At 74.0% G+C, this 57,551-nt stretch carries 50 protein-coding genes (2 of these 50 running past the window's edge); 30 read left to right on the top strand and 20 right to left on the bottom strand.

The annotated features are described in order from the left end of the window. From SMD11_RS11815 to SMD11_RS11805, 3 genes are all read left to right on the top strand, one after another. A protein-coding gene (locus SMD11_RS11815; RefSeq protein ID WP_087926422.1) for a sec-independent translocase crosses the window boundary here: on the top strand, positions 1–80 show its final stretch. The gene continues 367 nt to the left of window position 1, outside the view; only the last 80 of its 447 coding nucleotides appear in the window; the start codon falls outside the window, past its left edge; the stop codon is at positions 78–80. A gap of 117 nt (positions 81–197) precedes the next feature. After that, on the top strand, positions 198–878 hold the full coding sequence (locus tag SMD11_RS11810; RefSeq protein ID WP_087926421.1) for a hypothetical protein: 681 nt from the start codon (positions 198–200) through the stop codon (positions 876–878). Between the two features lie 102 nt (positions 879–980). After that, a complete protein-coding gene (locus SMD11_RS11805) occupies positions 981–1,172 on the top strand; it encodes a YegP family protein (protein WP_087926420.1) in 192 nt (63 codons plus the stop codon). 100 nt (positions 1,173–1,272) lie between these two features. Here the strand turns inward: SMD11_RS11805 and SMD11_RS11800 are convergent, their stop codons facing one another. From SMD11_RS11800 to SMD11_RS11790, 3 genes are read right to left on the bottom strand one after another with little or no spacing between them, the layout of a single operon-like run. Continuing rightward, positions 1,273–2,433, bottom strand: coding sequence for an Mrp/NBP35 family ATP-binding protein (locus SMD11_RS11800; protein ID WP_087926419.1), 1,161 nt, complete (start codon positions 2,431–2,433; stop codon positions 1,273–1,275). Positions 2,434–2,476: 43 nt separating this feature from the next. Continuing rightward, on the bottom strand, positions 2,477–3,019 hold the full coding sequence (locus tag SMD11_RS11795; RefSeq protein ID WP_087926418.1) for a DUF1003 domain-containing protein: 543 nt from the start codon (positions 3,017–3,019) through the stop codon (positions 2,477–2,479). After that, complete coding sequence (locus SMD11_RS11790; protein WP_087926417.1) at positions 3,009–4,304, bottom strand: magnesium transporter MgtE N-terminal domain-containing protein; 1,296 nt, start codon at positions 4,302–4,304, stop codon at positions 3,009–3,011. The genes SMD11_RS11795 and SMD11_RS11790 overlap by 11 nt, the downstream gene beginning before the upstream one ends. A 157-nt stretch (positions 4,305–4,461) precedes the next feature. On the opposite strand from SMD11_RS11790, the gene SMD11_RS11785 reads away from it, so the two are divergent. After that, positions 4,462–5,271 (top strand): hypothetical protein, encoded by an 810-nt coding sequence (locus SMD11_RS11785; RefSeq protein ID WP_087926416.1) that lies wholly within the window; start codon positions 4,462–4,464, stop codon positions 5,269–5,271. Positions 5,272–5,289: 18 nt separating this feature from the next. Here SMD11_RS11785 and SMD11_RS11780 read toward each other — a convergent pair whose 3' ends face one another. Further along, positions 5,290–5,796, bottom strand: a complete 507-nt coding sequence (locus tag SMD11_RS11780) for a hypothetical protein (protein WP_087926415.1) — start codon at positions 5,794–5,796, stop codon at positions 5,290–5,292. A 35-nt stretch (positions 5,797–5,831) separates the two neighbouring features. Between SMD11_RS11780 and SMD11_RS11775 the strand changes: the two genes are divergently transcribed. Next, a complete protein-coding gene (locus SMD11_RS11775) occupies positions 5,832–6,815 on the top strand; it encodes a DMT family transporter (protein ID WP_418952437.1) in 984 nt (327 codons plus the stop codon). On the opposite strand, the gene corA is transcribed toward SMD11_RS11775, so the two are convergent. After that, positions 6,793–7,899, bottom strand: a complete 1,107-nt coding sequence (corA, locus tag SMD11_RS11770) for a magnesium/cobalt transporter CorA (RefSeq protein WP_087926413.1) — start codon at positions 7,897–7,899, stop codon at positions 6,793–6,795. The two genes, SMD11_RS11775 and corA, sit on opposite strands and share 23 nt — an antisense overlap. Positions 7,900–8,366: 467 nt before the next feature. Here corA and SMD11_RS11765 point away from each other — a divergent pair, with 467 nt between their 5' ends. From SMD11_RS11765 to SMD11_RS11750, 4 genes are all read left to right on the top strand, one after another. Beyond that, the gene (locus SMD11_RS11765; protein WP_087926412.1) at positions 8,367–8,951 is read left to right on the top strand and encodes a suppressor of fused domain protein; all 585 of its coding nucleotides are present in this window, start codon (positions 8,367–8,369) and stop codon (positions 8,949–8,951) included. Between the two features lie 74 nt (positions 8,952–9,025). Continuing rightward, entirely contained in the window at positions 9,026–9,676 is a 651-nt protein-coding gene (locus SMD11_RS11760; protein ID WP_087926411.1) for a DUF6758 family protein, read from the top strand. Positions 9,677–9,820: 144 nt separating this feature from the next. Continuing rightward, on the top strand, positions 9,821–10,684 hold the full coding sequence (locus tag SMD11_RS11755; RefSeq protein WP_087926410.1) for a PHP domain-containing protein: 864 nt from the start codon (positions 9,821–9,823) through the stop codon (positions 10,682–10,684). A 185-nt stretch (positions 10,685–10,869) separates the two neighbouring features. Next, on the top strand, positions 10,870–11,475 hold the full coding sequence (locus SMD11_RS11750) for a MarC family protein (RefSeq protein WP_087926409.1): 606 nt from the start codon (positions 10,870–10,872) through the stop codon (positions 11,473–11,475). A 125-nt stretch (positions 11,476–11,600) separates the two neighbouring features. Here SMD11_RS11750 and SMD11_RS35865 read toward each other — a convergent pair whose 3' ends face one another. Then, a complete protein-coding gene (locus SMD11_RS35865) occupies positions 11,601–11,753 on the bottom strand; it encodes a hypothetical protein (RefSeq protein ID WP_087926408.1) in 153 nt (50 codons plus the stop codon). A 212-nt stretch (positions 11,754–11,965) separates the two neighbouring features. On the opposite strand from SMD11_RS35865, the gene SMD11_RS11740 reads away from it, so the two are divergent. Both SMD11_RS11740 and SMD11_RS11735 read left to right on the top strand, forming a co-directional pair. Then, the gene (locus SMD11_RS11740) at positions 11,966–12,919 is read left to right on the top strand and encodes an NYN domain-containing protein (RefSeq protein WP_087926407.1); all 954 of its coding nucleotides are present in this window, start codon (positions 11,966–11,968) and stop codon (positions 12,917–12,919) included. 158 nt (positions 12,920–13,077) lie between these two features. Continuing rightward, positions 13,078–13,878, top strand: a complete 801-nt coding sequence (locus SMD11_RS11735; protein WP_087926406.1) for a VOC family protein — start codon at positions 13,078–13,080, stop codon at positions 13,876–13,878. 12 nt (positions 13,879–13,890) lie between these two features. Here SMD11_RS11735 and SMD11_RS11730 read toward each other — a convergent pair whose 3' ends face one another. After that, positions 13,891–14,763, bottom strand: a complete 873-nt coding sequence (locus SMD11_RS11730) for an alpha/beta fold hydrolase (protein WP_087926405.1) — start codon at positions 14,761–14,763, stop codon at positions 13,891–13,893. Positions 14,764–14,863: 100 nt separating this feature from the next. Next, the gene (locus SMD11_RS11725) at positions 14,864–17,458 is read right to left on the bottom strand and encodes a DEAD/DEAH box helicase (protein ID WP_087926404.1); all 2,595 of its coding nucleotides are present in this window, start codon (positions 17,456–17,458) and stop codon (positions 14,864–14,866) included. Positions 17,459–17,972: 514 nt separating this feature from the next. Here SMD11_RS11725 and SMD11_RS11720 point away from each other — a divergent pair. Beyond that, positions 17,973–18,719 (top strand): ferritin-like fold-containing protein, encoded by a 747-nt coding sequence (locus SMD11_RS11720; protein ID WP_087930433.1) that lies wholly within the window; start codon positions 17,973–17,975, stop codon positions 18,717–18,719. Positions 18,720–18,800: 81 nt separating this feature from the next. On the opposite strand, the gene SMD11_RS11715 is transcribed toward SMD11_RS11720, so the two are convergent. The 4 genes from SMD11_RS11715 to SMD11_RS11700 form a co-directional block, all read right to left on the bottom strand. Then, positions 18,801–19,079 carry a hypothetical protein gene (locus SMD11_RS11715; RefSeq protein ID WP_199843854.1) on the bottom strand — a complete coding sequence of 93 codons (279 nt, stop codon included), beginning with the start codon at positions 19,077–19,079 and terminating at the stop codon, positions 18,801–18,803. 246 nt (positions 19,080–19,325) lie between these two features. Then, positions 19,326–19,556, bottom strand: coding sequence for a DUF3107 domain-containing protein (locus SMD11_RS11710; RefSeq protein WP_087926403.1), 231 nt, complete (start codon positions 19,554–19,556; stop codon positions 19,326–19,328). Between the two features lie 172 nt (positions 19,557–19,728). After that, a complete protein-coding gene (locus tag SMD11_RS11705; protein ID WP_087930432.1) occupies positions 19,729–20,367 on the bottom strand; it encodes a TetR/AcrR family transcriptional regulator in 639 nt (212 codons plus the stop codon). A gap of 196 nt (positions 20,368–20,563) precedes the next feature. Further along, the gene (locus SMD11_RS11700; protein WP_087926402.1) at positions 20,564–20,782 is read right to left on the bottom strand and encodes a hypothetical protein; all 219 of its coding nucleotides are present in this window, start codon (positions 20,780–20,782) and stop codon (positions 20,564–20,566) included. A gap of 132 nt (positions 20,783–20,914) precedes the next feature. Between SMD11_RS11700 and SMD11_RS11695 the strand changes: the two genes are divergently transcribed. The 12 genes from SMD11_RS11695 to moeZ all read left to right on the top strand — a co-directional run bounded on the left by SMD11_RS11695 (position 20,915) and on the right by moeZ (position 35,684). Continuing rightward, positions 20,915–21,901 carry an alpha/beta fold hydrolase gene (locus SMD11_RS11695; RefSeq protein ID WP_087926401.1) on the top strand — a complete coding sequence of 329 codons (987 nt, stop codon included), beginning with the start codon at positions 20,915–20,917 and terminating at the stop codon, positions 21,899–21,901. Then, positions 21,894–23,393 (top strand): DUF3152 domain-containing protein, encoded by a 1,500-nt coding sequence (locus tag SMD11_RS11690; RefSeq protein WP_087926400.1) that lies wholly within the window; start codon positions 21,894–21,896, stop codon positions 23,391–23,393. The genes SMD11_RS11695 and SMD11_RS11690 overlap by 8 nt, the downstream gene beginning before the upstream one ends. 165 nt (positions 23,394–23,558) lie before the next feature. Beyond that, positions 23,559–23,651, top strand: a complete 93-nt coding sequence (locus tag SMD11_RS37050) for an Ms4533A family Cys-rich leader peptide (protein WP_324614722.1) — start codon at positions 23,559–23,561, stop codon at positions 23,649–23,651. A 162-nt stretch (positions 23,652–23,813) separates the two neighbouring features. Continuing rightward, positions 23,814–25,535 carry an ABC transporter substrate-binding protein gene (locus SMD11_RS11685; protein WP_087926399.1) on the top strand — a complete coding sequence of 574 codons (1,722 nt, stop codon included), beginning with the start codon at positions 23,814–23,816 and terminating at the stop codon, positions 25,533–25,535. Further along, positions 25,532–26,533, top strand: coding sequence for an ABC transporter permease (locus tag SMD11_RS11680; RefSeq protein ID WP_087926398.1), 1,002 nt, complete (start codon positions 25,532–25,534; stop codon positions 26,531–26,533). Before SMD11_RS11685 ends, SMD11_RS11680 begins: the two co-directional genes overlap by 4 nt. Further along, positions 26,530–27,519 (top strand): ABC transporter permease, encoded by a 990-nt coding sequence (locus tag SMD11_RS11675; protein WP_087926397.1) that lies wholly within the window; start codon positions 26,530–26,532, stop codon positions 27,517–27,519. Before SMD11_RS11680 ends, SMD11_RS11675 begins: the two co-directional genes overlap by 4 nt. After that, the gene (locus SMD11_RS11670; RefSeq protein ID WP_087926396.1) at positions 27,516–29,156 is read left to right on the top strand and encodes a dipeptide ABC transporter ATP-binding protein; all 1,641 of its coding nucleotides are present in this window, start codon (positions 27,516–27,518) and stop codon (positions 29,154–29,156) included. The genes SMD11_RS11675 and SMD11_RS11670 overlap by 4 nt, the downstream gene beginning before the upstream one ends. Positions 29,157–29,315: 159 nt before the next feature. Continuing rightward, positions 29,316–31,031, top strand: a complete 1,716-nt coding sequence (locus tag SMD11_RS11665) for a DUF3492 domain-containing protein (protein ID WP_087926395.1) — start codon at positions 29,316–29,318, stop codon at positions 31,029–31,031. Beyond that, positions 31,028–32,746 (top strand): hypothetical protein, encoded by a 1,719-nt coding sequence (locus SMD11_RS37295; RefSeq protein WP_087926394.1) that lies wholly within the window; start codon positions 31,028–31,030, stop codon positions 32,744–32,746. The genes SMD11_RS11665 and SMD11_RS37295 overlap by 4 nt, the downstream gene beginning before the upstream one ends. Next, entirely contained in the window at positions 32,743–33,657 is a 915-nt protein-coding gene (locus SMD11_RS11655; RefSeq protein ID WP_087926393.1) for an NAD-dependent epimerase/dehydratase family protein, read from the top strand. Before SMD11_RS37295 ends, SMD11_RS11655 begins: the two co-directional genes overlap by 4 nt. Then, on the top strand, positions 33,645–34,418 hold the full coding sequence (locus tag SMD11_RS11650; RefSeq protein WP_087926392.1) for a spherulation-specific family 4 protein: 774 nt from the start codon (positions 33,645–33,647) through the stop codon (positions 34,416–34,418). The genes SMD11_RS11655 and SMD11_RS11650 overlap by 13 nt, the downstream gene beginning before the upstream one ends. An 87-nt stretch (positions 34,419–34,505) precedes the next feature. Further along, positions 34,506–35,684: an adenylyltransferase/sulfurtransferase MoeZ gene (moeZ, locus tag SMD11_RS11645; protein WP_087926391.1), complete on the top strand. Its 1,179-nt coding sequence runs from the start codon at positions 34,506–34,508 to the stop codon at positions 35,682–35,684. 149 nt (positions 35,685–35,833) lie between these two features. On the opposite strand, the gene SMD11_RS11640 is transcribed toward moeZ, so the two are convergent. From SMD11_RS11640 to SMD11_RS11615, 7 genes are all read right to left on the bottom strand, one after another. Further along, positions 35,834–36,922: a hypothetical protein gene (locus tag SMD11_RS11640; protein ID WP_087926390.1), complete on the bottom strand. Its 1,089-nt coding sequence runs from the start codon at positions 36,920–36,922 to the stop codon at positions 35,834–35,836. A gap of 128 nt (positions 36,923–37,050) precedes the next feature. Continuing rightward, complete coding sequence (locus tag SMD11_RS11635) at positions 37,051–38,583, bottom strand: alpha/beta hydrolase (RefSeq protein ID WP_087926389.1); 1,533 nt, start codon at positions 38,581–38,583, stop codon at positions 37,051–37,053. A 171-nt stretch (positions 38,584–38,754) separates the two neighbouring features. Then, a complete protein-coding gene (locus SMD11_RS37290; protein ID WP_418952436.1) occupies positions 38,755–39,225 on the bottom strand; it encodes a TOBE domain-containing protein in 471 nt (156 codons plus the stop codon). Next, positions 39,153–40,730 carry an ABC transporter permease gene (locus tag SMD11_RS11630; protein WP_418952435.1) on the bottom strand — a complete coding sequence of 526 codons (1,578 nt, stop codon included), beginning with the start codon at positions 40,728–40,730 and terminating at the stop codon, positions 39,153–39,155. Before SMD11_RS11630 ends, SMD11_RS37290 begins: the two co-directional genes overlap by 73 nt. Then, complete coding sequence (gene modA, locus SMD11_RS11625; protein WP_087926388.1) at positions 40,727–41,512, bottom strand: molybdate ABC transporter substrate-binding protein; 786 nt, start codon at positions 41,510–41,512, stop codon at positions 40,727–40,729. Before modA ends, SMD11_RS11630 begins: the two co-directional genes overlap by 4 nt. Positions 41,513–41,525: 13 nt before the next feature. Further along, positions 41,526–41,921 (bottom strand): TOBE domain-containing protein, encoded by a 396-nt coding sequence (locus SMD11_RS11620; protein ID WP_087926387.1) that lies wholly within the window; start codon positions 41,919–41,921, stop codon positions 41,526–41,528. Between the two features lie 364 nt (positions 41,922–42,285). Further along, positions 42,286–45,051 carry a flippase-like domain-containing protein gene (locus tag SMD11_RS11615; protein WP_087926386.1) on the bottom strand — a complete coding sequence of 922 codons (2,766 nt, stop codon included), beginning with the start codon at positions 45,049–45,051 and terminating at the stop codon, positions 42,286–42,288. 176 nt (positions 45,052–45,227) lie between these two features. Here SMD11_RS11615 and SMD11_RS11610 point away from each other — a divergent pair, with 176 nt between their 5' ends. The 5 genes from SMD11_RS11610 to nudC all read left to right on the top strand — a co-directional run bounded on the left by SMD11_RS11610 (position 45,228) and on the right by nudC (position 55,572). Beyond that, the gene (locus SMD11_RS11610; RefSeq protein ID WP_087926385.1) at positions 45,228–45,623 is read left to right on the top strand and encodes an MGMT family protein; all 396 of its coding nucleotides are present in this window, start codon (positions 45,228–45,230) and stop codon (positions 45,621–45,623) included. A gap of 230 nt (positions 45,624–45,853) precedes the next feature. Then, complete coding sequence (locus tag SMD11_RS11605; RefSeq protein WP_087926384.1) at positions 45,854–49,609, top strand: ATP-dependent helicase; 3,756 nt, start codon at positions 45,854–45,856, stop codon at positions 49,607–49,609. Between the two features lie 44 nt (positions 49,610–49,653). Then, the gene (locus tag SMD11_RS11600) at positions 49,654–53,121 is read left to right on the top strand and encodes an ATP-dependent helicase (protein ID WP_199843853.1); all 3,468 of its coding nucleotides are present in this window, start codon (positions 49,654–49,656) and stop codon (positions 53,119–53,121) included. A gap of 47 nt (positions 53,122–53,168) precedes the next feature. Next, positions 53,169–54,569: a dipeptidase gene (locus SMD11_RS11595; RefSeq protein ID WP_087926382.1), complete on the top strand. Its 1,401-nt coding sequence runs from the start codon at positions 53,169–53,171 to the stop codon at positions 54,567–54,569. Between the two features lie 55 nt (positions 54,570–54,624). Continuing rightward, a complete protein-coding gene (nudC, locus tag SMD11_RS11590; RefSeq protein WP_087926381.1) occupies positions 54,625–55,572 on the top strand; it encodes an NAD(+) diphosphatase in 948 nt (315 codons plus the stop codon). Positions 55,573–55,640: 68 nt separating this feature from the next. Here nudC and SMD11_RS11585 read toward each other — a convergent pair whose 3' ends face one another. Further along, positions 55,641–55,898, bottom strand: coding sequence for a mycoredoxin (locus SMD11_RS11585; RefSeq protein ID WP_087926380.1), 258 nt, complete (start codon positions 55,896–55,898; stop codon positions 55,641–55,643). Positions 55,899–56,043: 145 nt separating this feature from the next. On the opposite strand from SMD11_RS11585, the gene SMD11_RS11580 reads away from it, so the two are divergent. Next, positions 56,044–57,551, top strand: the 5' portion of a protein-coding gene (locus SMD11_RS11580; RefSeq protein WP_324614721.1) for an ATP-dependent DNA helicase UvrD2. 694 nt of this gene lie beyond the right edge of the window; only the first 1,508 of its 2,202 coding nucleotides appear in the window; its start codon is at positions 56,044–56,046; the stop codon falls past the right edge of the window.

The following is a 57,551-nucleotide window of genomic DNA, read 5'->3' as shown; positions in this document are numbered from 1 at the left end:
GCAGCGGCCCTGACCTGCTCAAAAAGCGCCAGAGCCCGGCACCCGGCGAGCGCCCGCCGTTTGACTCCGACGCCACCTGAGCCCGCGCATCCCGTGCGCTGTTGACGGGGGTGGCTATCCTCCCTTTGTTTGGGGTGAAGTCGTCCGAGGGGGGCGGGCTCGCCCAGGGCATCGGGCAACAAGGAGGCGCCGCGCAGATGGAGACGACGAGTCGGGTTGGGGCGCAAGGGGCCGGCGCGGCCGAAGTGTCCCCGGACACGGCACAGAGCGGGCCCGGGTCCCGGCGGTCGGTCGACGGCTATCTGCTGGCCTCGTTCCCGTGGTACGGCCTGGACGAGGCCTACAGCGGGCCGCGCTGGCTGATGCAGGTCGGCGCCGCCGCCGACGGGACCGTGGAGCACGGCTCGACCGGGCACGGCGAGGAGCCGACGCTGCGCGGTGAGCGCGTCGACCTCGGGGCCGAGAAGCGGCGCTTCGCGGTCGTGGTGACCGTCGCGAGCCGCCCGGTGCGGCGCAGTGCCGACGGCACCGGCGTGCTGGAGGCCACCTCGGTCTCCTCGGCGGCCTGGCTGGCCGGCTCGGGGCTGCTCTCCTGCACCTGGCCCGCCCAGATGGAGCGCGCCCTGCGGCAGGACTGGCTCGACCAGCAGACCGCCCTGGCCTGGGAGCTCGCCGACCATCTGGACGAGCCCGCCTGGTCGACGCTGTCGCTCCCGGTGGACGGCGCCCCGACCGAGTTCCGCTACCGCGAGTCCGAGTACGGCTGGGTCCTCGCGGGCTCCGCCGAGGGCGTCCACCTGGGCGCGTACGGGCGCGGCATGAGCGCGTACGGCATGGGCTTCTCCGTGATCAAGGACATCGCCGGCTACACGGTCTGACTCACCCCTTCAGGGCCGCCCGGGCTGCGTCCGTCCCCCGCCGGGACTTCAATTCCTGGCAGGGGGAGCAGCAGGGCGAGCACTCGACAGAGGTGAGGCGTCATGGCGGGCAAGTTCGAGATCTACGAGGACAGGGCCGGTAAGCACCGCTTCCGGCTGAAGGCCGGGAACGGCGAGATCATCGCCGTCGGCGAGGCCTACAACACCAAGGCGGCCTGCGAGAAGGGCATCCAGTCCGTGAAGGCGCACGCCCCCACCGCGCCGGTGAAGGACCTGGAGCAGGACCGGCCCTGACCGCGGGCCCGCGGCCGCCGTGCCGCAGGGGCCGGCGGAGCCGACGGTAAGGGGCTGCCTCCCTGGGGACGCGCCCCTTACCCAGATGTGGCCCGGAGCCTCAGAACTTGTTGCGCGGCGTGATGCCCAGCGACATGCCCGACAGACCGCGCTGCCGGCCGCCGAGCTTGCCCGCGATGGCGCGCAGCGCGCTGCCGGCCGGGGAGTCGGGGTCGCTCAGCACGACGGGCCTGCCGTCGTCGCCGCCCTCGCGCAGCCGGACGTCGATCGGGATCGAGCCCAGCACCGGCACCGTGGCGCCCGTGGTCCGGGTGAGGCCGTCGGCGACCTTCTGGCCGCCGCCCGAGCCGAAGACGTCGACCATCTCGTCGCAGTGCGGGCAGGGCAGCCCGGCCATGTTCTCCACGACGCCGACGATCTTCTGGTGGGTCTGCACGGCGATCGAGCCGGCGCGCTCGGCGACCTCGGCGGCGGCCTGCTGAGGCGTCGTCACCACCAGGATCTCGGCGTTCGGCACGAGCTGCGCGACGGAGATCGCGATGTCGCCGGTGCCCGGCGGCAGGTCGAGCAGCAGGACGTCCAGGTCGCCCCAGTAGACGTCGGCGAGGAACTGCTGGAGCGCGCGGTGCAGCATCGGGCCGCGCCACACCACCGGGGCGTTGCCCGGTGTGAACATCCCGATCGAGATGACCTTCACGCCGTGCGCCGACGGCGGCATGATCATGTTCTCGACCTGGGTGGGCTTGCCGTCGGCGCCCAGCATGCGCGGCACCGAGTGGCCGTAGATGTCCGCGTCGACGACGCCGACCTTCAGGCCGTCGGCCGCCATCGCCGCCGCGAGGTTGACCGTGACGGAGGACTTGCCGACCCCGCCCTTGCCGGAGGCGACCGCGTAGACCCGGGTCAGCGAGCCGGGGCGGGCGAAGGGCACCTCGCGCTCGGTCTGGCCGCCGCGCAGCGCCGCCGCGAGCTCCTTGCGCTGCTCGTCGCTCATCACGTCCAGCTCGACGGTCACACCGGTCACGCCCGCGACGCCGGCCACGGCGTTCCGCACGTTGGTGGTGATCGTCTCGCGCATCGGGCAGCCCGAGACCGTCAGATAGACGGCCACCGCGACCGTGCCGTCCGCCGCGATCTCCACGGATTTCACCATGCCCAGTTCGGTGATCGGGCGGTGGATCTCGGGGTCGTTCACCGTCGCCAGGGCGGCGCGGATCGCGTCCTCGGACGGAGCGGATCCTGCGGGAGTGTCGGTAGCCATGACTCGATGTTACGGCGCCGGACCGGGCTGCCGGAAAGGGCTGTCAGCGGTCGCGTTCCTCACTCTCCACCGGGAATAGGCGACGCTGTTCCAGCTCCTTGACCAGGTCCTGGACCTCCGAGCGGATCCAGTCCCTGGTCGCGACCTCGCCCAGCCCCATGCGCAACGCCGCCACCTCCCGCGTCAGGTACTCCGTGTCCGCGATGGACCGCTCGTTCTGCCGCCGGTCCTGCTCCAGGTTGACCCGGTCCCGGTCGTCCTGCCGGTTCTGCGCGAGCAGGATCAGCGGCGCCGCGTAGGAGGCCTGGAGCGAGAGCATCAGGGTGAGGAAGATGAACGGATAGGTGTCGAACCGCAGGTGCCCGGGGGCCGTGGTGTTCCACACCACCCACAGGATGATGACGACCGTCATCCACACGATGAACCGGCCGGTGCCCAGGAACCGCGCGATCCGCTCCGACGCGTGCCCGAACGCCTCCGGGTCGTACGTCGGCAGCCAGCTGCGCCGCTTCAGCTTCGGCAGGTCCAGCCGCACCCGGACGGGCTGGACCTGCCGGTCCCGGTCCTCACGGCGGTCAGCGCCCATCGGTGGCCTCCGGCAGTTCGCTCATCCCCGGCGCACCGTGGTGCAGCTCGGTCTCCCGCCAGTCGTCGGGCAGCAGGTGGTCCAGGACGTCGTCGACGGTCACGGCGCCCAGCAGCGAGCCGCTCTCGTCCACCACGGGCGCGGCCACCATGTTGTACGTGGCCAGGTAGCTGGTGACGGCCGGCAGCGGGGCGTGCGGCGGCAGCGGCCGCAGATCGGTGTCGGTCAGCCGTCCGACCAGCGTGAACGGCGGGTCGCGCAGCAGCCGCTGGAAGTGCACCGTGCCCAGGTACTTGCCCGTCGGCGTCTCGTCCGGCGGCCGGCAGACGTACACCTGCGCGGCGAGCGCGGGGGAGAGGTCGGGGTTGCGCACCCGGGCGAGGGCGTCGGCGACCGTGGCGTCCGGCCGCAGCACGATCGGCTCGGTGGTCATCAGGCCGCCCGCCGTCCGGTCCTCGTACGCCAGCAGCCGGCGCACGTCGGCGGCGTCGTCCGGCTGCATCAGGGTGAGCAGCCGCTCCTTGTCGTCCTCCGGCAGCTCCGACAGCAGGTCGGCCGCGTCGTCCGGGTCCATCGCCTCCAGGACGTCGGCGGCGCGCTCCTCCTTGAGCTTGCCGAGGATCTCGATCTGGTCGTCCTCCGGCAGCTCCTCCAGGACGTCCGCCAGCCGGTCGTCGTCCAGGGCGGCGGCCACCTCGGCGCGCCGCTTGGGCGTCAGGTGGTGCAGGACGCTCGCGAGGTCGGCCGGGCGCAGCCGCTCGAAGGTCGCCAGCAGGCTCTCCGCGCCCTGCCCGTGCTCGTCGACCGAGAAGCCGGTGACCGCGGACCACTCGACGGTGAGGGTCTCACCCTTACGGCGGAGCGCCCCGCCCTTGCCGCGCCGGACGAAGACCTTGTCGATCTCCCAGTCGCGGCGGGCCGGCAGCTGCATGATCGATACATCGAGGACGGTGACCTCCTCGCCCCCCTCGACCAGACGTACGCGTCGGTCGAGCAGCTCGCCGAGGACCAGGGTCTCGGTGGCCCGCTGCTCGAAGCGCCGCATGTTGATCACGCCGGTGGTGATCACCTGGCCGGACTCCACGCCCGTCACCCGGGTCATGGGCAGGAAGATCCGGCGGCGGCTGACCACCTCCACGACCAGGCCGAGGACGCGGGGCGGGCGCCCGCCGACGCGCAGCATCGCGACGACGTCCTGCACCCGGCCCACCTGGTCCCCGTTGGGGTCGAAGACGGCCACGCCGGAGAGGTGGGAGACGAACACCCGGTGGGCGCCTGCTGCCATGGCCGCGCCTCCTCCGCCGATGCTCTGTCCGGTTCAGGCTAACGTGACCGGCTTGTGCCCGGCGCGGGAGAGACGCCCGTACGGACTGCTGGCTTCCGCTCCTGGGGCGCCCGGGTACGCTGCGGTTCTCCACCCGTGACAGGAGGCAGGAGCACACGTGCGTACCCGGAAGGCGGCCCTCGTGGGAGCGCTGTGCGTCGGCCTGTCCGCGGCGCTCACCGCCTGCGGCGGGGGCGGCGAGGACCCCGACGCGGGCACCAACGGCGTCGGCAAGCTGGAGCCCGCGAGGATCCAGGACAAGGCGCAGTCGGCCGCGCGCGGCGCGGCGGCGGTCCACCTCTCCGGCAACGTCGTCAGCCAGGGCCGTACGTACAAGCTGGACGTGCGGCTGAAGCGGGACGGGGGCGCCGGACGGGTCACCTCCGGGGCGGACTCGTTCGAGCTGCTGCGGGTGGGTGACGCGCTGTTCCTGAAGGCCCCCGCGGCGTTCTGGTCGCACGGCGAGGGCGGGGCGGCGGCGCCGCAGGGCGCGGCACCCGGCACCTCCGCGGGCACCACGGGCAAGGGCCCGGGCGGCACGTCGGGCAAGGCGGACAGCGCGGAGGCCGCCCTCAAGCTGGAGAAGAAGTACGTGAAGGTGCCCTCCGGCGACCCCTCGTACCAGAAGCTCAAGGGCTTCACCGACAAGGACGTCCTGCTGGACGGCCTCCTCGGCCTGCACGGCAAGCTCACCCGCGGCGAGCACGGCACCGTGGGGGGCACCCGCACGATCCGCGTCACCGGCGCGGGCGGCTCCGGCGGCACCCTCGACGTCTCCCTCACCGGGACGCCGTACCCGCTGCGGGTCCAGCGGGCGGGGGGCGCGGGGCAGTTGGAGCTGGCGGACTGGGGGCAGGACTTCGCGCTGACCGTGCCGCCGAAGGGCGACACCGTGGACTACGGCAAGGCGATCCCCGCGGGGAGCTGACGTGCCGGCCGTCCCCCGCTAGCCGCGCTTGCGCCGCCCGCGCAGCAGCCGCGGCAGCGCCGCCGGCATCGGCTCCCGCGTCGTCGCCGGCGAGGCGAGCGGCACCGCCGCCAGGGACCCGGCCGGCAGCTCCGCCGTGCCGCCGGTCGGCGCCAGGCGCAGGACCCGGCACTCCCGGGCCCACCGCTCCTCGATCCGCTCCGCGTCCGGCGCGTTCAGCCGCTTGCCCTTCAGCTCGGCGACCGCGGCCCGCCACTCCTCGCCGCCCGCCGCCGGCTCGCCGACCTCGGCGGTCCAGGTGACCAGCCGGCCGCCCTTGTCCTTGCTGCGCACGGTCACCGTGGCCCGGCCGCCGTCCGTGAGGCCGAGGTCCTCCAGCGGCTGCTCGCCGGGGCCGCCGACGACGTGCGCGGCGCCCTCGTGCCATACGTGCCACAGCGCGCGGCTGGGCCCCGTCGGGCCCTGCACCCAGATCAGGCCGGACTTCTTCGTGGCCTCTTCGATCAGTGCCTGCGTCAGCGTCATGCGGCTTACTTTATGCCGCTGACTAGGCTGGGCGGGTGACCACCGCCCGTAGTCCCCGAGACACCCGGCCGCAGAGCCCCGCCCCCGTGTCCCCGGCGCCCGCCGCCGAGGGGATCACCGCCCGGCCCGGGGTCCGGACGGATCTCGTGCTGCTCGGGATCGCGATCGCCGGTGTGTCGCTGTCCGCCCCGCTCATCGCGTCCATAGCCGCCCCGGCCCTCGCCATAGCCTTCTGGCGCAACGCCATGGCGATCGGCGCGCTCACCCCGCTGGTCCTGCTGCGGCACCGCGCCGGGCTGCGCGGCATGGGCCGCCGGGCCCTGCTGCTCTCCGCCGGCGCGGGCGCGCTGCTCGCCCTGCACTTCGCGCTGTGGCTGCCGAGCCTGCGCATGACCTCGGTCGCCTCCTCCACCGCGCTGGTGACCACCACCCCGATCTGGACGACGCTGCTGCTGCGGCTGCGCGGCCACCGCCCGCCCGCGCTGGTCTGGGCGGGCACCGGGCTCGCCGTCCTCGGTGTCGTGATCCTCACCGGCGTCGACCTCTCGGTGTCGCCGCGCGCCCTCGCCGGGGACGGGCTCGCCCTCGCGGCGGGCATGGCGGCGGCCGGTTACGTCCTGCTGGGCGCGGAGGTACGCCGGACCGTGGGCACCGTCGCGTACACCTACGTCTGCTACCTCACGACGACCGTCCTGCTGCTCGCGGCCTGCCTGTTCGCCGGGACGCCCCTCGGCGGGTACAGCGGCGCGACGTGGTGGAAGCTGGCGGTGCTGACGGTCACGGCGCAGCTGCTCGGCCACGGGCTGTTCAACCGGGTGGTGAAGGGCCTCGGCCCGTCCGTCACCTCGACGGCGATCCTGCTGGAGACGCCCGGTGCCGCCCTCATCGCGGCGCTGTGGCTGGGCCAGATGCCGGCGGCGGCCGCCTATCCGGCGCTCGTGGTCATCCTGGCCGGCCTGGCCCTGGTGATCATGGCCGACCGGCCGCGGAAGCGGATCAGAGCCAGCCGTTCCGCTTGAAGCCGCGGTGGATCGCCACACAGATCCCGACCGTGACGATCATGACCGCCGGGTAGCCGTACTTCCACTTGAGCTCCGGCATGTAGTCGAAGTTCATGCCGTAGATCCCGGCGATCATCGTCGGCACCGCGAAGATGGCCGCCCATGAGGTGATCTTGCGCATGTCCTCGTTCTGGGCGACCGACGCCTGCGCGAGGTTGGCCTGGAGGATGGAGTTGAGCAGGTCGTCGAAGGAGACCACCTGCTCGTGGACGCGCGCGAGGTGGTCGGCGACGTCGCGGAAGTACTTCTGGATGTCCGGGTCCACCAGCCGCATCGGCCGCTCGCTCAGCAGCTGCATCGGCCGGATCAGCGGCGTCACCGCCCGCTTGAACTCCAGCACCTCCCGCTTGAGCTGGTAGATCCGGCCCGCGTCGCCCCCGCGCGAGGAGCCCCTGCTGGGCGCCGAGAAGACATCGATCTCCACCTCGTCGATGTCGTCCTGCACGGCGTCGGCGACCGCGATGTAGCCGTCGACGACCTGGTCGGCGATCGCGTGCAGCACCGCCGAGGGGCCCTTGGCCAGCAGCTCCGGGTCGTCCTGGAGGCGGTGGCGCAGCGCGCGCAGCGAGCCCTGGCCGCCGTGCCGGACGGTGATGACGAAGTCCGGTCCGGTGAAGCACATCACCTCGCCGGTCTCCACCACCTCGCTGGTGGCGGTGAGTTCGGCGTGCTCCACGTAGTGGATGGTCTTGAAGACGGTGAACAGCGTGTCGTCGTAACGCTCCAGCTTGGGCCGCTGGTGGGCGTGGACGGCGTCCTCCACGGCGAGCGGGTGCAGCCCGAACTCCTTGGCGATGCCGGAGAACTCACGCTCCGTCGGCTCGTGCAGCCCGATCCACGCGAAGCCGCCCTCGGCCCGCACCCGGCGCATCGCCTCGGCCGGCCCCACCTGGTCGTTGACCCGCTTCCCGTCGCGGTAGACCGCGCAGTCCACCACCGCGCTGCTGTTCGAGCGGTCGCGGGTGGGGTCGTACGGGTAAGGGGTGGCGCTCCGCCGCAGGGCGGGGCGGACGGCGGCGCGCAGGTCACGGATCATCGACATGGCTGGCTCCTTCACGGGCCGGCCGTCAGTCACGGGGGCGAACTCAACGCTGCCCGGAACGTGGACGTGGCGCCTGGCAAGAGGGGGACGTCCGCGAATCGGGCGGCGCTTCGCGCGGCGTGCGGGGACTGACGGCGGTTCACGGAGAACGTCGCAGAGAACACGGAACAAAGCGAGAAGAAGGCGCTCTTCCGTCAGGCACTGCGGGCGCGAAAAGGCTTCCGGGGCTCGGCCGATGACATGGCCGCGAACGGAAGACGTCAGATCACGGAAAACGCGTCCGGAGCGGAGGGACGGGAGAACTGCCGGTACTGCACGGTCGACTAGGATCCACCGACGCCCCACCTCCTCCGGCCGGTCCCCGCTGGGGGACGAACGTAACTCCCTGACCAGAGGTCAAGGCTAGCAGCCACTTGACGCGTCAATACCCTCCTTTGCCCGTTCGATACGCGTTCTATGCTCGCCACATGTCAGACGTTCTCGCTCTTGTCGAGGCCCGGTTGCGGACAGCCCTGGGCGAACCGGACGCGCGCGCCGCGGTCACCTTCCTCGGGACGGACCGCGTGGAGGTCCTCCGCTTCCTCGACGGAGACGTCGTGCGCTACGCCACCCTCGGTATGTCGGCCCAGCCCATGGCCGACCCCACGGCCGTCGTCGCCGACCCCCTCCGCGGCCCCCGGGCCGAACTCGTCCTCAGCGTCCGGGCCGGCCGCGCCGACACCGACAAGGTGCTCCGCCCGCTCGCCGTGCTCGCCGCCTCCCCCCAGGTGGAGGGGCTCGTCGTGGCGCCCGGCGCGTCGCTGGACACCGGCGAGCCGCTGTGGCCCGGCGCGCCCTTCACCTCCGTCCTCGTCGCGGAGTCCGGCGGCCTGGTGCCGGACCTCGAACTGGACGAGCCGATGGACCCCGTCCGCTTCCTTCCGCTGCTGCCGATGACGCCGAACGAGGCGGCCTGGAAACGGGTCCAGGGCGCGGCGGCGCTGGAGGAGCGGTGGCTGCGGCACGGCACCGATCTCCGCGATCCGCTGAGGCCAGGGGTGCCCCTGGGATGACGGCCGGCGGTGTCGGCGTCCGGACGGGTGATCGTCCTTGACGCGACGCCGGTCGCGGAGGACCGTTGGGCCTTATGAGGGGCGAACCCAGTTGCCCGAAGTGCGGTGGCCGGGTGCGAGCGCCCGGTCTCTTCGCCGACTCCTGGCAGTGCTCCGTGCACGGCACTGTGCACCCCTTGCAGCCGGTCGTCCCGCCGAGCGTCGAGGCACTGGCCGTCGTGGTCAACCGCGCCCGGGTCCCGGTGTGGATGCCCTGGCCGCTGCCGGTCGGCTGGCTCTTCACGGGCGTGGTGTGCGCGGGCGACGACCGCAGCGGCGGCCGGGCCACCGCCGTCGCCTGCTCGGGCCCGAGCCCGCTCGGCGGCCCCGGCGAGCTGCTGCTCGTCGCCGAGGAACTGGGCGTCGGCCTCGGCGCGCGCTACGCCGGCGTCGACGGACCCGACCCCGGCCCCTACATCTCCGTCGAGCGCCCGCCGCACGCCAAGGTGCACGCCGCGGGCCGCCCCACCGCGCTGTGGCACGTCGACGGCGCGCCCGAGGACCGGGCGGTCTTCGCGGGCGAGGCGCGCGGGCTGTGGCTGTGGGCGGTGGTGTGGCCGGAGCGGTCGGGACTGCTGATGTACGACGAGCTGGTCCTCACGGATCTGCGGGACGCGGGGGCCGAGGTCGATCTGCTGCCCTGCGGGGCGCTGTCGCCGCGCCTGCTGTCACCGGAAGCGAGCTGAATTTCCGGGGGTTGCCTCCCGGGTGCCGCCCCCCCAGGCGTTGCCCCCCGAGCCACCCGGAACCGCTGCCCCCGCTCAAGGGCCCCGCACGCCGGTTATCCTGAACCGGTCCTCACCCGTCCCGACCACACCCTGGAGGCTGTCGTGCGCATCGATCTGCACACCCACTCCACGGCGTCGGACGGCACGGACACCCCCGCCGAGCTGGTGCGCAACGCCGCCGCGGCCGGGCTGGACGTCGTGGCGCTCACCGATCACGACGGCGTCGGCGGCCACGCCGAGGCCGTCGCGGCGCTCCCCGCCGGGCTCACCCTCGTCACGGGCGCCGAGCTGTCCTGCCGGCTGGGCGGACCCGACGGCTTCAGCGTGCACATGCTGGCCTACCTCTTCGACCCGCTGGAGCCGGAGCTCGCGCGCGAGCGCGAGCTCGTCCGCGACGACCGCACCCCCCGCGCCCAGGGCATGGTCGCCAAGCTCAACGAGCTCGGCGTGCCGGTCACCTGGCAGCGCGTCGCGGAGATCGCCGGCGACGGCGCCGTGGGCCGCCCGCACGTGGCCTCGGCCATGGTCGAGCTGGGCGTGATCGACACGGTCTCCGATGCGTTCACGTCCGAGTGGCTCGCCGGTGACGGCCGGGCCTACGTCGAGAAGCACGAGCTCGACCCCTTCGACGCGATCCGCCTGGTCAAGGCGGCGGGCGGGGTCACCGTCCTCGCGCACCCGCTCGCGCTCAAGCGCGGCAACCGCGTCTCGGAGAGCGCGATAGCCGAGCTGGCCTCGGCCGGTCTGGACGGCGTCGAGGTGGACCACATGGACCACGACGACGCCACCCGCGCCCGGCTCCGCGGCCTCGCCGCCGACCTCTCCCTGCTGACCACCGGTTCCAGCGACTACCACGGCAGCCGCAAGACCTGCCGGCTCGGCGAGTACACGACCGATCCGGAGATCTACGGCGAGATCACCCGCCGGGCCACGGGCGCGTTCCCCGTCCCCGGCGCCGGCGGCTGACCCCACCCCTCCCTCCGGGCACCCCTTCCCGCCCGCACTCGTGCCGTCCCCGTGACCGCCGGGTGCGCGCGCCCCGGCGCCCTACCGCGCTTCCCCACGCCCTGCCCCTCGCCGCCCGTACGCCCGTACGCGCCCGACGGGCGTTCCGCTCGTCCTGCTCGCACCACTCCCGCTAGGCCCTCACTGTGTTCGACATCGCTGTCTTCGGCTCCCTCTTCCTCACCCTCTTCGTGATCATGGACCCGCCCGGGATCACGCCCATCTTCCTGGCGCTCACCTCCGGCCGCCCGGCCAAGGTCCAGCGCCGCATGGCCTGGCAGGCCGCCGCGGTCGCCTTCGGCGTCATCACCGTCTTCGGCCTCTGCGGCCAGCAGATCCTCGACTATCTGCACATCACGACCCCCGCGCTGATGATCGCGGGCGGTCTCCTGCTGCTGCTGATCGCGCTGGACCTGCTGACCGGCAAGTCCGAGGAGCCGACCCAGACCAAGGACGTCAACGTCGCGCTCGTACCGCTGGGCATGCCGCTGCTCGCCGGCCCCGGCGCCATCGTCTCGGTGATCCTCGCGGTGCAGCACGCGGACGGCGTGGCCGCGCAGGTGTCGGTGTGGGCGGCCATCGCCGCGATGCACATCGTGCTGTGGCTGGTGATGCGCTACTCGCTGCTGATCATCCGTCTGATCAAGGACGGCGGCGTGGTCCTGGTGACCCGGCTCGCGGGCATGATGCTCTCGGCGCTGGCCGTCCAGCAGATCATCAACGGCATCACACAGGTCATCAACAGCCACTGACGTCACGGAAGGACGTCACGGAAGCGCCGCCGCCGGTGGCCGCGACCGGCGCGGCGCCGCCCCTGACGCACGACACCCCCGTACGGTCCGTACGGGGGTGTCGTGCACGTGGAGCTGCGTAAGCACTACCGGGCCGCGGTGGTGGCCGGGCGGATATAGATGCGCTGGCCGATCGAGGCGGCCTGCTGCACGATCCGGTTGACGGAGGCGGCGTCCACGACGGTGCTGTCGAGGGCGGTGCCGTCGACGTCGTCCAGACGCATGATTTCGAAGCGCAAGGCTTCTCCCTTCGTCGTGATCCTCCTGAGGAGAACTCAATGAAAAGTGGCGCGCGTCGCGACAGTGCGACGCGCTTCCATACGTGTCCAACGAGGTGACCCCTGCAAACATTCCCTACGCTAAGGAAATTTTTAACATGACTAATTACTGACGAGTAGCGCACCGGAACATGTCCTCTGCGTGACGAACGCCTGACAATGAGACCTCCCACATGACTCACTCATCGCCCGGTCACCCCTCCCACGAAGACCCCGACCTCGCGGCGATCGCCGCGGGCGTCGAGCGCACCAACGAGCTGCTCACCCGTGTCCTCGCCGAGGTCGCCACCACCCCGTCGACCCACGCGATCTTCGTGGACGCGGGCTATGTCTACGCCGCCGCGGGGCGTCTCGTCGTCGGCACCGAGGACCGGCGGTCCTTCGACCTCGACGCCGAAGGGCTGATCGACGCCTTCATCGACAAGGCCCGCATGATCTTCCCGGACAGCAGACTGCTGCGCGTCTACTGGTACGACGGGGCCCGCCGCCGCATCCACACCGCCGAGCAGCAGACCATCGCCGAGCTCCCCGACGTCAAGGTCCGCCTCGGCAACCTCAACGCCAACAACCAGCAGAAGGGCGTCGACTCCCTCATCCGCACCGACCTGGAGTCCCTCGCCCGCCACCGCGCCATCAGCGACGCGGCCCTCATCGGCGGCGACGAGGACCTCGTCTCGGCCGTCGAGGCCGCCCAGGGCTACGGCGCCCGCGTCCACCTCTGGGGCATCGAGGCCGGCGGCGGCCGCAACCAGGCCGAACCGCTGCTCTGGGAGGTCGACAGTCAGCGCACCTTCGACCTCGACTTCTGCAAGCCGTACGTCACCCGGCGGACCGGCGCCTACGAGTCGTACGGCCCCGCCGGTGAGGGCACCGCGCACCAGGCCGCGCCCCCCGGCCGGGACGACGTCCGCTTCGTCGGCGCCCAGGTCGCCGCCCAGTGGCTCGGCGCGCGCGGCCGGGACTCCCTCGCCGAACTGCTCCCCGGCCACCCCTATCTGCCCGGCTCCGTCGACCAGGAACTGCTGGTCGAGGCCGAGGCGCTGCTCGGTCTGTCGCTGCGCGGCCACGCCGATCTGCGCCGGGCGCTGCGGGACGGCTTCTGGGACCACCTGCGCACCCAGTACTGAACCAGCCGGACGTGTGCGCGCGCCGTCATGCGCGCCGGGGTGGTGAGTGGAACCCTGGCACCGGGTGGCCGTGGCCCCGAGAGCGCGGCCACCCGTCAAGCGCGGGACCAGCCTTCCGCCCGTCCGCCGTCCGGAAACAGAAATCGAGGCGACCGCCCATGGCCTCTCCCTCCCCTCACCGCGCCGTGCCGGGCGCGCCGTGCTGGGTGACCCTGCTGACCTCCGACCTCGCCGCGGCGCAGGACTTCTACGGCGCGGTGATGGGCTGGACCTTCCGGCCCGGCTCGCTGGGCGAGGACTTCTCCGTCGCCCTGGACGACGGCAGACCGGTGGCCGGCATCGGCAACGTCGCCCGCGCCATGGGCGTCGCCGTCTCCTGGACGTCCTACTTCGCCGTCGAGGACGCCGACACGGTGGCCTCGCGCATCCGCGAGCGCGGCGCGACGGTCGCCGTCGGCCCGCTCGCCGTGGGCCGCGGGCGGGCCGCGCTGGCCGCCGACCCGGCCGGGGCCGTCTTCGGCTTCTGGGAGGGCGAGACCCTGCGCGAGTGGAACATCGGCCACGCCGGCGCGCCCGCCTGGCTGGAGCTGCGCACCCGGGACGCCTTCGCCGCCGCCATCTTCTACGGCGAGGTCTTCGAATGGGCCACCGGCCGCCCGGACCGCTGCGAGGTCCGCTACGAGGACGAGGCCGTGATGGTCCGCTCGGCCGGGCACACGGTGGCCTGTCTGCGCGGCGGGGCCGTCGAGGCGGCGCCCGACCCGCGGATCCGGCCGCGCTGGCACGTCTACTTCTGCGTCGACGACGTCGAGAAGGCCGTCGAGACGGCCCTCGCGGCGGGCGGCACGGTCGCGGCGGAGCCGGACGACACCCGGGTCGGGGAGTACCGCCAGGGCCGGGAGGCGACGCTCCGCGACCCCGAGGGCGGGCTCTTCACCGTGACCGCGAGCACCGGCTGAGCCGGCGCTCGCTCAGCTCAGGTCCCAGAAGCGCGCGAGCGCCCCGGCCGTCGCGGCCGGGCGCTCCGCGTTGGGGGAGTGCTCGGCGCCGTCGATCACCGTCCGCGCGGCGGAGAGCTCCTTGGCCATCGCGTCGATCGTCGGCACCGGCCAGGCGTAGTCCCGGACGCCCGAGACGACGTGCTTGGGCAGCGGCACGGCCGCCAGCTCCGCCGTGCGGTCGGGCTCGGCGATCAGCTGCGCGCCGGTGGTCATGAGCTGCTCGGGCGTGGTGGCCATCCACCGGCGGTACAGGAACGCGCCCAGCCCCGGGTCGACGGGCTCGGTGGGCGCGCTCTCCGCGACCTCCGTGGCCTTCCCGTCCAGGCGTCGCATCTCCTGCCAGACCGAGTCCATGTCCAGGGCGCCCAGCGCGTCGATGAGCATGCGCGTACGGGCCTGCTGCGGTGCGGAGATCGCGGCGGGGCCGGAGCCCATCAGGGTGAGCGAGCGGTACGGCGACGCGTCGGCCAGCACCGCGGCGCGCGCGATCAGGCCGCCGAGCGAGTGCCCGAGCAGGTGCACGTCACCGCCGAGCGCCACCGCCTGCGCGTGGACGTCCCGGGCCAGCTCGGTCTGCTCGTACGCCCCTGTCGTCCCGCGCGGCCCCTCGGTCTCGTGCTGACCGCGGCCGTCGACGGCCACGGCGCGGTAGCCGGCGGCCGCCAGCGGCTCCAGGAGGGCGATGAAGTCCTCCTTGCTGCCGGTGAACCCCGGGACGAGCAGCGCGGTGCCGCGCGGCGTCCCGGAGGGCCGGGCCTCGTGCACGGCGAACCCGCCGCGTGAGGTGGCGAGGCGGTACGCGCGGGCGCACGCGGGCAAGGTGAGGAACGGCGGCCTGCTCATCCCCCGAGGCTAGCGCGGCCGGACACGCCTACGGCCGGCCACCCCTCGCGGGGTGACCGGCCGTAGGACGGTGCTGTGCTCAGCGGCCCGAGCGGCGGGCTCAGACCTCGGCGGTGGCCTCGGCGGCGACGGCCTTCTTGGCCGTACGCGTGCGCTTGGGCTTGACCTCGGCCACCTCGGCGCCGTCGACGGCCGCGACGGCCTTCTTGGCGGTGCGGGTGCGCTTGGGCTTGGCCTCGGCCTCCACGGCCTCGGCGCCGTCCACCGCGGCGACGGCCTTCTTGGCCGTACGCGTGCGCTTGGGCTTGACCTCGGCCACCTCGGCGCCGTCGACGGCCGCGACGGCCTTCTTGGCGGTGCGGGTGCGCTTCGGCTTGGCCTCGGCTTCCGTGACCTCGGTGGTCTCGGGGGCCGCGGCGGCCTTCTTGGTGGTGCGGGTGCGCTTGGGCTTCACGGCCTCGGCGGTCTCCGCCGCGGCCTCGGCCACGATGGTCTCGGCCTCGGCGACGACGGCCTTCTTGGCCGTACGCGTGCGCTTCGGCTTGACCTCGGCGGCCTCGGCCACGATGGTCTCCGCCTCGGCGGCGACGGCCTTCTTGGCGCGGGTGGCGCGCTTGGGCTTGGCCTCGGCTTCCGTGACCTCGGTGGTCTCGGGGGCCGCGGCGGCCTTCTTGGTGGTGCGGGTGCGCTTGGGCTTCACGGCCTCGGCGGTCTCCGCCGCGGCCTCGGCCACGATGGTCTCCGCCTCGGCGACGACGGCCTTCTTGGCGCGCGAGGCGCGCTTCGGCTTGGCCGGGGCGGCCTCCGCGACCTCGACGGCCTGGACAGCCTCGGGCGCCGCGACGGTCTCGACGGCCGCGACGGCCTTCTTGGCCGTGCGCGCGCGCTTCGGCTCGGCCGGGGCGTCCACGACGGTCGCGACCGGCTCGACGACGGCCGGGGCGGCCGCGGCGGGCTTCCGGGTGCGCGTCCGCTTCGGCTCGGCCGGAGCGGTCTCCTTGGCCTGGGCCGGGATGGTGGCGGCCGTGGCCGCCGCCAGCGCCGCGGCGGCGGTCTCGACGGTCTGGAAACCGAAACCGGCCTCGGCCTCCGGGCGGACCCGGGGGCGGCGACGGCGCGGCTGACGCGACGCGGCCTGCTCGGCGGCGGCCGGGGCCTTCTCGGCCCGCGCCGGGGCGGGAGCCGTCACGGGCGCCGCGGCGGCCGGAGCCGACACGGCGGCCGGCTGCGTGGCACCGGAACGGCCGGCGGCACCGGCACCCGAACCGCCACCCGTACGGGTACGGCGGCGACGGCGCGGCTTCGACGGGGTCTCCGGCGCGGACTGCTCCGGAGCCGACGGCTCCGCGACGGCCGGGGCCGGCGTCGCCACGGGGGCCTCGGCACCCGCGGCCGAACCACCACGGGTACGGCGGCGCTGGCGCGGGGTGCGGGTGCGCGCGGGGCGCTCCTCCGCCACCGGCGCGGCCTTCGGACCGCGGCCGCCACGGCCACCACGGCCACCGGTCTCGCCCAGGTCCTCGATCTCCTCCGCCGCGAGCCCGGCAAGGGTCCGCTCGGAGCGCGGCAGTATGCCCTTCGTACCGGCCGGGATGCCCAGCGCCTCGTAGAGGTGCGGGGAGGTGGAGTACGTCTCCTCCGGCTCGTCGAACGCGAGCTCCAGCGCCTTGTTGATCAGCTTCCAGCGCGGGATGTCGTCCCAGTCGACCAGTGTGACGGCCGTGCCCGACTTGCCCGCGCGGCCGGTGCGGCCGATGCGGTGCAGGTAGGTCTTCTCGTCCTCGGGGGACTGGTAATTGATCACGTGCGTGACGTCGTCCACGTCGATGCCGCGGGCGGCGACGTCGGTGCAGACCAGGACGTCGACCTTGCCGTTGCGGAACGCGCGCAGCGCCTGCTCGCGGGCGCCCTGGCCCAGGTCGCCGTGGACCGCGCCGGAGGCGAAGCCGCGGCGGGCCAGCTGGTCGGCGATGTCGGCGGCGGTGCGCTTGGTGCGGCAGAAGATCATCGCGCGGTTGCGGCCCTCCGCCTGGAGGATCCGGGCCACCATCTCCGGCTTGTCCATGTTGTGGGCGCGGAAGATGTGCTGCTTGATGTTGGCGACGGTCTGGCCCTCGTCGTCCGGCGCGGTGGCGCGGATGTGCGTGGGCTGCGACATGTAGCGGCGCGCGAGGTTGATGACGGCGCCCGGCATGGTGGCCGAGAAGAGCATCGTCTGGCGCTTGGCCGGCAGCATCGTGATGATGCGCTCGACGTCGGGGAGGAAGCCCAGGTCCAGCATCTCGTCGGCCTCGTCCAGGACGAGGGCCTTGACGTGCGCGAGGCTGAGCTTCTTCTGGCCGGCGAGGTCGAGCAGGCGGCCCGGGGTGCCGACGATCACGTCGACGCCCTTCTTGAGCGCCTCGACCTGCGGCTCGTAGGCCCGGCCGCCGTAGATGGCCTGGACGCGGACGTTACGGACCTTGCCGGCGGTGAGGAGGTCGTTGGTGACCTGCTGGCAGAGCTCGCGGGTGGGGACGACCACGAGCGCCTGCGGGGCGTCGGTCAGCTGCTCGGGCTTTGCCCGGCCGGCCTCGACGTCCGCGGGGACGACGACGCGCTCCAGCAGGGGGAGGCCGAAGCCCAGCGTCTTGCCGGTGCCGGTCTTGGCCTGGCCGATGACGTCGGAGCCGGAGAGGGCTACCGGAAGCGTCATCTCCTGGATGGGGAAGGGGTGGACGATGCCGACGGCCTCAAGGGCTTCGGCGGTCTCGGGAAGGATCCCGATTTCTCGGAAAGTGGAGAGAGTGGACAGGATCTTGCCTCTTCTGTGAGACGCGGCGTGAGGCGGCGAAGGGGGTCGTACGTACCGCGCCGGGTACTGGTCCGGCCTGGGGAAGCCGGATGACGCGGGACCACTGCCTTCGCTCTCGCACACGTGCCGCGAGCGGATCCCTCCAGGTGCGTACGCCTCGTACGCGCCGCGCGGAGGGCGGTCGGTTTTGGAAGCCGATCGGGCCACCGACCGGGCATCCGCTGAAGTTCCGAGGGCCGGATGAGTGACGCTCCCGGAAGGCACAGCATGGGACAGCCCGCCGAATACTCGACAGGCGCATTACCACTGTACCCCGGAAAGGCGCATGCGTGTCCGGACAATCCTTCGGACAGATGGGGAGGAACTGGCTGACCAGGCCCTTCCCCGGCTTGCGGAGCGGGCTATTGTGCGCTTCATGCAGACGTCCGACAACGCCGAGAACACCACCGAGCCCGCCGAGGCCCTCACCGGAATCGCCGCCCAGGACTGGGACCAAGCCTCCGCCGACCCGCAGTACCGCGCGGCGGTCGTCGACCTGCTGGGTGCCCTCGCCTACGGCGAGCTGGCCGCCTTCGAGCGGCTCGCCGAGGACGCCAAGCTGGCGCCCACCCTGGACGACAAGGCGGAGCTGGCCAAGATGGCCGCCGCCGAGTTCCAGCACTTCCAGCGGCTGCGCGACCGCCTCGCCGCCATCGACGTGGAGCCCACCGGCGCGATGCAGCCCTTCGCCGCCGCGCTCGACGAGTTCCACCGCCAGACGGCGCCGTCGGACTGGCTGGAGGGCCTGGTCAAGGCGTACGTGGGCGACTCGATCGCCAGTGACTTCTACCGTGAGGTCGCCGCCCGCCTGGACTCCGACACCCGCGCCCTGGTGCTCACCGTGCTCGACGACACGGGCCACGCGAGCTTCGCGGTCGAGAAGGTGCGCGCCGCCATCGAGGCCGAGCCGCGCGTCGGCGGCCGGCTCGCGCTGTGGGCCCGGCGGCTGATGGGCGAGGCGCTCTCGCAGGCGCAGCGCGTGGTCGCCGACCGGGACGCCCTGTCGACGATGCTGGTGGGCGGCGTGGCCGACGGCTTCGACCTCGCCGAGGTGGGGAAGATGTTCTCCCGGATCACCGAGGCGCACACCAAGCGCATGGCCGCGCTGGGTCTCGCCGCCTGACCCCGCCTTTCGCGGGCCGTCCGGAAGGGACCGGATCGGGTGGCGGCGCACGGCCGTCCCCCGGTGCCGGGCGGGCCCGCTTCAGGCCGTCGCTGAGCGGCGGGCGCCGTCTCCCTGGCGCAGCAGCAGTGACAGCAGCGCCACGGCCACCCCGAGCGAGACGGCCAGGGTCGCCGGCAGATGGCCCGGACCCAGCACGGAGTGGGCGAGCAGGGCCCCGAAGAGCGCGGCGGTCGGGCCGGTGGCCAGCGCCAGGCTGCGGGGGCGGAACCGCCCGAAGCGCGCCGGCAGCCAGCGCAGGGCCGCGAGCGAGACGGCGAGTCCGATGAGGACCGAGCCGAGCGCTTCCCAGAGGATCATGGTCACTTCCCTCCCGTACCGGGGTCGAGGGGTGGGGGCAAAACGGTCGAAGCCGTACTACCCCCGGGTGGGGCCGGGCAACCCTCGGCGGCGGCTTCGTCCGGCGCGGCCCGGCCGGGCCGCCGGGGCTCCGTCAGGTCGCCCCGGGCCCGCGCCGCGCGCGGCGCCCCTCCCTTCGTACGACAACGGCGGGGCCCCGGTGAATTCCTCACCGGGGCCCCGCCGTTGTCACTCGGCCGATGTGGCTCAGAGCGTCGCGCTGAAACCGACCTTGCGGACGGTCGGCTCGCCGATCTCCACGTACGCCAGGCGGTCGGACGGGACCAGGACCTTGCGGCCGCGGTCGTCCACCAGGCTCAGGAGCGGAGCCTTGCCGCCGAGCGCGTCGGCCACCGCACGCTCGACCTCTTCGGCAGACTGCCCGCTCTCGAGAACGATCTCGCGGGGCGCGTGCTGCACGCCGATCTTGACCTCCACGGCTTATGTCCCTCCGAAGGTATGGGGTTCCCCCGTGGCGAAGCCCAGGGGAGGGGTGCGCGGACAGCCGCGCCGTACGTTCCACACACTAGCCCGGTACGGCCCCGCGCCGAGCCGGTGCCTGCACGCTGGCAGCGAACAGGAACGACGGCCCCGCGCGGCGCCCGGGTGCTCAGGCCGCCTCGGGCCCGTTCTTCGGGAAGCCGGCGATGCCGCGCCAGGCCAGCGAGGTGAGCAGCTGGACGGCGGTGTCGCGCGGCACGGAGGACTCGCTGGAGAGCCAGTAGCGGGCGACGACCTGGGAGACGCCGCCGAGGCCCACGGCCAGCAGCATGGCCTCGTCCTTGGACAGGCCGGTGTCCTCGGCGATGACGTCGCTGATCTCCCGCGCGCACTCCAGGGAGACCCGGTCGACGCGCTCGCGCACGGCCGGTTCGTTGGTGAGGTCGGACTCGAAGACCAGGCGGAAGGCGCCGCCCTCGTCCTCCACGTACGCGAAGTAGGCGTCCATGGTGGCCGCCACCCGCAGCTTGTTGTCGGAGGTGGAGGCGAGCGCGGTGCGGACCGCGTGCAGCAGGGCCTCGCAGTGCTGGTCCAGCAGGGCCAGGTAGAGGTCCAGCTTGCCGGGGAAGTGCTGGTAGAGGACCGGCTTGCTGACGCCGGCGCGCTCGGCGATGTCGTCCATCGCCGCCGCGTGGTAACCCTGTGCGACAAAGACTTCCTGGGCCGCGCCCAGCAGCTGATTGCGTCGGGCCCGGCGCGGCAGACGCGTGCCTCGCGGCCGCGCCTCGGTCTGCTCGATGGCTGTCACGCCGCCTCCCATGATCGTTCCCTGCACGGTGTGCACCGCGCCCGCCATCGTACTTTTGGGTAACCGGGCCGTGCGTGGTCGGAGCGGAGAATTTCACGTACCGGACGCTGTGGGAAGTCGACAAATTACCGACAATTGGGCGCAAGGTGCCCCTGGCCCATGGCGGCCACCTCCGGAACGCCCGGAACGCCCCGGATCAGCGGTAGTCGTCCTCGTCGAGCTCCACGACCCGGGCCTGCTCGGCGACGTCCGCCTCGTTGGCGCTGTCGGGGTCGATCCCGGTCAGCGGGTCGTCGCGGTGGGGCGAGACGTCCGCGTGCTGTTCGGCGGCGTCGGCCTCGGGGGCCTCCACGTCGATCTCCGTGACATCGGGATCCTCCTCGAACGTCTCGGGATCGGACGGGTCAACGGTCATGCGGTACCCCTTCCCGGGGAGGACGTCCTCGTACTCCTGGGTACGAGCCTAGGAGAGCGGCCCCTCGACGCCAGGCGATCTGTGACCGCCGCCACAACAGCCCCGGCGTGATCGTCTCGTAACATTGCCCGCATGTCTTCGACCGAGTCGCCGGATGCCCGTGCCGTCCCCGTGGTGCCCCCGGGGCGGCCGTCGCGGGTGAGCCGGGGCGAGGAGGTCCGCACGGTGACCCTGCCGGGGGCCACGCTGGCCGTGCGCTCCCGGCGCCCGCTCGCGCCGGACCTGCCGGCCGCGCTCTTCGTGCACGGCCTCGGCGGCTCCTCGCAGAACTGGTCCGCCCTGATGGACCGGCTGGCGGGCGACGTCGACGGCGAGGCGCTCGACCTGCCCGGTTTCGGCGACTCCCCGCCGCCGGACGACGGCGACTACTCCCTCACCGGCTTCGCGCGTGTCGTCATCCGCCACCTCGACGCCGCCGGGCGCGGCCCCGTCCACCTGGTCGGCAACTCCCTGGGCGGCGCGGTCGTCACCCGCGTCGCCGCGGTCCGCCCCGACCTCGTGCGCACCCTGACGCTCGTCTCGCCCGCCCTGCCGGAGCTGCGCCCGCAGCGCACGGCGGTGCCCACCGGGCTGCTCGCGGTGCCCGGCGTCGTCTCCCTCTTCGCGCGGATGACGAAGGACTGGACACCCGAGAGGCGTACCCGCGAGGTCCTCGCGCTCTGTTACGGGGACCCCGGACGGGTGACACCCGAAGGGTTCGCGGAGGCCGTCGCGGAGTACGAGCGGAGGCTGGAGCTCCCCTACTTCTGGGACGTGATGGCCCGCTCCGCGCGCGGCATCGTGGACGCCTACACCCTCGGTGGCCAGCATTCGCTGTGGCGTCAGGCGGAGAAGGTGCTTGCCCCTACGCTGCTCGTCTACGGAAAGCGCGACCAGCTGGTCTCGTACCGTATGGCAGCGCGAGCCGGCAAGACTTTCCGCGACTCGCGGCTGTTGACGCTTCTGGAATCAGGACATGTCGCCATGATGGAGGACCCGGACGCGGTGGCACGTGCCTTCCGCGACCTGCTCGCGGACACCGCCGCCACCGCAGAACGGAGCGCTACGCCTCGTGGGTAAACACAGTGCACGTGCCTCCCACGCTTCCCCCAGGCCCGCGGCGCCCGCCGCCGGGGGCCCCGCCGGTGACGTCGCCGGGAGCACCGGCGAGGAGGCCGGACCACTGGGCGGCCCGGGTTCCGCTTTCGGCGCGGAGTTCGGCCCGGCGTTCGGCGCGGATTTCGCCACCGAGGCCGGCGCGGCGCCCGGTACGGGCCGCCGGCGCGCCTCGGCCGCCGAGGAGGCCGCCGGCCCCGAGGCCGTGGAGCCGCCGCCCCCGGGCAGCTGGCCCGACCCGCTGTTCGACCCCGAGTGGCCCGGAGCCGCCGCGGGCCGCGACGGGCGCCCGGGCGAGCACCAGCCGGAGCCGGGTGTCGGCTGGGGCGTCATCGGCGTCCAGCGCGGCCAGGCCGCGGGCCCGGCCGGCGGCTACGAGCACCACACCTACGGGTCCCTCTATGTGACGGACCATCCGGCCGGGCCGGACGCGGCCCACCAGCCCGTTCTTCCGTTCGTCGACGAGGTGTTCCCGCCCGTCCCCGCTCCCGCCGCCGCTTCCGCTCCGGGTTCCGTTTTCACCCCGGCCCCGGCCCCGGCCCCCGCCGCCGCGCCCGCCGAGGGTCCCTCCGCCGGTGGTGACGGCACCCCCCGTGTGACGATCGCGAGACCCGGCAGCCGTCGCGCGCCCCGCGGTACCGGCCCCTTCCGTACCGGTCAGGGGCTCGCGCGCACCGCCACCGGCGTGGCCGCCGCCCTGGTGACGGCCGTGCTCGCGGTGATCGTCGCCGGTCAGGTCGAGGAGGGCGCGGACAGTAAGGCGCAGGCCCGCTCCGCGGACGTCGAGCGCACCGGCCCGGACGCCGCCTCGCGCTCCGACAGCCGGCCCACGCCCAACGGCGGCGCGGTGGTCCCGGCCACGTACGAGCAGAAGATGGCGAAGAAGTACCCGCTCGCCCCCGACGCGCGGGGCACCGGCGACTTCGAGACCGTGGGCGGCCACGACAAGGCCCCCGGCAAGGGCGAGGTGCTGCGCTACCGCGTGGACGTGGAGAAGGGGCTGCCGCTCGACGGCGGGCTGTTCGCCACCGCCGTGCAGCGGACCCTGAACGACGAGCGCAGCTGGGGCCACGGCGGTGACCGCACCTTCGAGCGCGTCTCGACCGGCTCCGCCGACTTCGTGATCACCCTGGCCAGCCCCGGCACCACGGCCACCTGGTGCGCCAAGTCGGGCCTGGACACCACGCAGGACAACGTCTCCTGCGACTCCGCGGCCACCGACCGCGTCATGATCAACGCCTACCGCTGGGCGCAGGGCGCGCAGACCTACGGCGACCGGATGCACGCCTACCGGCAGATGCTGATCAACCACGAGGTCGGCCACCGGCTCGGCCACGACCACGAGACCTGCGCCAAGGAGGGCGCGCTCGCGCCGGTGATGATGCAGCAGACGAAGTTCCTGACGACGGACGGCGCCACCTGCCGCCCGAACCCCTGGCCGTTCCCGGGGGAGTGACCGGGAGGGGCCCGGCGCCGGGCGGGAAGCGCATGATCCGGACGTATGCCATCCGTATCCGCCCGGCCTGCGGAGCTTGATCGATCGTCCTGCTCCGCGAGATGTCTCATCTCTGGATATGAGACATCTTTGCCACCTGGCGAAAATTCGTTCAGTGTTCTGCGCATGTCGCACCACCACGCCCCCGAGATCGCCGGCTTCGAGCTGGCGCTGATCGGCGTGGCCGCGCACGCAGTCGCCGACATCCTCTGTCGCTGAGACCGCCCTTCCCCCCGCGCGTATTCCGCGCCGCGCCAACGCGCAACGGCATCGCGTCCGTCGGGGGCGGTCCCCGCGCCCTTGCGCGATCTTCCTCAGCCGCCTTCCGTGGGTGCTTGCACTCTCCTTACGATCGCTTTCCCGCGAAAGGCTGACCTCGTCATGCGTCAACTTCCCGCCATATCCCGCCGCGTGGCCGCGGCCGCAGTCAGTGTGGTCCTGCTCGGAGGCGCGGCGGCGTGCGGCCCGGAGAAGAGCGGCGGTGACGCCAAGGGCGGCGCCGACGGTGCCGCGGAGAAGGGCGGCACCCTGACCGTCCTCAACAGACAGCCGCAGAAGCAGTTCGACCCCGCGCGCCTCTACACCTCCGGCGGCGGCAACATCCCCTCGCTCGTCTACCGCACGCTCACCACCCGTAACCGGGAGAGCGGCGCCGAGGGCACCAAGGTCGTGCCCGACCTGGCCACCGACATCGGCAAGGCCAGCGACGACGCCAAGACGTGGACGTACAAGCTGAAGGACGGGCTGAAGTACGAGGACGGCTCGCCCATCACCACCGCCGACATCAAGTACGGCATCGAGCGCTCCTTCGCCGCCGAGCTCTCCGGCGGCGCCCCGTACCTGCGCGACTGGCTGGTCGGCGGCGACACGTACCAGGGGCCGTACAAGGAGAAGAAGGGCCTCGACTCGATCGAGACGCCCGACGAGAAGACCATCGTCTTCCATCTGCGCAAGTCCGAGGGTGACTTCCCCTACCTCGCGACCTCCACCCAGTTCGCCCCCGTGCCCAAGGCCAAGGACACCGGCGCCAAGTACGCCGAGCACCCGGTCTCCTCCGGCCCGTACAAGGTCGTCAAGAACGCCAACGACGGCGAGCACATGGTGCTGGAGCGCAACGAGAACTGGTCGGAGGCGACCGACAAGGAGCGGCACGCCTACCCCGACCGGATCGAGGTGAAGTCCGGCCTCTCCTCCGCCGTCATCAACCAGCGGCTCTCCTCCGGCCAGGGCGCGGACGCCGCCGCCGTCACCACCGACACCAACCTCGGCCCCGCCGAGCTGGCCCAGGTCACCGGCGACAAGAAGCTCGCGGACCGGGTCGGCACCGGCCACTTCGGCTACACCAACTACCTCGCCTTCAACCCCACGGTGAAGCCCTTCGACGACCCGAAGGTGCGCCAGGCGATCTCCTACGCCGTCAACCGCACCAGCGTGGTGAACGCCGCGGGCGGCTCCTCGCTGGCCGAGCCGGCCACGACCTTCCTGCCCAACCAGAAGTCCTTCGGCTTCACGCCCTACGACCACTTCGCGGCGGGCGACAAGGGCGACGCGGCCAAGGCCAAGGAGCTGCTGAAGGAAGCCGGCCAGGAGAACCTGGAGATCACCCTCACCCACTCCACCGCCCAGGACTTCGAGACCAGCCCCGAGATCGCGACGGCTGTCCAGGCCGCGCTCAAGGAGGCCGGGATCAAGGTCAAGCTGGAGGGCCTGGAGATCAACGACTACGACGAGAAGACCCACAGCCTCGACAAGCAGCCGGGCCTCTTCCTCGCCCACTGGGGTGCCGACTGGCCCTCCGGCGGCCCCTTCCTCGCCCCGATCTTCGACGGCCGGCAGATCGTCAAGGAGGGCGCGGGCAACTACAACGCCTCCCGCCTCGACGACTCCAAGATCAACGACGAGATCGACGAGATCAACAAGATCACCGACCATGACGCCGCCGCCAAGCGCTGGGGCGCGCTCGACCGCAGGATCGGCGAGCAGGCGCTGACCGTGCCGCTGTTCCACCCGGTCTACAAGCGCCTCTACGGCAAGGACGTCAAGAACGTCGTCATCAGCGACTGGACCGGTGTCCTCGACGTCTCGCAGGTCGCGGTCAAGTGACGGACCTCCTCACCACCCCGGAACCGGAGGCGGGGCTCGCCCCCGCCTCCGGGGCCCGGCAGGTCTGGCGGCGGCTGAGGGCGCGCAAGTCCGCGCTCGCGGCCGCCGCCGTGCTGGGTCTGCTCGTCCTCCTCGCCCTCTTCGCGCCCCTGCTGGCCGCGCTGGAGGGACAGGACCCGAACACCTACCACGACGCCCTCGTCGACTCCGCGCGCGGCGGCGTGCCGCTCGGTGACTTCGGCGGCATCAGCGCCGAGCACTGGCTCGGCGTCGAACCGGGCACCGGCCGCGACATGTTCGTCCGGCTGCTCTACGGCGCCCGGGTCTCCCTCCTCGTCGCCCTCGGCGCGACCGTCGTCCAGGTGCTCATCGGCCTCGCCGTGGGCCTGGCCGCGGCCCTCGGCAACCGGTTCGCCGACAGCGTGTTCAGCCACCTCACCGACGTGATGGTCGCGATGCCGCTGCTCGTCTTCGCCATCGCCCTGATGGCCGTCGTGCCCGCGGACTTCCCGCGCCCGCTGCTGCTCGTCTTCTCCATCGGCCTGCTCGCCTGGGGCCCCATGGCGCGGCTCGTGCGCGGCCAGACGCTGAGCCTGAAGAAGCTCGACTACGTCTCGGCCGCCCGGCTGACCGGCGGTTCCTCCTGGCGGGTCGCCCGGCGCGAGCTGCTGCCCGCGCTGGCCGCGCCCGTGATCACCTATGCGGCGATCCTGCTGCCGAGCAACATCGTCGTCGAGGCGAGCCTGTCCTTCCTCGGCGTGGGCGTGAAGCCGCCGACGCCCTCCTGGGGGCAGATGCTCTCGACGGCCACCACGTGGTTCCGCGCGGACCCCACGTACGTCCTGCTGCCGGCCCTCCTGCTGTTCGTCACCACGCTCGCGTTCACCGTGCTCGCCGACGGGGTGCGCGTCGCGCTCGACCCGCGTGAGGCGTCCCGGCTGCGCGTCGGCCGGGGCGGCCGCACGTCCCGCAAGTCCCGTCCGGGAGGCACGGCGTGACCCTCTACTTCCTGCGCCGCGCGCTGGGCGCGGTCGCCGTCGTCCTCGTGCTCTCGGCCGTCGTCTACGTGACGTTCTACGTCGCGCCCGGCGACCCCGCGCGCCTGGCGTGCGGCCCGCGCTGCAACCCCGAGCAGATCCGGCAGGTCCGCGAGCAGCTCTCGCTCGACGACCCCCTCCTGACGCAGTACTGGCACTTCATCCAGGGCGTGTTCGTCGGCCAGGACTACTCCACCGGCACCGCCGTGCTGCACTGCGACGCGCCCTGCTTCGGGCTCTCGTACCAGAACAACCAGCAGGTCACCGACATGCTCGTCGAGCGGCTGCCCGCCACGGCCTCGCTGGCCGTCGGCGCCATGGTCGTCTGGCTCACGGTCGGCATCGGCACCGGTCTGATGTCCGCGCTGCGGCGCGGTGGCATCACCGAACGCGTCCTCACCTGGCTCACGCTCGCCGGCACCGCCACCCCGGTCTTCATCAGCGGGCTGCTGTTGCTGATGCTCTTCTGCGCGTACCTGGAATGGCTGCCGTTCCCGACCTACGTGCCGCTGACCGAGGACCCCGAGCAGTGGGCCTGGAACATGCTGCTGCCCTGGGTGGCGCTCGGCCTGCTCGAATCCGCCAAGTACGCCCGCCTCACCCGCAGCTCCACGCTGGAGACGCTGGCCGAGGACCACATCCGCACCTTCCGCGCCTACGGTGTGTCCGAGCGGTCGCTGGTCGTCCGGCACGCCCTGCGGGGCGCGCTGGCCCCGGTCATCGCCCTGACCGCCGCCGACTTCGGATCGATCTTCGGCGGCGCGGTGCTGACCGAGAAGATGTTCGGCCTGCCCGGCATCGGCCAGCTGCTGGTGGACTCCACGCGGAAGATCGACCTCCCGGTCGTCGTGGCCGTCGTGGTGATCACCGGTACCGCCGTCGTGATCGCCAACATCGTGGCGGACGTGCTCTACGCCGTCGCCGACCGAAGGGTGGCCCTGCGATGACCGCCGGCACCGCGTCCCTGGTCTCCGTGACGGACCTGTCCATCGCCTTCCCCACCGGGGAGGGCACCGTCCGGGCCGTCGACGGACTCTCCTTCACCCTCGCCCCCGGCGGCGCCCTCGGTATCGTCGGCGAGTCCGGCTCCGGCAAGAGCACCGCCGCGTACGCCCTGCTCGGCCTGCACAAGGGCACCGGCGCCGAGGTCTCCGGAGCGGTGACCGTCGCCGGGCACGACGTGCTCGCCGCCGGGGACGCCGAACTGCGCGGGCTGCGCGGCGGGGCGGCGGCCATGGTCTTCCAGGACCCGCTCTCCTCGCTCGACCCCTACCAGGCCATCGGCGACCAGATCGCCGAGGTCTACCGCGTGCACCGTAAGGGCGCCTCCCGGCGCGCCGCCCGGGAGCGGGCCACCGAGGTCCTCGACCGGGTCGGCATCCCGGACGCGGCCCGCCGCGCCCGGTCCCGGCCGCACGAGTTCAGCGGCGGCATGCGCCAGCGGGCCCTGATCGCCATGGCGCTCGCCTGCGAGCCCCGGCTGCTCGTCGCCGACGAACCCACCACGGCCCTCGACGTCACCGTCCAGGCCCAGATCCTCGACCTGCTGCGCGACCTGCGCGCGGAGACGGGCATGGGCCTGATCCTCGTCACCCACGACCTCGGGGTGGCGGCCGGCACCGTCGACGAGCTGCTGGTGATGAAGGACGGCCGCGCGGTGGAGCACGCACCGGTGCGCACCGTGCTCGACGCGCCGCGCGAGACCTACACGCGCGACCTGCTGGCGGCCGTGCCCCGCGTAAACGTCCGCCGCACGGCCGGGGCGAAGCGGCCGGCCGCGGCCGCCCAGGGGCCCGGTACGGACGTGCTGCTGGAGGCGGACGGCCTCACCCGGACGTTCGGGAGCGGCCGTAAGGCCGTCACCGCCGTCGAGGAGGTCTCGCTGACCGTCCGCGCCGGCGAGACCGTCGGCGTGGTCGGCGAGTCCGGCAGCGGCAAGACGACGCTCGGGCGGATGCTCGTACGGCTCCTGGAGCCGACCGGCGGCGCGCTCCGTTACCAGGGGCGCGACATCGGCGGCCTGAAGGACCGCGAGCTGCGGGCGTTCCGCAGCGAGCTCCAGATGGTCTTCCAGGACCCGGTCTCCTCCCTCAACCCCCGGCGCAGCATCGGCGAGTCCATCGCCGACCCGCTGCGCGCCGCCGGGCGGCTCGGCGACGCGGAGATCGTCGCCCGGGTGCGGGAACTGCTGGAGCGGGTGGGGCTCGACCCCGGCGCGTACCACCGCTACCCCCATGAGTTCAGCGGTGGCCAGCGGCAGCGGGTCGGCATCGCGCGGGCGCTCGCGCCCGAGCCCAAGCTCATCGTCTGCGACGAGCCGGTCTCCGCCCTGGACGTCACCACGCAGGCGCAGGTGGTGCGACTCCTCGGCGAGCTCCAGCGCGACCTCGGGCTCGCGCTGGTCTTCATCGCCCACGACCTCGCCGTCGTACGGCAGGTCAGCGACCGGCTCGTCGTGATGCGGGGCGGCCGGATCGTGGAGGAGGGCGACGCCGACTCCGTCTACGAGCGCCCCCGCCACGCCTACACCCAGGGCCTGCTGGCGGCCGTCCCGCGGCTCGAAAAGGCGGAAGCCGCCGCATAGCGCGAAGCAACGTCCCATCTTCGGGAAAGTCACTTCTGTTCACCCCTTCCGGTGGCGCGACGGACAACCGTCCGTCGCGCCGCACGGCCCCGCGCATAGCGTGCTCCCGCTGCCGTTCGGCGGCTGCCGAGGCCACAGTGGACAGACGGGGGTGCGTGCGTGCGCGTGGGACTCCTCACGGAGGGTGGATATCCGTATGCCGCGGGTGAGGGCGGCGAGTGGTGCGACCAGCTCGTCAGGGGGCTCGACCAGCACGACTTCGAGGTCTATGCCCTGAGCCGGGGCGCCCGCCAGGAGCGCGGCGGGTGGTACGGCCTCCCCAAACAGGTGCGGCGGGTACGGACGGCACCGCTCTGGGGTGACCCGCCGGAAGGGGACACGGGGCGCGCGTACGGCGCGTACGGACGGCGCGAACGGCAGCGGTTCGAGGAGCACTTCGGGGAACTGGCCGCGGCGATCTGCGCCACGGACGCGGGTGGGGCCGGGGGGGCCGGGGGGCCTGCCGGAGCCGGAGGGTCCGAAGGCGCGGCGGAGGCGTCTGGTGCGGCTGGTGCACCGGATGACTCCGGTGCGGCGGATGCGGCCGGTACGGGGGGCGCCGAGGGGGCGGCCCCCTCCGCCGAGGGCCAGGCGTACCGTTTCGCCGAAGGCCTGCACGGCCTCGCCGACCTCGCCCGGGAGGCCGGCGGCCTCGGTGCCGCGCTCCGCTCGGAGCAGGCCCTGCGCACCCTGGAGGCGGCGTGCCGCGCGCCCGGCGCGCACCCCGCGGCGTCCGGCATCCGCGTCGCCGACCTCCTCGCCGTCTCCGCCTTCCTGGAGCGGGCGCTGCGGCCCCTCTCCCTGGACTGGTACGGCGCCGCCGGCGACCACGACCGGGGCCTCGCCGCCGTCGACCTCTGCCACGCCACCTCCGCCGGGCCCGCCGCACTGCCGGGCCTGCTGGCCAAACGCTTCTTCGGTACCCCGCTCCTCGTCACCGAGTACGAGGTGCGGCTGCGCGCCTACTACCTCAACAGCGCCGCGGGCTCCGCCGGACTGCCGCTCGCCGTAAGGACGTTGATCTCCTCCTTCCACCGGCTGCTGTCCGCCGAGGTCTACGGCCGGGCCGACCTGATCACCCCCGGCGACGCCCGGGTGCGGCGCTGGCAGGAGCGCTGCGGGGCCGCCCGGGAGCGGCTGCGCACGGTCCACCCGGGCGTGGACGAGCGCCCCTACGAAGCGGTCGGCGAGGGCGCCGAGGACCCGCGGGGGCCGTCCGGCGCGCCCCTGGACGACGGCCGCACGCTGCTGTGGCTCGGCCGCCCCGAGCCCCACCTGTGGGACGCCTTCGCCTCCGTGCGGGCCGCCGAACCGGGCACGGCGCTCAGGGTCGTCGGCGCCCCGGAACCGGGCGCCGAGCCGCCCGACGGGGTGACGTACGAGGAGACGGTGCGCCCGGAGACGTACGCGGCGGGCAGCGTCGTCCTCGCCGGGGCCGCGGACGCCTTCCCGCTGCCGCTGGTCGAGGCGATGTTCTGCGGCCGGGCCACGGTCGCGCCCGACGCCTGCGCCGTCCGGGAGGCCGTCGGCGGCACGGGCCTGGTCGTCCCGCCGGGCGACGCCGGGGCGCTGGCCACCGCCTGCCTCGACCTGCTGCGCGACCCCGGCCGCCGCGCCCGGCTCGGCGCGGCGGCGCGGGAGCGCGCCCTCGAACTCTTCACCGTGGAGCGGCATGTGACGGCCTTTCGCGGCATCTACCTCGAACTGATCTCGCGCGCCCCCGTCCGGCAGGACGGATCCGATCCGTCCGTCCCCTTCGGCCGCGCCGCCGGCGAGCATCCGCCGCTCACCTGGTCCCCGCGCGCCGCCTCCCCGACCTGGGCGGGCCGCCCATGAGCACGTCACTGCGGGCCGGCAGCCCGCCGAACCCCACGGGCATACCCGTCCCGACGGCCCCCGCCGACCCGGTGAAGGCGCTCCTCCAGCACCACCGCGAGCTCTGCGCGCGCGCCGTGGACCCCCTGGAGATCGCCGCCGTCCTGGAGGCGCGGGGCGCCGTGGACCACACGGCGGCCGCGTGCCGCCACCGCGATCTGTTCTCCCTGGCCGAGGAGTTGTACGCGCGCGGGCGCGCCGTGGAGACGGCGCCCACGGGTCCGGCGGGCACCGGGAGCGCGCTCCGCGGGGCGCCGCGGAGCGGCGGTTCGCCGCTGGGGAGCTTGCTGCGCGGTGGCCTCCTGCGGGGTGGGCTCCTGCTCGGTGACCCACCGCACGGCGGTGCCCCGCGGGGTGCCGGCGAGCAGCTCTCCCCACCGCGGCCGGCGGCGGAGCCGGAAGCCGCGACGCCGTTCCAGGACGGGGCGGCCGGGGGCCTGCCGTACGGGCGGCCGGGGCGCGGCGAAGCGTGGGACGGCGGACCGCCGCAGGGTGGGTCGTGGCGCGGTGTGCGGCCGCACGGTGCAGCGTCGTACGGGGAGTCGTGGGACGGGGAAGTGCCGCATGGTGGGTCGTGGGATGGAGGACTGTCCCACGGTGGGTCGTGGGATGGAGGACTGTCCCACGGTGGGTCGTCGGACGGCGGACCGGCGCACGGAGGGTCGTGGGACGGTGTGCCGCCGTACGGCGGGTCGTGGCGCGGTGTACCGCCGCACGACCGCTCGCCGCACGGCCTGCCGCCCCGCCGCGATGACACGCCGGCCGGCCCGGGCGCCCGTCGGCCCGGCCCCGGCCTGCCGCAGCCCCTCTGTCCGCCCTCGCCGCCGTGCCACCCGCCCGGCACCTACCGGTGGCGGGCGGCGCGGTGGCTCGCCGGGCTCTGGCTGGTCGCGTACGGGCTCGTGGGCGATCGTCTCCTCGCGGCCCTGCTCGCCGGGCGGCCGGTGCGGGAGCTCGCGGGGTCCGCCGGGCTGTCCGGCGTCCTGTCCGCCGCCGTGCCGACCGCACTCGCCCTGGCCTGCGCCGCCGCGTCCGCGGCCTGGAGCGCGCGCTGGTTCACGGTCCGGGTGCGCCGCGCGCTCCTCGGCAGCCGCACCCTCGCGGAGTTCCGGGCCCGCGTGCGGCCCGTGCCCGTCCTCGCCACCGCGTTCCACCTCGCCGCCCTGGCCGCCCTCCTGGCCGCCGGGCACGCGGCGCTGCGGGGCACCGTGCACCCGGGGCCGCTCACCGCGGTCACCGCCCTCGGCGGGCTGCTCTTCGTCGCCCGCCTGGCGGCCTCCCGCGGCCTGGGCCGGGCGGCCGCCGTCGCCGCGCTCGCCGCCGGCGCGGCGGAGGCCACGGCCCTGCTCGGCGCCCTGCTCGCCCCGGACGACGGGCCGCTGCGGCCGCTCACCGCCCTCGCCGCGGCCCACGGCCCCGCCGCCGTTCCCCTGGTGGCCTGTACCGCGCCCGCGGTCGCCCTGCTGGCCTGCGCCCTTCCCGCGCTGACCCGGGCCTCCGCCCACCGGAGCGGGGTGGCCGCCGCCGCGGTCGGCACCCCCGCCGCACCTCACGTGTCCGCCGCACCCGCAGACCCCGCCGCCCCCGGCGAGCCGCACACCCCTGTCAGAGGAGCAAGCAAGATGACCGTTCACCCCATCCGTACCGCCGGGCGAGAGGGAGGGCGCGACCGATGAGGGTCCTTCTGCTCGGTGCCAACGGCTACCTCGGCCGGTACGTGGCCGACCGGCTGCTCGCCGACCCCGCCGTCCAGCTCACCGCCCTCGGCCGCGGCGACGACGCGGACGTCCGCTTCGACCTGGCCACCGGCAGCCCCGGGGCGCTCACCCGCTTCCTCAACGCCGTGCACCCCGGCGTGGTGATCAACTGCGCGGGCGCCACCCGCGGCGGCGCCCGCGACCTCACCCGGCACAACACCGTCGCCGTCGCCACCGTCTGCGAGTCCCTCCGGCGCAGCGGCTGCGGCGCCCGCCTGGTCCAGCTCGGCTGCTCCTCCGAGTACGGACCCTCGCAGCCCGGCTCCTCCACGGCCGAGGACGCCGTCCCGCGCCCCGGCGGCCCGTACGGCGTCAGCAAGCTCGCCGCCACCGAGCTCGTCCTCGGCTCCGGCCTGGACGCCATCGTGCTGCGCGTCTTCTCACCCGTCGGGCCCGGCACCCCCGCCGGCTCCCCGCTGGGCCGGCTCGCCGACGCCATGCGCCGCGCCATGCAGAGCGGCGACAGCGAGCTCAAGCTCAGCGGCCTCGGGGTGCAGCGCGACTTCGTCGACGTCCGCGACGTGGCCCGCGCCGTCCACGCCGCCTCCCTCTCCGCCGCCCAGGGCGCCGTCAACATCGGCACCGGCCGCGCGGTCAGGCTCCGCGACGCCGCCTCCCTGCTCGCCCGCGTCGCGGGCTTCGGCGGCGCCCTCCACGAGCTGGACGACCCGCACCTCGGCACCCCGCCCGCCTACCCCTACCCGGACGGCTGCGGCAGCTGGCAGCAGGCCGACGTGCGCACCGCGCGCGACCGGCTCGGCTGGCGGCCCCGGATCGGCCTGGAGGAGTCGCTGGCCGACATCTGGATGGAGGCGGCGTGTCGTATCTGATCCCCTCCGGCCGCCGGGCCTCACCCGAGACCGACGCCCCGCTGCGGTTCGGCGTCCCCGGCATCGCCCACCCGCTGCTCGCCCCCGCCGAATGGGGCGAACTCCTGCGCACCGACGTGCCCGTGGACTGGGTCGTGCTCGGCAGCGGCGCCATGGCCGCGCCCGGCGCCTCGGGCGGTCCGGGCGCCCGCCCGGACCCGTACTGCCTGCCCGCCGTCGCCCGGCTGCGGGACGCGGGCGTCCGGCTCCTCGGCCACCTGGACCTGAAGTTCGGCGAGCGCCCCTTCGAGGAGCTCCTCGGCGAGGCGCAGCGCTACCTCAACTGGTACAAGGTGGACGGCTTCTCGCTCGACGCCTGCCCCACGGGCCCGGCCGCGCTCCCCGTCGTCCGCCGCACCGTGAGCGCCCTGCGCACGCTGCGCGAGCGCGCCCGGATCGTCCTGGTCCACGGCGCCCACCCCTGCGCCGGGTACGCCGAACTCGCCGACCAGCTGGTGACCTTCTGCGGCCCGTGGTCCGCCTACCGCTGGTCGCAGGTGGCCGAGTGGACCGCCGACCACCCGCCCGAGCGCTTCTGCCACCTCGTGCACGGCGTCCCCCGGGCCCACCTGGACGAGGCGCTGCGCATCGCCCGCTGGCAGGGCGCCGGCACCATCTACTTCACCGACCGGACGGACCGGGACGAAGCGGACCCCTGGGAGGTGATGCCCGGCTACTGGGACGAGATCGTCTCGCGCATCGGACCTGGTGTCTCGGAATGAGACGGGGCGTGGCAGGGTTACAGGGGAAGAACCGAACGCCGCCTGTATGTTCCCCGCGCGAGCGGGGATGCCTCTCCTGGAGACCCCGTGTCGCTGCCACCCTTGGTCGAGCCGGCCGCCGAGCTCACCGTTGACGAGGTTCGTCGGTACTCCCGCCACCTGATCATCCCGGACGTCGGGATGGACGGGCAGAAGCGCCTGAAGAACGCGAAGGTGCTCTGCGTGGGTGCCGGCGGCCTCGGTTCCCCCGCCCTGATGTACCTCGCCGCGGCCGGCGTCGGCACCCTCGGCATCGTGGAGTTCGACGAGGTCGACGAATCGAATCTTCAGCGGCAGATCATCCACAGCCAGGCCGACATCGGCCGCTCCAAGGCCGAGTCCGCCCGTGACTCCGTGCTGGGCATCAACCCGTACGTGAACGTCGTCCTCCACCAGGAGCGCCTGGAGGCGGAGAACGTCAAGGAGATCTTCTCCCAGTACGACCTGATCGTGGACGGCACGGACAACTTCGCCACCCGCTACCTGGTCAACGACGCCTGCGTGCTGCTGAACAAGCCGTACGTCTGGGGCTCCATCTACCGCTTCGACGGTCAGGCGTCCGTCTTCTGGAGCGAGCACGGCCCCTGCTACCGCTGCCTCTACCCCGAGCCCCCGCCGCCGGGCATGGTGCCCTCCTGCGCCGAGGGCGGCGTGCTGGGCGTGCTGTGCGCCTCCATCGGCTCGATCCAGGTCAACGAGGCGATCAAGCTGCTCGCGGGCATCGGTGAGCCGCTGGTCGGCCGTCTGATGATCTACGACGCCCTGGAGATGACCTACCGCCAGGTCAAGGTCCGCAAGGACCCCGGCTGCGCGGTCTGCGGCGAGAACCCCACGGTCACCGAGCTGATCGACTACGAGGCGTTCTGCGGCGTGGTCTCGGAGGAGGCCCAGGAGGCCGCCGCGGGTTCCACGATCACTCCCCGGCAGCTCAAGGAGTGGATCGACGCGGACGAGAAGATCGACATCATCGACGTCCGCGAGCCCAACGAGTACGAGATCGTCTCGATCCCGGGCGCCCGGCTGATCCCGAAGAACGAGTTCCTGATGGGCAACGCCCTCCAGGACCTGCCGCAGGACAAGAAGATCGTCCTGCACTGCAAGACGGGTGTCCGCTCCGCGGAGGTCCTGGCGGTCCTGAAGTCCGCCGGGTTCGCGGACGCGGTGCACGTCGGCGGTGGCGTGATCGGCTGGGTCAACCAGATCGAGCCCGAGAAGCCGGTGTACTAGGCGGGGTCTGTGTTCGCGCGCGGGACGGGCCGGGCTTCCGGCCCGTCCCGCGCGCGTTCCGTGCCTGGCGTGGGGGTTTCTTGACCCGTCGGGTGCCTTGCCCCGGGCCGGGCGGATGCCTTGCCGCCCTTTTCGGGGCTGCCTGCCCGCTACCGCTCCCGCAGCGGCGCGCAGCCTATCCGGGCCGCCATCGCGTCCACGAACGCCGGGAACGCGTGCCGCGGGTCGTCCAGCCGCGTATGCGTACGCCCCGGACCCACCCGCATCGTGAAGACCGTCGGTCTCCCCTCGCACTCCGCCCGCACCAGCGCCCCCGCCGCGTCGATCCGGCCCCGCCCCCGCCAGCCCGGCGCCGGCGGCGAGTCGCCCGTCAGGCCGTCGAAGAGGGCGACGATCCTGGGCCGCCCGACCATCGTGAAGCGCGCCGCGGGGCGGCCGTCGTCGCCCCCGGACACCGCGCAGGACTGGAGGTCGTCACCGGCCCCGCCGCCCACCGTGTCGGTCAGACGCTCCCCGGCCGCGTCCTCGCCCAGCCCCGGGATCGCGCACCGCCCCGCCGGCGCGTCCGGGGACGGCGACGGGGACGACAAGGGCGGTTCGGCACGCAGCCGCAGGGCCGGCGCCGAGGAGCAACGCGTCGCCTCCGTCGCGCGGTTGGCCACCCGGACGAGTAACTCCCCCGTGCGTGAGGGCGAGGAGTCGTCCGGGAAGCCGGGATGGCTGCCCCGGTCGGCGGCGTCCGTGAACGAGCTGGTGAGCGTCACCACCGAAGGGCGGCCTCCCACGTCACAGCTCTCCGGCAGCACCAGCGCGCCCGAACCGTCGGCCGTGAACCCGGGCAGCAGCCCCGGCAGCGCCCGGTCGCCGCCCGCGAACAGCCCGCCGACCCAGTCCCGCCGCCCCGCGGCGTCCCTCGGGCCCGTGCCGAGCCGGACCTCGATCCGCTGCTCGTACGCCCCCGCGCCGCGGCCGCCCCGCCAGCTGAGGACGCAATGGCCGCGCGGCCGCTCCCGGGTGGGGACGCTCTCCTCCGCGGCGCGCTCCCGGCCGCCGTCCCGGAACGGTCCCGACCCCTCCGTCCAGGCGCCCCAGCAGTACGTCCGGCGGGCCAGCGGCGTGGACTGCGTCTGCCAGAGCGCGACCAGGGCGGCCACGAGGGCGGCGACCGCCAGGAAGCCGGTGAGCACGCGCACCTTGCGCTCGGCCTGCCCGGTGGGCCGCGGCGGGCTGTACGACATCGCATTCCCCCCGACCGTCCGTCACGGAACTGCTGTGCGGGAGATCGTAGTGCGAGCCACAGACATTCGACGCGTCGGTTCGCGCCACCGATGATATGTGTTATGTGCTGTGTGTACGTTGAACAGTACTATGAGCAGATCTTGCCCGGTTGGGGCACCGTACCGTCCAACAGGTACGCGTCCACCACTTCCTTGACGCACGCGTTGCCGCCGTCGTACGCGCCGTGCCCTTGTCCCCGGTACGTGAGCTCCACTCCGACGCCCGGACCCAGCTCGCGCGCCATCGCGCGCGCCCCCTCGTAAGGGGTAGCCGGGTCACCGGTGTTGCCGACGACGAGGATCGGCGGCGCGCCCTTGGCGCTCACGTCCGGCGTCTGCCACTCGCCCTTGACCGGCCAGCCGGTGCACTGGGTGAGGCTCCAGGCCATGAAGTCCCCGAAAACGGGGGAGGCCTTGCGGAACTCCGGCACCTTCGACTCGATCTCGGCGGCCGTGTAGCGCTGCGCGAAGTCCGCGCACGTGATGGCGTTGAGCGACGCCTGGAGCGTGCTGTAACGCCCGTCCTGGCCCCTGCCGTTCAGGGAGTCCGCGAGAGCGAGCAGCAGCTTGCCGTCGCCGTTCTCCGCGTCCTCGACGCCCTCCGTGAGGTAGTCCCAGAAGTCCTGCGAGTACAGGGCCTGCGCGATGCCGGCCGTGGCGAGAGAGCGGGTCAGCTGCCGGCCGCCCGCGCCCGGGACGGGCTTCTCGTCCAGCCGCCGCAGCAGCTCGCCGATCTGCCGCTCCGTCGGGCAGTTGTCGGAGTTCTTCACGCAGGCGTCCATGTAGTTGCCCAGCGCGAGCTGGAACCCCTTCGCCTGGCCCAGGGAGCCCCGCACGGGGTCGCTGGTCGGGTCCACGACGCCGTCGAAGAGGGCCCGGCCCACCTTGTCCGGGAACAAGTGGGCGTAGACCCCGCCCAGTTCGGTGCCGTACGAGACGCCGAAGTAGTGCAGCTTGTCGTCGCCCAGCACCCGCCGCATCAGGTCCATGTCGCGGGCCGCGTTCGACGTCCCCACGTGCGGCAGGACCTTCCCCGCCCGCTTCTCGCACGCCTGCGCGTACTTGCCCACCCGCTCGACCAGGTCCTTCGCCTCCTCCTTGGTGTCGGGGGCCGCGTCCGCCGCGTAATAGGCGTCCAGTTCCTTGTCGCTCAGACAGGTGACCCCGCTGCTGCGGCCGACGCCTCGCGGGTCGAAGCTCACCAGGTCGTAGCGCGTGCGCAGTTTGGTGTAGTCGTCCGCGAACGCCGGCAGCGTGGTGATCCCCGAGCCGCCGGGGCCGCCGAAGTTGAAGACCAGCGAGCCGATCCGGCGGGCCGGGTCCGTGGCCTTCGCCCGGATCAGCGCGATGCCGACGCTGCCGCTCCCGGGGTTGCCGTAGTCCAGGGGCGCCCGCATCGTCGAGCACTCCCATTCGGTGCCCGGCGCCTTGTCCGTCGACCCGCTCTCGCTGCCGCTCGGGGCCGGGCAGGCCTTCCATGTCAGCCGCTGGCGGTCCGGCGCGTCGGCCGGCGCCGCCGCCGACGCCGAGCCGCCGTTCTCCCCGCCGCCCGCGCAGCTGACGGCGGAGAGCGTCAGCAGCGCGGCGCACAACAGGCCCCCGGCCCTTACGGAACTGGACAACGGCGCTCCCGGGGTCGAGGGCTGAGGGGCCGGAGAAAGGGGCCGACTGCCATCTTGCGGGGCGGGGAGCGGGGGTGCGCGCGGGGTGGGGCGTTCGGGTCACGCTGGGACGATCCGGGGCGTTGAGGTTCGGTTTTTGCCCTTACGGCTGCATGAACATGGCCTCTCGCCTTACAGCGGTACGAACGTGACCTCTGTCGCCTTCACGCTCACCCAGACCCGTACGCCCTCCGCCAGCCCCAGGTCGGCCGCCGCCGACGGGGTGACCTCCGCGACCACGTCGGGCTCGCCGGCCACGAGGACGCGCAGCCGGGCGCCCTGCGTGGTGATCTCGCGGATGGTGCCGGGCCAGACGTTCCGGGGGCTGCCGTCCGTGGGGCGGGCGGTGTGCAGGGACACCGCTTCCGGGCCTACGACCGCCAGGCCGGGGCCCGGGTGCTCGGGGCCCGGGTCCGCCGTGGCGAGGCTCGTGCCCTCGTTCAGCGCGACCGTGCCCTCCTCCGTGGACTTCCCCGGCCACGCGTTCCTGCCCAGCATCCGGGCCACCCAGGGGGAGCGGGGGTGCCGGGTCAGCTCGGCGGGCGTCGCGTACTGCACCGTGCGGCCGTCCTCCAGGACGAGGACGCGGTCGGCGAGCGACACGGCCTCCACGGGGTCGTGGGTGACGAGCAGGCAGACGCCCGGGAAGTCCGCGAGGTGGGTGCGCAGGGTGTGCCGGACGTGCGCCCGGGTCGACTGGTCGAGCGCGGCCAGCGGCTCGTCCAGGAGCAGCAGCCGGGGGCGGGCGGCGAGGGCGCGGGCCAGGGCCACACGCTGGCCTGGCCGCCGCTGAGGCTGCCGGGGCGGCGGAGTGCCAGGCCGCCCACGCCGAGCCGGTCGAGCCAGCGCCGGGCCTCGCGGTGGGCCTCGGCGCGGGGGACGCCCTGGGCGCGGAGTCCGTAGGCGGTGTTGGCGAGCGCGCTCAGGTGGGGGAAGAGGGCGCCGTCCTGGGGGACCCAGGAGATGCGGCGGGTGTGTGGGGGTGTGTGGGCGGCGTCGGTGCCCCCCAGGAGGATTTCTTGGGCGCTCGCACGGTCGGTGAGGCCCAGGAGCGCTCTGAGGAGGGTGGTCTTTCCCGCTCCGTTGGGGCCCACTACGGCGATGGTGGTGCCGGGTTCGGCTTCGATGCGGGTGGTGGTCGATCCTTCTACCGTGGTGCGGAGGGGGTACGGGGTGGGGTCGGGGGCGGGACGGGGAGGGTCCTCCGGGGCCGCATGATTTACGGCCCCTGTCACACGGGTTGAGAACCCGGAACCCTGCCGCAAATCACGCTTTACGCCCTCTCCGGAGCCCTCCCCGTCCCGCCCCCTTCCGCCGCTGCCCAGCCATCTGCCGCGTAGCGCCAGCAGTACCGCCGTCGCTATCGCCAGGAGCAGCAGCGACACCGCCGTCGCTCCTTCCGGGTCGTCCTGGAGGAGCAGGTAGACCTGGAGGGGGAGGGTCTGGGTGGTGCCCGGGAGGTTGCCCGCGAAGGTGATCGTCGCCCCGAACTCGCCCAGGGCCCGGGCCCAGCTGAGCGCCGCCCCGGCCAGCAGGCCAGGGGCGATCATCGGGAGGGTGACGGTCCGGAACACCCGGAGCGGCGTCGCGCCCAGGGTGGTGGCCGTCTCCTCGTAGCGCGGGTGGAGGCCCGCCAGCGCCCCTTCCAGGCTGATGACCAGGAACGGCATGGACACGAACGCCGACGCCACGACCGCCCCGGCCGTCGAGAACGGCAGGGTGACGCCGCACCAGGACTCCAGCCAGGGGCCCAGCACGCCGCGCCTGCCGAAGGCCTGGAGCAGCGCCACGCCCGCCACGGTCGGCGGCAGGACCATCGGGAGCATCACCAGGCTGCGCACCAGCGCCTTGCCGGGGAAGTCCCTGCGGGCCAGCACCCACGCCAGGGGGACGCCGAGGAGGAGGGCCAGCAGGAGGGCCCAGCCGGAAACGAGGAGGGACAGCCCCAGTGCCTCGGTGACCTCGTGCGAGCCGAGGCGGGAGGGGAGGGTGGCCCAGGGGGTGCGGGCGAGGATGCCGAGCAGGGGGAGGAACAGGAAGGCGACGGCCAGGACGGCCGGCAGCCCGAGCGCCAGGGGAGTGCGCCCCTGGCGCGGGCCGCTCCTCACGGCTGCTGGAATCCGGCGGCGCGGAGCAGCTTCTGCGCCTCGTCCGTGCTCAGCCACTTCACGAAGTCGCCGGCCTCCTCGGTGTGCGCCGAGCCCTTGAGGGTGGCGGCCGGGTAGGAGGCGACGGCGTTCTGCGTGTCGGGCACGGTCACCGTGGAGACCTTGCCCTTGGCCGCGGCGGCGTCGGTGAGGTAGACGATCCCGGCGTCGGCCTCGCCCAGCGAGACCTTGCTGAGGACGGCGCGGACGTTCGGCTCCTGGGAGACCGGCTTGACGGTGACGTGCTGCTGGTCGAGGACCTTCTTGCTGTACCGGCCCACCGGCACCTCGGGCGCGGCGAGTACGACCTTGAGCTCCTCGCGGGAGAGGTCGGAGAGGCCCTTGACGCCCTTGGGGTTGTCCTTGGCGGTGGCGATGGTCAGCCGGTTCTTCGCGATGACCGTGGGCGCGCCGGTCTCCGACCGCAGCCCGTCCATGGTCTTGGTGTCCGCGGTGACGAGGGCGTCGGCGGGCACGCCCTGGCGGACCTGGGAGGCGAGCTCCTGCGACCCGGCGAAGGAGAACTTCACGGTGGTGCCGGGGTGCGCCTTCTCGTACGCGGCTCCGGCCTGCTTGAAGACGTCGGTGAGGGACGCGGCGGCGAGGACGGTCAGGGTCGTCCTGCTCCGGGAGGACCCGTCGGCGTCGTTCTTCTTGTCGTCGCCGTCGCTGCCGCAGCCTGCCAGGGACAGGGCGGCGGCCGTCGCGAGGGCGGGCAGGGCGAGGTGGCGGGTGCGGGGCATCGGGTTCTCCGGTTCAGGCGCGGTCGATGTGCACGTTGGTGGCCTTCACCCGGGCCACGGCCTCCATCCCGACGGCCAGCCCCAGCTCCTCCACGGCCTCCCGGGTGAGGAGCGAGACGAGCCGGTGGGGACCGGCCTGGATCTCGACCTGCGCGGCGACGTCGCCGAGCTTCACGGCCGTGATGATCCCCGGAAAGGCGTTCCGCGCGGAGGTGTACGCGGCCTCCTCACCGCTCCCCTCGGCCGCGAGCGCCACGGAGAACGCGGCGAGATCGGTCCCGTCGATCAGCCGCTTCCCCGCTTCGTCCCGCCGCGTGGGTATCCGCCCGGCGTCGGCCCAGCGGCGCACGGTGTCGGGGCTGACGCCGAGGAGACGGGCGGCTCGGCCGATGGGGTAGGAGGCTTGCATGTGCGGCACGTTATGGCCATGCGGCCAGCAGATGCAAGGAGGGGGGTGAGGGTGGGGTTGCATGTGCGGGTGGTGGCGGGGCGGGGTGGGGTGGCGCGTGGCGGGCCGGTGCGGGGCGCCGCTGCGCGGGGCCTTTCCCCAGCCCCGCCCCTTCCCGATACCGGGGACCCCGCCCCGGACCCCGGTCCTCAAAACGCCGGACGGGCTGATTTCAGCCCGTCCGGCGTTTGAGGACACCGCGCGGAGCGCGGAAAGGGGGCCCGGGGGCGAAGCCCCCGGTTCCGGGAAGGGGCGGGTAGGGGAAAGGCCCCGCGCAGCGGCACCCTCACCCGCCCCACCCCACCCCGCAGGGGCAGCAGCCTGCCTAGATCGCTCCCTTGCGCGTCAGATGCGTGAACGAGATCCACCCCGGCAGCACCGGCAACCACAACGTCATCAACCGGAACAACAGCACCGCCGGCGCCGCCTGCTCCGCCGGCAGCCCCGCGAACGTCAGGGCACCCGTCAGGGCGAACTCCACCGCGCCGACACCGCCCGGCGTCGGCGCCGCCGACCCCAGCGCGTTGGCCGTCAGATAGACGACGGCGATGCTGGCGTAGCTCAGCTCCCCGCCGAACGCGCGGATCGCGGCGTCGAGGCACATCACGTTCGCGGCCGTCAGCAGGAGCATCCCGCCGATGCCGGCGAAGAGCTTCTGCGGCCGCTGGAGGACGTCCAGCATGCGCGGCACGACGCCGGCGAACAGCGACCGCACCCGGGTCGAGACGAACTTCCGCAGGACCGGGATGGCGGCCACGACGAGGACCAGCACCGCCGCGGTCAGCAGGCCGCCGATCACCGTCCGGGACGGGCCGATCGACGAGCTGCGCTCCGTGCCGGTGACGTAGCCGAAGGACAGCAGCAGCATGATGTGGCAGGCCAGGCCGAAGAGCTGGGACGCGCCGACGCTCGCCACCGCGAGGCCGGGGCGGACGCCCGCGCGCTGGAGGAAGCGGGTGTTGAGCGCGACGCCGCCGACCGCCGCCGGGGCCACCAGCTTGACGAAGGAGCCCGCGACCTGGGCCAGGACCGTGCGGCCGAAGGTCACCTTCTCGGGCACGAAGCCGAGCAGGCTCAGCGCCGCCGCCACGTAGGTGAGGGCCTGGAAGGCCACCGCCACCGCGACCCAGGCCCAGTTGGCCTTGTCGACGAGGTCGCCGAACCGCACGTGCGTCAGCTGGGAGAGCAGGAAGTACGCGGCGAAGGCGCCGGCCACGAAGCTGATCAGCGTGCGGGGCTTGATCCGCTCCAGGCGGACCGGCTCTATCGGCGCCTGCGGGCGGATCAGCAGGACCTGGCGGCGGATCTGCGCGAGGAGGTCCTCCTCGCGGGCCTCCTCCAGGGCCTCGTCGATGGCCTTCTTCTCGGCCTGCCGCTCGGCCTTGAGCGCCTTGCGGTCGCTGACCGCCTCGGCGGCCGGTGCCGTGCCGGAGTCGGTCTGCGCGGCCTTGGCCTCCTTGGCCAGGCGCGCGGCCTCCAGGACCGTCTCCCGCTCCCGCTGGGCCCGCTCCCGGGCCAGCTGCCGGAGCGTCGCCCGGCTGACGCGGGTCAGCGCCAGCGGCTGGAGCAGCGGGAGGCTGTCGGCGATCGCGTCGGGGCCGAGGACCTCCACGCCGGTGGCCACCGCCCGTTCCGCCCCGACCCGCAGGCCCAGGGTGACGAGCAGCTGTGCCACGTCCATGCGCAGCACCAGGTCGCCCGCGGCGATCTCGCCGCCGCGCAGGTCCGTCAGGACGACATTGCCGGAACGATCCACCAGGAGGGCGTCGCCGTCCAGCCTGCGGTGGGCGATCCGGCGCGACTGGAGGGCCTGCACCTGCCGCCAGGCGCCCGCCATGAGCTCGTCGGTGATCTCCTCGGTGGGCACGGTGCCCAGGGCGCGGCCGCCGATGTGCTCGTAGACGAGCATGACGGCGTCCGGGCCCAGCTCGGAGGTGGCGATGAGCTTGGGGGCGTTGGCGCCGGCGGCGATGGCCGCGTAGGCGAGCAGCGCCTCCTGTTCGAGGGCCTGGCGCAGGGACTGGAGGCTGCGCCGCTGGGTGATGCCGCGCAGCGCGAGACGCTGCCAGACCCGGTAGAAGAAGCCCTGCGCCTGCTGTTCGCGGTCGACGACCGTGACGTCCAGGGGCGGGCCGTCCTCCAGGGTGACGATGTACCGCCGGCCGCGGTCGTGGGGCTGCTCGCCGCCCACCGCGTCGGTGCTGTCCTCGGCGCGCAGCGCGGTGACCGGCTTGAAGCCGACGCGGCGCAGCCCGGCGAGGAGGTGCCGGCCCGTGGGCCGGACGTTCGGGGAGCCGACGGCGTAGAGGGTGCCGTAGGCGACGGTCCAGCCGATCAGCACGGTGGTGACGATCGAGAACGGCGTGGTGTAGCCGTTGACCAGCACGGCGAAGGCGTCCAGGAGCAGGACGGCCCACATCGCGACCCGCCAGCGCGGGCGCCGGGACATCCCGACGGCCGTCATATAGGCGATCACGGGGGCCAGGTAGCCGTGCACCGGGTCGGTGAGCCCGCCCGTGGGCGCGGGCTGGGTGAGGGCGTCGCGGATGGAGTCGGGCGCCGCTCTCGCCACCCACAGGTCGGTGGCGAGCGAGACGCCGTGCGCCAGGACCGCGGCGAGCACGCCGTCGGCGATCCGCAGTCCGTCCCGCTTGATCAGCCGCTCGATGGCGAAGGCCACCGGGACGATGAAGATCGCGATGTTGGCGGCGAGCCCGGCGAAGTTCGCGAGCAGCTGCGGGGCCCGGCCCGTGCTGTCCTTGATGTCCTCTTCCAGGCCCGTGGTGGTGCCGTGGGCGAAGGCCGCGAGCGCGAGGACGAGGGCGATGCCGACGATGCCGAGGAACAGCCGCACCAGGTCGACGGGGCGGTGCACGCGGGCGGGCAGCAGCGGCTCGTCGCCGGAGACCCGGTCGATGTGCGCCTCGCCGCCCTCGCAGGCGTACGCGTCGTCACCGGCCGGCTTCCCGGTGCCGGAAGGATCCGCTCCGGGGCCGTCGCCGGACGCGGGCAGCTCTCCGGGGGCGCCGGCCTCTTCCCGAGGTCCCGCGCCCTGCTGCCGGTCCGTCTTCTCTTCTTGGTCTCGTATCACCAGTCACCGCCCGGAAGATGGTGGCATGGCCCCGCCGGGCGAGGGGGCATCAGGGTGCATTTCGGGGGCGCGGACTCCGGATCGTACGCCCTGTAGTGCGAAGACGCACTCTGGGTGATCTTCAAGGGTCTCCGCAAGGGCCCGTGGACCGTGCGCTGTCCGTGCCGTGCGGCAGTATGGGCCGGATGAGCGAGGACGTACGAGCGGGCGACAGCGCTTCCGGAGCGCCCGGCGAGCTGCCCGAGTACGCGGAGCGCGTGCTGGCCGTCGCCGAGCTGATTCCGCCCGGCCGGGTGATGACCTACGGGGACGTCGCCGAGTGGCTGGGTGAAGGAGGGCCCCGTCAGGTGGGCCGGGTCATGGCGCTCTACGGGGGAGCGGTGCCGTGGTGGCGGGTGGTGCGGGCCGACGGCGCCCTGCTGCCGGGGCACGAGCTGCGCGCCCTCGCCCACTACCGCGAGGAGGGCACTCCGCTGCGGGAAGCCGCGCGGTCCGCCGAAGGACACCTGCCCCGGCTCGCCATGGCGCGGGCCCGCTGGGACGGCGACCCCGATGTGACTCCTCACACCTGACAGGATCCGCCGCCGGGGTGTCGCGGGACCACTCCGTGGCCGCTCCTCCCAAGGGCCGACCCGAACGGGTGAGGCCCCGACAGCCGTGTCCCGGCTCCCCGGACACCCTGCGCCCCGGTGGCCGGCTGGCGTAGCGTCGGTAGCCGCCGTCACTCCCAGGTCCCCCGCCCGGACCTCCGGCACCCACCGACGCACGACCCCCCGCACCCCCACCAGGACCGGCAACCCACGTGAGCTCCTCCCTTCCGCCCGGCGCGACCCGCCCGTCGCACCCCACGGGTACGTACCGGCTCGTCCGCACCCGGCCGGGCCCCTCGGCCCCTCCTGAGCTGGACGCACGCCAGCGCGCGGTGGTTGACCACGGGCACGGGCCGCTGCTGGTCCTCGCGGGACCGGGCACGGGGAAGACCACGACGCTGGTCGAGGCGGTCGCGGAGCGGGTGCGGCGGGGCACCGACCCGGAGCGGATCCTCGTGCTGACCTTCAGCCGTAAGGCCGCCGTCGAGCTGCGCGACCGCATGGCTGATCGCCTTGGCCGCCTGGGCGGGATCCAGGGGCCGCGGGCCACGACCTTCCACTCGTACTGCTACGCCCTGGTCCGCGCCCACCAGGACGTGGACCTCTTCATCGACCCGCTGCGCCTGCTGTCCGGCCCCGAGCAGGACACCGTCGTCCGCGAGCTGCTCGCCGGCCAGGCCGAGCTGGAACGGGCCGGGCGCGCCCATGTGACCTGGCCCGACGAGCTGCGGGCCTGCCTGACCACCCGGGGGTTCGCCGACGAGGTCCGCGCCGTCCTCGCCCGCAGCCGCGAGCTCGGACTCGGCCCCGGCGCCCTCGGTGACTTCGCCCACCGCACCGGCCGGCCCGACTGGGCCGCCGCCGCCTCCTTCCTCGCGGAGTACCTCGACGTCCTCGACGCCCGGGGTGTGCTCGACTACGCCGAGCTCGTCCACCGCGCCGTGCTGCTCGCCGAGCGTCCCGAGGTCGCCGCGGACCTGGCGCTGCGGTACGACGCCGTCTTCGTCGACGAGTACCAGGACACCGACGCCGCCCAGGCGCGGCTGCTGCGCGCGCTCGCGGGCGGCGGCCGGACGCTGGTCGCCTTCGGCGACCCGGACCAGTCGATCTACGCCTTCCGCGGTGCCGACGTCAACGGCATCCTGGAGTTCCCCGACGCGTTCCCGCGCCGGGACGGCACCCCCGCGCCCGTCGAGGTGCTGACCACCTCGCGCCGCTCCGCCGCGCACGTCCTCGCCGCCACCCGGCTGCTCACCGGCCGGATGCCGCTCACCCGCCTCCCCGCCCGGGCCGTACGCGCCCACCGGGAGCTCGCCGCCGTGCGCGAGGGCGGCCGGGTGGAGGCGTACACCTACCCGACGGCCGGCGCCGAGGTCGACAACATCGCCGACATCCTGCGCCGCGCGCACCTGGAGGACGGCGTCCCCTGGCACGACATGGCGGTCCTCGTCCGCGCCGGCGCCCGCTCCCTGCCCGCTCTCCGCCGCGCCCTGACCTCGGCGGGCGTCCCCGTCGAGACGGACGGCGACGACATCCCCCTGCGCCACGAACCGGCGGTGGCCCCCCTGCTGACGGCCTTGAGGGCGGTCGCGGAGGCGGGTGCGCCCGTAAGGGCGCCCGAAGGGGCGGTTCCGGGTGCTCGTACGGAGGGCTCGGCCGGCACGCCCCCTGCCGGGACGGCCGCGCACAGCCGACCGGAAGCCGGTCGCCCGGCGGACGCGGGGCACGTGGCGGGGCCCGTCGGCGGTGGAGCGGGCGAGGCTGCGGCCGTGACCACCCGCGCCCATGGGGAGGCGGATCCGGCCGACAGCGATTCCGGCACCCGGGGCGTCGGCGACGCGTCCGAGACCTCCGACGACGCCGGCACCTCCGACGACGCCGACGCCTCTGAGGTGCCTTCCCGCGGCACGGACGGCGCTGGTGGTAGACCGGCCCCGGACGCCCCGGACGCCCCGGACGCCCCGGACGCCCCGGACGCCCCGGACGCCCCGGACGCCCCGGACGCCCCGGACGTCGCCGACCGCCCCGACCCCGCCCATGTCTCCTCCGCGGAAGGCGGCCCGGCGGAGGACGCCGGGACGCCCTGGCTCGACGCCGAGACCGCCCTCACCCTGCTCACCTCCCCCCTCGGCGGGATGGACGGCGCCGACCTGCGGCGGCTCGGGCGCGCGCTCCGGGACGAGGAGCGGGCCGCCGGCGCCGACGTGCCCCGGCCGTCCGACGCCCTCATCGCCGAGGCTCTCGCGGAGCCCGAGCGACTCACGGCGCACGCCCGCTCGTACGCGCGGGGCGCCCAGGTCCTCGGCAAGCTCCTGCGGCGCGTCCGCGAGATCCTCGCGGCGGGCGGAACGGCCGAGGAGGCCCTCTGGGCGCTCTGGAACGGCACCTCCTGGCCGGACCGCCTCCAGCGCTCCGCGCACCGCGGCGGTGCCGCCGGCCGCAACGCCGACCGCGACCTGGACGCCGTGTGCGCGCTGTTCGAGACCGCCGCGCGCGCGGAGGACCGCACCGGCGGCCGCGGCGCCCTGAACTTCCTGGACGAACTGGAGGCCCAGGACATAGCGGCCGACGTCCTTACGCGCAAAGCCGTGCGCCCCGACGCCGTAAGGCTGATGACCGCACACCGCTCCAAGGGCCTGGAGTGGCGGCTCGTCGTCGTCGCGGGCGTCCAGGAGGGCCTCTGGCCCGACCTGCGGCGCCGTGGCTCGCTCCTGGAGGCCGACCGCATCGGACGGGACGGCCTCGCCGAACCGCTCAGCCCCGGCGCGCTCCTCGCCGAGGAGCGCCGCCTGTTCTACGTGGCCGCCACCCGCGCCCGCGACCGCCTGGTCGTCACCGCCGTCAAGGCGGCGGCCGAGGACGGCGACCAGCCGTCGCGGTTCCTCGCCGAGCTCGGCACCGAGCCCGTCGACGTCACCCAGCGCCCGCGCCGCCCGCTGGCCGTGGCGGCCCTGGTGGCCGAGCTGCGGGCCACCACCGTCGACCCCGCCGCCTCGGACGCCCTGCGCGCCGCCGCCGCCGAACGGCTCGCCCGGCTGGCCGCGCTGCGCGACGAGGAGGGCCAGCCGCTCGTACCGGCCGCCCACCCCGACCGCTGGTGGGGCCTGCACGCGCCCACGCACAGCGAGGTGCCGCTGCGCGACCGCGACCACCCCCTCGCGCTCTCCGGCTCGGCGCTCGGCCAGCTGGCGGGCGGCTCCGGCTCCTGCTCGCTCCAGTGGTTCCTCGGCCGCGAGGTGAAGGCGGACGCCCCGGCCACGGCCGCCCAGGGGTTCGGCAACGTCGTGCACGTCCTCGCCGACGAGGTCGCCTCCGGCCGCACCCCGGCCGACCTCGCCGTCCTCATGGAGCGCCTCGACTCCGTCTGGGACGCGCTCGCCTTCGACGCCCCCTGGAAGTCCACGCAGGAGAAGGAGAACGCCCGCGCGGCCCTGGAGCGCTTCCTGCGCTGGCACGTCATGGAGCGCGGCGGCCGGTCGGCCGTCGCGACCGAGCACGACTTCGACGTGACCCTCAAGGCCGCCGATCACCTGGTGCGCATCCGGGGCTCCATGGACCGCGTGGAGGCCGACCGGCACGGCCGCGCCTACGTCGTCGACTTCAAGACCGGCAAGAGCCCGGTCTCCGCGGGCGACGTCGAACGCCACCCGCAGCTGGCCGTCTACCAGCTGGCAGTCGAGCACGGCGCCGTCGACGGCCTCTTCGGCGGCGCCCGCCCCGCTGCGGGCGGCGCCGAGCTCGTCCAGCTCCGGCAGGGCGCCGCGAAGCGGGACGGCGGGGACACCGTCCCCAAGGTGCAGGCGCAGGAGCCGGTCGGCGACGGGGAGTGGATCGGCGAGCTGCTCGCCGAGGCCGCCGGGCGGGTCCTGGAGGAGCGTTTCTCCCCGCGCCCCGGCCAGCACTGCGCCCACTGCTCCTTCCGCGCGTCCTGCTCCGCCCGCCCCGAGGGCAGGCAGATCGTCGAATGACGCGCGACGACCCGCTGTCGGTGGGGCCCGTTAGCGTGGATGCCGTGACCCCGCGCCTGACCGACCCCGAGCAGCTCAAGGAGCTCCTCGGCATCCCGTTCACCCCGGAGCAGACGGCCTGCATCACCGCGCCGCCCGCCCCGCAGGTCATCGTGGCCGGCGCCGGGTCCGGCAAGACCACGGTGATGGCCGCCCGGGTGGTCTGGCTGGTCGGCACCGGACAGGTCGCGCCCGAGCAGGTCCTCGGCCTGACGTTCACCAACAAGGCGGCCGGCGAGCTGTCCGAGCGGGTGCGCAAGGCCCTCGCCGAGGCGGGCGTCACCGGCTCCGCCGAGGTCCCCGCCGACCCCGACCAGGCCCCCGGCGACCCCCAGATCTCCACCTACCACGCCTTCGCCGGGCGCCTCCTCAAGGAGCACGGCCTGCGCATCGGCCTGGAGCCCGGCACCCGGCTGCTCGCCGACGCCACCCGCTTCCAGCTCGCCGCCCGGGTCCTGCGCACCTCGCCCGGCCCCTACCCGGCGCTCACCCGCTCCTTCGGCGACCTCGTCCCCGATCTCCTCGCGCTCGACGGAGAGCTCGCCGAGCACCTCGTACGGCCCGAGGAGCTCCGCGCCCACGACACCGCGCTGCTGGCCGCCCTGGAGGGCGCCCGGCTCTCCAACGCCGACCTGCGCAAGATCCCCGAGGCCGCCCGCGCCCGCCTCGAACTCCTGGAGCTGGTCGAGGCCTACCGCCGCGAGAAGGCCCGCCGGGATCTCCTGGACTTCGGCGACCAGATCGCCCGCTCCGCCGAGCTCGCCCTCACCCGCCCCGAGGTCGGCCGCATCCTGCGCGAGCAGTTCGCCGTCGTCCTCCTCGACGAGTACCAGGACACCTCCGTCGCCCAGCGGCTCCTGCTGTCCGGCCTCTTCGGCGGCGGCACGGGCCACGCCGTCACCGCCGTCGGCGACCCCTGCCAGGCCATCTACGGCTGGCGCGGCGCCTCCGTGGCCAACCTCGACGACTTCCCGCTCCACTTCCCGTACGCCGACGGCCGCCCCGCCCAGCGGTTCGCGCTCAGCGAGAACCGCCGCAGCGGCGGCCGCCTCCTCGGCCTGGCCAACGGCCTGGCCGCCGAGCTCCGCGCCCGCCACGAGGGCGTCGAGGCGCTGCGGCCGGCCCCCGGCGCCGAGCGGGAGGGGGTGGTGCGCTGCGCCCTGCTGCCCACCCACGCCGAGGAGCTGGACTGGCTCGCGGAATCCCTCGCCCACCTGGTGCGCACGGGCACCCGCCCCGGCGACATCGCAGTCCTGTGCCGCACCGCCACGGACTTCGCGGAGATCCAGGCCGCGCTCGTGGAGCGCGACCTGCCCGTGGAGGTCGTCGGCCTCTCCGGCCTGCTGCACCTGCCCGAGATCGCCGACCTCGTCGCCGTCTGCGAGGTGCTCCAGGACCCCACGGCCAACGCCGCGCTCGTCCGGCTCCTGATCGGCCCGCGCTGGCGGATCGGCGCCCGCGACCTCGCCCTGCTGGGCCGCCGCGCCCGTACGCTCGTGCCTTACGGCAGCACGGGATCCGATCCCGACCGCAGGCTCGCCGAGGCCGTGGAAGGCGTCGACCCCGCCGAGGTGATCTCCCTCGCCGACGCCCTCGACACCTTCCTGCTGGCCGAGGGCGCCGACGACGGCCTGCCGTTCTCGGCCGACGCCCGCGTCCGCTTCGCCCGCCTCGCGGCGGAGCTGCGCGACCTGCGGCGCGCGCTGGCCGACCCACTCATGGACGTCCTCCACCGGGTGCTCGCCACCACCGGCCTGGAGGTCGAGCTCTCGGCGTCGCCGCACGCCCTGGCCGCCCGCCGGCGCGAGACCCTCGCGCAGTTCCTGGACATCGCCGCGGGCTTCGCCGCCGTCGACGGCGAGGCCACGCTCCTGGCCTTCCTCGGCTTCCTGCGCACCGCCGCGCAGTACGAGAAGGGACTCGACAGCTCCCTGCCCGGCGGCGAGAACACCGTCAAGGTCCTCACCGCCCACAAGTCCAAGGGCCTGGAGTGGGACGTGGTCGCCGTCCCCGGCCTCGTCACCAGGACGTTCCCCAGCGAGCAGGCCCGCGAGTCCTGGACGGCCCAGGCCAAGGTCCTCCCGCACGCCCTGCGCGGCGACGCCGACACCCTGCCCGAGGCCGGGGAGGGCGGCTGGGACGCCAAGGGCATGGCCGCCTTCAAGGCCGCCATGAAGGAACACCAGCGGATCGAGGAGCTCCGCCTCGGCTACGTCACCTTCACCCGTCCCCGGTCGCTGCTGCTGGGCTCCGGCCACTGGTGGGGCCCCAGCCAGAAGAAGCCCCGCGGCCCGTCCGCCTTCCTGGAGGCCCTGCGCGCGCACTGCGAGGCGGGCCACGGCGAGATCGAGGTCTGGGCCGGCGCCCCGGAGGAGGGCGCCGAGAACCCCGCCCTGGACGAGCAGGACACGGACCGCTCCTGGCCGCTGCCCCTGGACCCGGCGTCCTTCGCGCGCCGTACCGAGGCCGCGGCCGCCGTCCGGGCGCACCTCGACCGCCTGGCGGAGGAGCCCCTCGACGCGGCGGGGGAGACGCGGCCCGCCCACGACCCCGACTGGCCGCCCCCGCCCGAGGACGACCCGGAGGGTGAGGAGTACGGCCCCTTCGAGCCTTTCGAGGAGGAGCCGGAGCCCGCCGACTGGGACGCCCTGGCGACCGTCCGGCCCGCCGGCACCCCGGCCACCGCCCCGGACGTCGTGCTGCCCGCCCCCCGGCAGGCCCCGCCCCAGCCGCCCCGCCCGCCGGCGGGGAGCTCCCTGACGCCCGAGGAGGCCCGGCTGGCCGGCTCCTGGGACCGCGATCTGGACGCCCTCGCGGGCGAGCTGCGCAGGGCACGCGCGCGCGTGCGCGACGTGGCCCTGCCGTCGTCCCTCAGCGCCACCCAGCTCGTCCGCCTCGCCGCCGACCCGGACGGCTTCGCGCGGGAGCTGGCCCGGCCCATGCCCCGGCCGCCGCAGCCCGCCGCGCGCCGCGGCACCCGCTTCCACGCCTGGGTCGAGTCCCGCTTCGAGGCGCTGCCGCTGCCCCTGCTCGGCCCCGACGAACTGCCGGGCGCCGACGACGACGCGTACGACGGGCCCGGCCAGGAGATCACCGACGAGCGGGACCTCGCCGCGCTCAAGGAGGCCTTCGAGCGCACCCCGTACGCCCGCCGCACCCCTTACCGCGTGGAGGTGCCCTTCCAGCTCACCCTCTCGGGCCGAGTGATCCGCGGCCGCATTGACGCCGTCTACCGCGAGCGCGGCCCCGAGGGCGACACCTTCGAGATCGTCGACTGGAAGACCGGCCGCACCCAGGACGCGGACCCCCTCCAGCTCGCGATCTACCGCGTCGCCTGGGCCGAACTCCACGGCCTGCCCCTGTCGTCGGTCACCGCCGCCTTCGTCTACGTGCGCGACGGCGAGACCGTCCACCCCGCCGGCCTGCCCGACCGGGCGGGCCTGGAGGAACTCCTGCTCGGGGAGCGGCGTTGAGCAAGCCCGGTCATGGTCACGCCGCGTGTCCGGATAGGCTCGACGGCATGAGCGACTCACCGGACAGCGCCGTCCGCGCGTTTATAGAGGGCCACCGCGCCGCCTTCCTCGACGACCTCGCCGAATGGCTCCGCATCCCGTCGGTCTCGGCCGAGCCCGCGCGCGCCGGTGACGTCCGCCGCAGCGCGGAGTGGCTGGTCGCCAAGCTGGCGGAGACCGGTTTCCCGACCGCCGAGATCTGGGAGACCGGTGGCGCCCCGGCGGTGTTCGCGGAGTGGCCCTCGGGTGACCCCGACGCCCCGACCGTGCTCGTCTACGGTCACCACGACGTCCAGCCCGCCGCCCGCGAGGACGGCTGGCACACCGAGCCCTTCGAGCCCGTGATCAAGGACGGCCGGATGTACGGCCGCGGCGCGGCCGACGACAAGGGCCAGGTCCTCTTCCACACGCTGGGTGTCCGCGCCCACCTGGCCGTCACCGGCCGCACGGCCCCCGAGGTCAACCTCAAGATGCTCATCGAGGGCGAGGAGGAGTCGGGCTCGGCCCACTTCGCCGACCTCGTCCGCGCGAACGCCGGCCGGCTCGGCTGCGACACCGTGATCGTCTCCGACACCGGCATGTGGTCCGAGGACACCCCGACCGTCTGCACGGGCATGCGCGGCCTCACCGACTGCCAGATCGACCTCTACGGGCCGGACCAGGACATCCACTCCGGCACCTTCGGCGGCGCCGTGCCCAACCCGGCCACCGAGGCCGCCCGGCTGGTCGCCGGCCTGCACGACGAGGACCGCCGGGTCGCGATCCCGGGCTTCTACGACGGCGTCGTCGAGCTGACCGGCCACGAGCGCGAGCTCTTCGCCCAGCTGCCCTTCGACGAGAAGCGCTGGCTGCGCACCGCCCACTCGCACGCCGCGCTCGGCGAGGCCGGGAGCACCGTCCTGGAGCGGATCTGGGCCCGCCCCACCGCCGAGGTCAACGGCATCAGCGGCGGCTACCAGGGCCCCGGCGGCAAGACGATCGTGCCGTCCACCGCCCAGCTGAAGCTGTCCTTCCGGCTCGTCGCGGGCCAGGACGCCGACGCCGTACAGCGGGCCGTCCGCCAGTGGGTGGCCGACCGCCTGCCGGCGGGCATCCGCCACGAGATCACCTTCTGGGGCGCCACCCGCCCCTGCCTGACCCCGCTCGACCACCCGTACCTCCAGTCCGTCGTACGGGCGATGGGGCGCGCCTTCGAGCAGGAGATCCTCTTCACCCGTGAGGGCGGCGCGGGCCCGGCCGCGGACCTCCAGGACGTGCTCGGCGTCCCGGTGCTGTTCCTGGGCATCTCGGTGCCCTCGGACGGCTGGCACGCGCCCAACGAGAAGGTCGAGCTGGACCTGCTCATGAAGGGCGTCGAGACCGCCGCCCACCTCTGGACCGACCTCGCGGAGACCGGGCGCGCCCGTTAGCGCGTCACCGCCCTTGACGTACCACCACCATTCGCAGGGGGAGTTGGAAGCAGCCGTGACCACCTGGACCGATCTCGCCGCCGCCCGGCCCATCACGCTCAGCGGCGACAGCGGCATCGACCGCGCCGCGCACCACCGCCTGGACGAGGCGTGGCTGGCCGCCGCCTGGAGCCACCCCTCCACGCGGGTGTTCGTGGTCTCCGGGGGGCAGGCGCTGATCGACGACACCCCCGACGGCCGCACCGAGCTCGTCATGACCCCCGCCTTCGAGGCGCCGGTGACGGAGACGCACCGCTACTTCCTGGGCGAGGACGAGGACGGCATCGCCTATTTCGCGCTCCAGAAGGACGCGCTGCCGGGCCGCATGGACCAGTCGGCGCGCGCCGCCGGGCTGCGCGAGGCGGGGCTGCTGCTCTCGCCGCGCGACGCCGGCCTGCTCGTCCACGCGGTGGCGCTGGAGAACTGGCAGCGGCTCCACCGCTTCTGCTCGCGCTGCGGCGAGCGCACGGTGGTGGCCGCAGCGGGCCACATCCGCCGCTGCCCGGCCTGTGGCGCCGAGCACTACCCGCGCACCGACCCGGCCGTGATCATGCTGGTCACGGACGACGCCGACCGGGCGCTGCTCGGCCGGCAGATGCACTGGCCGGAGGGCCGCTTCTCGACGCTCGCGGGCTTCGTGGAGCCGGGCGAGTCCATCGAGCAGGCGGTCCGCCGGGAGGTCGCCGAGGAGGCGGGCGTGGTCGTCGGCGAGGTGGAGTACGTCGCCAGCCAGCCCTGGCCCTTCCCGTCCAGCCTGATGCTGGGCTTCATGGCGCGGGCCACGTCCTCCGACATCCAGGTGGACGGCGAGGAGATCCACGAGGCCCGCTGGTTCTCGCGGGACGACCTGCGCACGGCCTTCGCCTCGGGCGAGGTGCTGCCGCCGACGGGCATCTCCATCGCGGCCCGGCTGCTGGAGCTCTGGTACGGCGAGCCGCTGCCGCAGAGCCCGACCTGGAGCTGACACGACGGCGGGGGCGCCGACTCCGTGGAGTCGGCGCCCCCGCGGTCACCTGAGGGCCGTGGCGCGCGTCAGGACGCGAGCGCCTGCTTGACCTGGGCCAGGGACGGGTTGGTCATCGTGACCGAGGCGCCGCCGCCCACCGGGGTCACCAGGACCGTCGGGACCGTCTGGTTGCCGTCGTTCGCCTTCTCGACGAAGGCCGCCGACTCGGCGTCGTGCTCGATGTTGATCTCGTTGTACGCGATCCCCTCGCGGTCCAGCTGGCTCTTCAGCCGCCGGCAGTAACCGCACCAGGTCGTGCTGTACATCGTCACGGTGCCCGACATGCGCCCTCGCTCTCCTCGGTGATGGGTGTCGATCCGCTGGTAGAACGCGCACCCGTCCCCAGCCATTCCCGTATTAGTACGACCGGCTCGTCCCGCCTGTGGACGACATTCCCGGTCGTCCCCGCGAACCTGGCAGCATGGCGGAGTGACAGCAGCAACGCACTCCTCCCTCTTCCCGCCGGTTCCGGACTCCCCGGACGCGGTGCTCGCCGGGCTCGACCCCGAGCAGCGCGCGGTGGCGACGGCCCTGAGCGGCCCGGTGTGCGTGCTGGCCGGAGCCGGCACGGGCAAGACCCGCGCGATCACCCACCGCATCGCCTACGGCGTCCGCTCCGGGGTGCTCCAGCCCTCCAGTGTGCTCGCCGTCACTTTCACCAACCGCGCGGCGGGCGAGATGCGCGGCCGGCTCCGCCAGCTCGGCGCGGGCGGCGTCCAGGCGCGGACGTTCCACTCCGCCGCCCTGCGCCAGCTCCAGTACTTCTGGCCCAAGGCCGTCGGCGGCGAGGTGCCGCGCCTGGTCGAGCGGAAGGTCCAGCTGGTCGCGGAGGCCGCGGCCCGCTGCCGGGTCCGCCTCGACCGCAATGAGCTGCGGGACGTCACGGGCGAGATCGAATGGTCCAAGGTCACCCAGACCGTCCCCGAGGACTACGCCCCCGCCGCCGCCAAGGCCGGCCGGGAGGCCCCCCGCGACCCCGCCGAGATCGGCCGGATCTACGCGATGTACGAGCAGCTCAAGCGCGACCGCGGCGTGATCGACTTCGAGGACGTCCTGCTGCTCACCGTCGGCGTCCTCCAGGACCGGCACGACATCGCCGAGACCGTCCGCCGCCAGTACCAGCACTTCGTGGTCGACGAGTACCAGGACGTCAGCCCGCTCCAGCAGCGGCTCCTGGAGCTGTGGCTCGGCGACCGGGACAATCTCTGCGTGGTCGGCGACGCCAGCCAGACCATCTATTCCTTCACCGGCGCCACCCCCGACCACCTGCTGAACTTCCGCACCCGCCACCCGCGCGCGACGGTCGTCAAGCTCGTCCGGGACTACCGCTCCACGCCCCAGGTCGTGCACCTGGCCAACGGCCTGCTCTCCCAGGCCCGCGGCCGGGCCGCCGAGCACCGCCTGGAGCTGATCTCGCAGCGCGACCCGGGCCCCGAGCCCGGCTGGGCCGAGTGCGCCGACGAGCCGGCCGAGGCCGAGGGCACCGCCCGCCGGGTCCGCGACCTCATCGACTCCGGGGTGCCCGCCAGCGAGATCGCGATCCTCTACCGCATCAACGCCCAGTCGGAGGTCTACGAACAGGCCCTCGCCGACCTCGGCGTGCCGTATCAGCTCCGCGGCGCCGAGCGGTTCTTCGAGCGCCCGGAGGTCCGCGAGGCCGGGCTGCTGCTGCGCGGCGCCGCCCGCGCCGGCGGCCACACCGACCCCCAGCTCGCCGACGCCGACGACGTCCCCTCCCAGGTGCGGGCCGTGCTCGGCACCCGGGGCTGGAAGCCCGAGCCGCCCGTCGGCTCGGGCGCGGTCCGGGACCGCTGGGAGTCCCTGGCGGCCCTGGTGCGGCTCGCCGAGGACTTCGTCCGGGCCCGGCCCGGCGCCACCCTCGCCGATCTGGTCGCCGAACTCGACGAGCGGGCGAGCGCCCAGCACGCGCCGACCGT

The sequence above is a fragment of the Streptomyces albireticuli genome (genome assembly GCF_002192455.1).
Lineage (GTDB): Bacteria > Actinomycetota > Actinomycetes > Streptomycetales > Streptomycetaceae > Streptomyces > Streptomyces albireticuli_B.
This window is presented reverse-complemented; position numbering and strand designations above follow the sequence as displayed.

Excerpts from the sequence above, each read along its gene's own strand:
- SMD11_RS11610 (WP_087926385.1), top strand. The coding sequence starts at position 45,228 with ATGGGCCGGATGAGCGAGGACGTACGAGCGGGCGACAGCGCTTCCGGA.
- SMD11_RS11695 (WP_087926401.1), top strand. The coding sequence starts at position 20,915 with ATGTCTTCGACCGAGTCGCCGGATGCCCGTGCCGTCCCCGTGGTGCCC.
- SMD11_RS11700 (WP_087926402.1), bottom strand. The coding sequence starts at position 20,782 with ATGACCGTTGACCCGTCCGATCCCGAGACGTTCGAGGAGGATCCCGAT.
- SMD11_RS37295 (WP_087926394.1), top strand. The coding sequence starts at position 31,028 with ATGAGCACGTCACTGCGGGCCGGCAGCCCGCCGAACCCCACGGGCATA.
- SMD11_RS11720 (WP_087930433.1), top strand. The coding sequence starts at position 17,973 with ATGCAGACGTCCGACAACGCCGAGAACACCACCGAGCCCGCCGAGGCC.
- corA (WP_087926413.1), bottom strand. The coding sequence starts at position 7,899 with ATGTCGATGATCCGTGACCTGCGCGCCGCCGTCCGCCCCGCCCTGCGG.
- SMD11_RS11795 (WP_087926418.1), bottom strand. The coding sequence starts at position 3,019 with ATGGGCGCTGACCGCCGTGAGGACCGGGACCGGCAGGTCCAGCCCGTC.
- SMD11_RS11790 (WP_087926417.1), bottom strand. The coding sequence starts at position 4,304 with ATGGCAGCAGGCGCCCACCGGGTGTTCGTCTCCCACCTCTCCGGCGTG.
- SMD11_RS11760 (WP_087926411.1), top strand. The coding sequence starts at position 9,026 with ATGAGGGGCGAACCCAGTTGCCCGAAGTGCGGTGGCCGGGTGCGAGCG.
- SMD11_RS11585 (WP_087926380.1), bottom strand. The coding sequence starts at position 55,898 with ATGTCGGGCACCGTGACGATGTACAGCACGACCTGGTGCGGTTACTGC.
- modA (WP_087926388.1), bottom strand. The coding sequence starts at position 41,512 with ATGCCCCGCACCCGCCACCTCGCCCTGCCCGCCCTCGCGACGGCCGCC.
- SMD11_RS11715 (WP_199843854.1), bottom strand. The coding sequence starts at position 19,079 with ATGATCCTCTGGGAAGCGCTCGGCTCGGTCCTCATCGGACTCGCCGTC.
- SMD11_RS37050 (WP_324614722.1), top strand. The coding sequence starts at position 23,559 with ATGTCGCACCACCACGCCCCCGAGATCGCCGGCTTCGAGCTGGCGCTG.
- SMD11_RS11655 (WP_087926393.1), top strand. The coding sequence starts at position 32,743 with ATGAGGGTCCTTCTGCTCGGTGCCAACGGCTACCTCGGCCGGTACGTG.
- SMD11_RS11620 (WP_087926387.1), bottom strand. The coding sequence starts at position 41,921 with ATGCAAGCCTCCTACCCCATCGGCCGAGCCGCCCGTCTCCTCGGCGTC.
- SMD11_RS11730 (WP_087926405.1), bottom strand. The coding sequence starts at position 14,763 with ATGAGCAGGCCGCCGTTCCTCACCTTGCCCGCGTGCGCCCGCGCGTAC.
- SMD11_RS11670 (WP_087926396.1), top strand. The coding sequence starts at position 27,516 with ATGACCGCCGGCACCGCGTCCCTGGTCTCCGTGACGGACCTGTCCATC.
- SMD11_RS11765 (WP_087926412.1), top strand. The coding sequence starts at position 8,367 with ATGTCAGACGTTCTCGCTCTTGTCGAGGCCCGGTTGCGGACAGCCCTG.
- SMD11_RS11800 (WP_087926419.1), bottom strand. The coding sequence starts at position 2,433 with ATGGCTACCGACACTCCCGCAGGATCCGCTCCGTCCGAGGACGCGATC.
- SMD11_RS11810 (WP_087926421.1), top strand. The coding sequence starts at position 198 with ATGGAGACGACGAGTCGGGTTGGGGCGCAAGGGGCCGGCGCGGCCGAA.
- SMD11_RS11780 (WP_087926415.1), bottom strand. The coding sequence starts at position 5,796 with ATGACGCTGACGCAGGCACTGATCGAAGAGGCCACGAAGAAGTCCGGC.
- SMD11_RS11640 (WP_087926390.1), bottom strand. The coding sequence starts at position 36,922 with ATGTCGTACAGCCCGCCGCGGCCCACCGGGCAGGCCGAGCGCAAGGTG.
- SMD11_RS11740 (WP_087926407.1), top strand. The coding sequence starts at position 11,966 with ATGACTCACTCATCGCCCGGTCACCCCTCCCACGAAGACCCCGACCTC.
- SMD11_RS11595 (WP_087926382.1), top strand. The coding sequence starts at position 53,169 with ATGAGCGACTCACCGGACAGCGCCGTCCGCGCGTTTATAGAGGGCCAC.
- SMD11_RS11725 (WP_087926404.1), bottom strand. The coding sequence starts at position 17,458 with ATGACGCTTCCGGTAGCCCTCTCCGGCTCCGACGTCATCGGCCAGGCC.
- SMD11_RS11805 (WP_087926420.1), top strand. The coding sequence starts at position 981 with ATGGCGGGCAAGTTCGAGATCTACGAGGACAGGGCCGGTAAGCACCGC.
- SMD11_RS11735 (WP_087926406.1), top strand. The coding sequence starts at position 13,078 with ATGGCCTCTCCCTCCCCTCACCGCGCCGTGCCGGGCGCGCCGTGCTGG.
- SMD11_RS11685 (WP_087926399.1), top strand. The coding sequence starts at position 23,814 with ATGCGTCAACTTCCCGCCATATCCCGCCGCGTGGCCGCGGCCGCAGTC.